50 protein-coding genes, 2 tRNA genes and 1 pseudogene (2 of these 53 cut by a window edge) are annotated in these 56,559 nt (G+C 71.9%); 37 read left to right on the top strand and 16 right to left on the bottom strand.

What is annotated here, in order from left to right:
• The 10 genes from ACZ4YL_RS00910 to ACZ4YL_RS00865 all read left to right on the top strand — a co-directional run.
• Positions 1 to 7: the 3' portion of a LysM peptidoglycan-binding domain-containing M23 family metallopeptidase gene (locus ACZ4YL_RS00910; RefSeq protein WP_468113102.1), read on the top strand. Its footprint begins 965 nt before the window's first position; only the last 7 of its 972 coding nucleotides appear in the window; its start codon lies beyond the left edge, outside the window; the stop codon is at positions 5 to 7.
• Between the two features lie 163 nt (positions 8 to 170).
• Entirely contained in the window at positions 171 to 956 is a 786-nt protein-coding gene (locus tag ACZ4YL_RS00905) for an SGNH/GDSL hydrolase family protein (protein WP_314246523.1), read from the top strand.
• 98 nt (positions 957 to 1,054) lie between these two features.
• Entirely contained in the window at positions 1,055 to 2,296 is a 1,242-nt protein-coding gene (locus ACZ4YL_RS00900) for an MBL fold metallo-hydrolase (RefSeq protein ID WP_468113101.1), read from the top strand.
• Positions 2,297 to 2,637: 341 nt separating this feature from the next.
• On the top strand, positions 2,638 to 4,635 hold the full coding sequence (locus tag ACZ4YL_RS00895; RefSeq protein ID WP_468113100.1) for a sensor histidine kinase: 1,998 nt from the start codon (positions 2,638 to 2,640) through the stop codon (positions 4,633 to 4,635).
• A gap of 38 nt (positions 4,636 to 4,673) precedes the next feature.
• Positions 4,674 to 5,108, top strand: a complete 435-nt coding sequence (locus ACZ4YL_RS00890; RefSeq protein WP_468113462.1) for a roadblock/LC7 domain-containing protein — start codon at positions 4,674 to 4,676, stop codon at positions 5,106 to 5,108.
• Positions 5,105 to 5,518 (top strand): DUF742 domain-containing protein, encoded by a 414-nt coding sequence (locus tag ACZ4YL_RS00885; protein WP_468113099.1) that lies wholly within the window; start codon positions 5,105 to 5,107, stop codon positions 5,516 to 5,518. The genes ACZ4YL_RS00890 and ACZ4YL_RS00885 overlap by 4 nt, the downstream gene beginning before the upstream one ends.
• On the top strand, positions 5,496 to 6,134 hold the full coding sequence (locus ACZ4YL_RS00880) for a GTP-binding protein (protein WP_468113098.1): 639 nt from the start codon (positions 5,496 to 5,498) through the stop codon (positions 6,132 to 6,134). The genes ACZ4YL_RS00885 and ACZ4YL_RS00880 overlap by 23 nt, the downstream gene beginning before the upstream one ends.
• The gene (locus ACZ4YL_RS00875) at positions 6,131 to 6,676 is read left to right on the top strand and encodes a GAF domain-containing protein (RefSeq protein ID WP_468113097.1); all 546 of its coding nucleotides are present in this window, start codon (positions 6,131 to 6,133) and stop codon (positions 6,674 to 6,676) included. Before ACZ4YL_RS00880 ends, ACZ4YL_RS00875 begins: the two co-directional genes overlap by 4 nt.
• Before the next feature lie 70 nt (positions 6,677 to 6,746).
• Positions 6,747 to 7,109, top strand: a complete 363-nt coding sequence (locus tag ACZ4YL_RS00870; RefSeq protein ID WP_468113096.1) for an MmcQ/YjbR family DNA-binding protein — start codon at positions 6,747 to 6,749, stop codon at positions 7,107 to 7,109.
• A 117-nt stretch (positions 7,110 to 7,226) separates the two neighbouring features.
• Positions 7,227 to 7,300 (top strand) — tRNA-Pro (locus ACZ4YL_RS00865).
• Positions 7,301 to 7,368: 68 nt separating this feature from the next.
• Here ACZ4YL_RS00865 and ACZ4YL_RS00860 read toward each other — a convergent pair.
• Positions 7,369 to 7,506, bottom strand: a pseudogene (locus ACZ4YL_RS00860) (tyrosine-type recombinase/integrase); the annotation flags it as partial.
• Positions 7,507 to 8,412: 906 nt separating this feature from the next.
• Here ACZ4YL_RS00860 and ACZ4YL_RS00855 point away from each other — a divergent pair.
• From ACZ4YL_RS00855 to ACZ4YL_RS00825, 7 genes are all read left to right on the top strand, one after another.
• A complete protein-coding gene (locus tag ACZ4YL_RS00855; protein WP_468113095.1) occupies positions 8,413 to 9,570 on the top strand; it encodes an HAD family hydrolase in 1,158 nt (385 codons plus the stop codon).
• 2 nt (positions 9,571 to 9,572) lie between these two features.
• Positions 9,573 to 10,097 carry a gluconate 2-dehydrogenase subunit 3 family protein gene (locus ACZ4YL_RS00850; RefSeq protein ID WP_468113094.1) on the top strand — a complete coding sequence of 175 codons (525 nt, stop codon included), beginning with the start codon at positions 9,573 to 9,575 and terminating at the stop codon, positions 10,095 to 10,097.
• Positions 10,094 to 11,764, top strand: coding sequence for a GMC oxidoreductase (locus ACZ4YL_RS00845; RefSeq protein WP_468113093.1), 1,671 nt, complete (start codon positions 10,094 to 10,096; stop codon positions 11,762 to 11,764). The genes ACZ4YL_RS00850 and ACZ4YL_RS00845 overlap by 4 nt, the downstream gene beginning before the upstream one ends.
• Positions 11,765 to 11,835: 71 nt before the next feature.
• Complete coding sequence (locus tag ACZ4YL_RS00840; protein ID WP_468113092.1) at positions 11,836 to 13,041, top strand: hypothetical protein; 1,206 nt, start codon at positions 11,836 to 11,838, stop codon at positions 13,039 to 13,041.
• On the top strand, positions 13,034 to 14,335 hold the full coding sequence (locus ACZ4YL_RS00835; RefSeq protein WP_468113091.1) for a hypothetical protein: 1,302 nt from the start codon (positions 13,034 to 13,036) through the stop codon (positions 14,333 to 14,335). Before ACZ4YL_RS00840 ends, ACZ4YL_RS00835 begins: the two co-directional genes overlap by 8 nt.
• Before the next feature lie 48 nt (positions 14,336 to 14,383).
• A complete protein-coding gene (locus ACZ4YL_RS00830) occupies positions 14,384 to 16,927 on the top strand; it encodes a S8 family serine peptidase (protein WP_468113090.1) in 2,544 nt (847 codons plus the stop codon).
• Entirely contained in the window at positions 16,924 to 18,543 is a 1,620-nt protein-coding gene (locus ACZ4YL_RS00825; protein ID WP_468113089.1) for a glycerophosphodiester phosphodiesterase family protein, read from the top strand. The genes ACZ4YL_RS00830 and ACZ4YL_RS00825 overlap by 4 nt, the downstream gene beginning before the upstream one ends.
• Positions 18,544 to 18,743: 200 nt before the next feature.
• Here ACZ4YL_RS00825 and ACZ4YL_RS00820 read toward each other — a convergent pair whose 3' ends face one another.
• Together ACZ4YL_RS00820 and ACZ4YL_RS00815 are read right to left on the bottom strand one after the other, a co-directional pair.
• Positions 18,744 to 19,190, bottom strand: coding sequence for a DUF7144 family membrane protein (locus ACZ4YL_RS00820; protein ID WP_468113088.1), 447 nt, complete (start codon positions 19,188 to 19,190; stop codon positions 18,744 to 18,746).
• A gap of 154 nt (positions 19,191 to 19,344) precedes the next feature.
• Positions 19,345 to 20,139 (bottom strand): IclR family transcriptional regulator, encoded by a 795-nt coding sequence (locus ACZ4YL_RS00815; protein ID WP_468113087.1) that lies wholly within the window; start codon positions 20,137 to 20,139, stop codon positions 19,345 to 19,347.
• Between the two features lie 395 nt (positions 20,140 to 20,534).
• Here ACZ4YL_RS00815 and ACZ4YL_RS00810 point away from each other — a divergent pair, with 395 nt between their 5' ends.
• The 4 genes from ACZ4YL_RS00810 (at position 20,535) to ACZ4YL_RS00795 (ending at position 26,152) form a co-directional block, all read left to right on the top strand.
• Positions 20,535 to 21,950 (top strand): phenylacetate--CoA ligase family protein, encoded by a 1,416-nt coding sequence (locus ACZ4YL_RS00810; RefSeq protein ID WP_468113086.1) that lies wholly within the window; start codon positions 20,535 to 20,537, stop codon positions 21,948 to 21,950.
• A complete protein-coding gene (locus ACZ4YL_RS00805) occupies positions 21,947 to 22,864 on the top strand; it encodes a hypothetical protein (RefSeq protein WP_468113085.1) in 918 nt (305 codons plus the stop codon). Before ACZ4YL_RS00810 ends, ACZ4YL_RS00805 begins: the two co-directional genes overlap by 4 nt.
• Positions 22,865 to 22,976: 112 nt before the next feature.
• Positions 22,977 to 24,575 carry a phospholipase D family protein gene (locus ACZ4YL_RS00800; protein WP_468113084.1) on the top strand — a complete coding sequence of 533 codons (1,599 nt, stop codon included), beginning with the start codon at positions 22,977 to 22,979 and terminating at the stop codon, positions 24,573 to 24,575.
• A 131-nt stretch (positions 24,576 to 24,706) separates the two neighbouring features.
• Positions 24,707 to 26,152: a glyceraldehyde-3-phosphate dehydrogenase gene (locus ACZ4YL_RS00795; RefSeq protein WP_468113083.1), complete on the top strand. Its 1,446-nt coding sequence runs from the start codon at positions 24,707 to 24,709 to the stop codon at positions 26,150 to 26,152.
• A 15-nt stretch (positions 26,153 to 26,167) separates the two neighbouring features.
• Here the strand turns inward: ACZ4YL_RS00795 and ACZ4YL_RS00790 are convergent, their stop codons facing one another.
• Entirely contained in the window at positions 26,168 to 27,436 is a 1,269-nt protein-coding gene (locus ACZ4YL_RS00790) for an MFS transporter (protein ID WP_468113082.1), read from the bottom strand.
• A gap of 100 nt (positions 27,437 to 27,536) precedes the next feature.
• Between ACZ4YL_RS00790 and ACZ4YL_RS00785 the strand changes: the two genes are divergently transcribed.
• Positions 27,537 to 28,535 carry an ArsR/SmtB family transcription factor gene (locus tag ACZ4YL_RS00785; RefSeq protein WP_468113081.1) on the top strand — a complete coding sequence of 333 codons (999 nt, stop codon included), beginning with the start codon at positions 27,537 to 27,539 and terminating at the stop codon, positions 28,533 to 28,535.
• Positions 28,536 to 28,595: 60 nt separating this feature from the next.
• Here ACZ4YL_RS00785 and ACZ4YL_RS00780 read toward each other — a convergent pair whose 3' ends face one another.
• The 3 genes from ACZ4YL_RS00780 to ACZ4YL_RS00770 form a co-directional block, all read right to left on the bottom strand.
• Positions 28,596 to 29,786 (bottom strand): MFS transporter, encoded by a 1,191-nt coding sequence (locus tag ACZ4YL_RS00780; protein ID WP_468113080.1) that lies wholly within the window; start codon positions 29,784 to 29,786, stop codon positions 28,596 to 28,598.
• 57 nt (positions 29,787 to 29,843) lie between these two features.
• Positions 29,844 to 30,848, bottom strand: coding sequence for an NUDIX hydrolase (locus ACZ4YL_RS00775; RefSeq protein ID WP_468113079.1), 1,005 nt, complete (start codon positions 30,846 to 30,848; stop codon positions 29,844 to 29,846).
• 79 nt (positions 30,849 to 30,927) lie between these two features.
• Complete coding sequence (locus tag ACZ4YL_RS00770; protein WP_390171818.1) at positions 30,928 to 31,551, bottom strand: LysE/ArgO family amino acid transporter; 624 nt, start codon at positions 31,549 to 31,551, stop codon at positions 30,928 to 30,930.
• Between the two features lie 69 nt (positions 31,552 to 31,620).
• On the opposite strand from ACZ4YL_RS00770, the gene ACZ4YL_RS00765 reads away from it, so the two are divergent.
• From ACZ4YL_RS00765 to ACZ4YL_RS00735, 7 genes are all read left to right on the top strand, one after another.
• Positions 31,621 to 32,529, top strand: a complete 909-nt coding sequence (locus tag ACZ4YL_RS00765) for a LysR family transcriptional regulator ArgP (RefSeq protein WP_468113078.1) — start codon at positions 31,621 to 31,623, stop codon at positions 32,527 to 32,529.
• 154 nt (positions 32,530 to 32,683) lie between these two features.
• Positions 32,684 to 33,076 carry a TOBE domain-containing protein gene (locus tag ACZ4YL_RS00760; protein ID WP_301364775.1) on the top strand — a complete coding sequence of 131 codons (393 nt, stop codon included), beginning with the start codon at positions 32,684 to 32,686 and terminating at the stop codon, positions 33,074 to 33,076.
• Positions 33,077 to 33,178: 102 nt separating this feature from the next.
• On the top strand, positions 33,179 to 34,261 hold the full coding sequence (gene corA / locus ACZ4YL_RS00755; protein ID WP_468113077.1) for a magnesium/cobalt transporter CorA: 1,083 nt from the start codon (positions 33,179 to 33,181) through the stop codon (positions 34,259 to 34,261).
• 130 nt (positions 34,262 to 34,391) lie between these two features.
• Positions 34,392 to 35,207, top strand: a complete 816-nt coding sequence (locus ACZ4YL_RS00750) for a chitosanase (protein WP_468113461.1) — start codon at positions 34,392 to 34,394, stop codon at positions 35,205 to 35,207.
• 315 nt (positions 35,208 to 35,522) lie between these two features.
• A complete protein-coding gene (locus ACZ4YL_RS00745) occupies positions 35,523 to 35,876 on the top strand; it encodes a DUF805 domain-containing protein (RefSeq protein ID WP_468113076.1) in 354 nt (117 codons plus the stop codon).
• 224 nt (positions 35,877 to 36,100) lie between these two features.
• A complete protein-coding gene (locus ACZ4YL_RS00740) occupies positions 36,101 to 38,320 on the top strand; it encodes an NADP-dependent isocitrate dehydrogenase (RefSeq protein ID WP_468113075.1) in 2,220 nt (739 codons plus the stop codon).
• A 198-nt stretch (positions 38,321 to 38,518) separates the two neighbouring features.
• The gene (locus tag ACZ4YL_RS00735) at positions 38,519 to 39,295 is read left to right on the top strand and encodes a hypothetical protein (protein ID WP_468113074.1); all 777 of its coding nucleotides are present in this window, start codon (positions 38,519 to 38,521) and stop codon (positions 39,293 to 39,295) included.
• Here ACZ4YL_RS00735 and ACZ4YL_RS00730 read toward each other — a convergent pair.
• Positions 39,276 to 40,256 (bottom strand): formylglycine-generating enzyme family protein, encoded by a 981-nt coding sequence (locus ACZ4YL_RS00730; RefSeq protein WP_468113073.1) that lies wholly within the window; start codon positions 40,254 to 40,256, stop codon positions 39,276 to 39,278. The two genes, ACZ4YL_RS00735 and ACZ4YL_RS00730, sit on opposite strands and share 20 nt — an antisense overlap.
• A gap of 284 nt (positions 40,257 to 40,540) precedes the next feature.
• On the bottom strand, positions 40,541 to 40,954 hold the full coding sequence (locus tag ACZ4YL_RS00725) for a hypothetical protein (RefSeq protein WP_468113072.1): 414 nt from the start codon (positions 40,952 to 40,954) through the stop codon (positions 40,541 to 40,543).
• Positions 40,955 to 41,423: 469 nt separating this feature from the next.
• On the opposite strand from ACZ4YL_RS00725, the gene ACZ4YL_RS00720 reads away from it, so the two are divergent.
• Positions 41,424 to 43,091 carry a glycoside hydrolase family 71 protein gene (locus ACZ4YL_RS00720; protein ID WP_468113071.1) on the top strand — a complete coding sequence of 556 codons (1,668 nt, stop codon included), beginning with the start codon at positions 41,424 to 41,426 and terminating at the stop codon, positions 43,089 to 43,091.
• Between the two features lie 15 nt (positions 43,092 to 43,106).
• Here ACZ4YL_RS00720 and ACZ4YL_RS00715 read toward each other — a convergent pair whose 3' ends face one another.
• Positions 43,107 to 43,448, bottom strand: a complete 342-nt coding sequence (locus ACZ4YL_RS00715) for a YybH family protein (RefSeq protein WP_468113460.1) — start codon at positions 43,446 to 43,448, stop codon at positions 43,107 to 43,109.
• Between the two features lie 124 nt (positions 43,449 to 43,572).
• Here ACZ4YL_RS00715 and ACZ4YL_RS00710 point away from each other — a divergent pair, with 124 nt between their 5' ends.
• Positions 43,573 to 44,520 (top strand): LysR family transcriptional regulator, encoded by a 948-nt coding sequence (locus ACZ4YL_RS00710; RefSeq protein WP_468113070.1) that lies wholly within the window; start codon positions 43,573 to 43,575, stop codon positions 44,518 to 44,520.
• Positions 44,517 to 45,677, top strand: coding sequence for an aminotransferase class V-fold PLP-dependent enzyme (locus ACZ4YL_RS00705; protein ID WP_468113069.1), 1,161 nt, complete (start codon positions 44,517 to 44,519; stop codon positions 45,675 to 45,677). Before ACZ4YL_RS00710 ends, ACZ4YL_RS00705 begins: the two co-directional genes overlap by 4 nt.
• Here ACZ4YL_RS00705 and cobF read toward each other — a convergent pair.
• Complete coding sequence (cobF, locus tag ACZ4YL_RS00700) at positions 45,664 to 46,416, bottom strand: precorrin-6A synthase (deacetylating) (RefSeq protein WP_468113068.1); 753 nt, start codon at positions 46,414 to 46,416, stop codon at positions 45,664 to 45,666. The genes ACZ4YL_RS00705 and cobF overlap by 14 nt on opposite strands.
• An 18-nt stretch (positions 46,417 to 46,434) precedes the next feature.
• Here cobF and ACZ4YL_RS00695 point away from each other — a divergent pair, with 18 nt between their 5' ends.
• From ACZ4YL_RS00695 to ACZ4YL_RS00680, 4 genes are read left to right on the top strand one after another with little or no spacing between them, the layout of a single operon-like run.
• On the top strand, positions 46,435 to 47,190 hold the full coding sequence (locus ACZ4YL_RS00695) for a (Fe-S)-binding protein (RefSeq protein WP_468113067.1): 756 nt from the start codon (positions 46,435 to 46,437) through the stop codon (positions 47,188 to 47,190).
• 17 nt (positions 47,191 to 47,207) lie between these two features.
• Complete coding sequence (locus ACZ4YL_RS00690; protein WP_468113459.1) at positions 47,208 to 48,680, top strand: lactate utilization protein B; 1,473 nt, start codon at positions 47,208 to 47,210, stop codon at positions 48,678 to 48,680.
• Complete coding sequence (locus ACZ4YL_RS00685) at positions 48,677 to 49,309, top strand: LutC/YkgG family protein (RefSeq protein WP_468113066.1); 633 nt, start codon at positions 48,677 to 48,679, stop codon at positions 49,307 to 49,309. Before ACZ4YL_RS00690 ends, ACZ4YL_RS00685 begins: the two co-directional genes overlap by 4 nt.
• A 4-nt stretch (positions 49,310 to 49,313) precedes the next feature.
• Positions 49,314 to 49,706 (top strand): VOC family protein, encoded by a 393-nt coding sequence (locus ACZ4YL_RS00680; RefSeq protein ID WP_314246601.1) that lies wholly within the window; start codon positions 49,314 to 49,316, stop codon positions 49,704 to 49,706.
• A gap of 216 nt (positions 49,707 to 49,922) precedes the next feature.
• On the opposite strand, the gene ACZ4YL_RS00675 is transcribed toward ACZ4YL_RS00680, so the two are convergent.
• Positions 49,923 to 50,396 carry a DUF309 domain-containing protein gene (locus ACZ4YL_RS00675; protein ID WP_468113065.1) on the bottom strand — a complete coding sequence of 158 codons (474 nt, stop codon included), beginning with the start codon at positions 50,394 to 50,396 and terminating at the stop codon, positions 49,923 to 49,925.
• A gap of 109 nt (positions 50,397 to 50,505) precedes the next feature.
• On the opposite strand from ACZ4YL_RS00675, the gene ACZ4YL_RS00670 reads away from it, so the two are divergent.
• Positions 50,506 to 50,582 (top strand) — tRNA-Pro (locus tag ACZ4YL_RS00670).
• A gap of 28 nt (positions 50,583 to 50,610) precedes the next feature.
• Here the strand turns inward: ACZ4YL_RS00670 and ACZ4YL_RS00665 are convergent.
• The 4 genes from ACZ4YL_RS00665 to ACZ4YL_RS00650 all read right to left on the bottom strand — a co-directional run.
• Positions 50,611 to 52,011, bottom strand: coding sequence for a site-specific integrase (locus tag ACZ4YL_RS00665; protein WP_468113064.1), 1,401 nt, complete (start codon positions 52,009 to 52,011; stop codon positions 50,611 to 50,613).
• 459 nt (positions 52,012 to 52,470) lie between these two features.
• A complete protein-coding gene (locus ACZ4YL_RS00660) occupies positions 52,471 to 54,516 on the bottom strand; it encodes an Hsp70 family protein (RefSeq protein ID WP_468113063.1) in 2,046 nt (681 codons plus the stop codon).
• Positions 54,513 to 55,298, bottom strand: a complete 786-nt coding sequence (locus tag ACZ4YL_RS00655; RefSeq protein ID WP_468113062.1) for a hypothetical protein — start codon at positions 55,296 to 55,298, stop codon at positions 54,513 to 54,515. Before ACZ4YL_RS00655 ends, ACZ4YL_RS00660 begins: the two co-directional genes overlap by 4 nt.
• Positions 55,298 to 56,559: the 3' portion of a hypothetical protein gene (locus ACZ4YL_RS00650; protein WP_468113061.1), read on the bottom strand. It continues 316 nt past the right edge of the window; the window shows 1,262 of its 1,578 coding nt (coding positions 317-1,578); the start codon falls outside the window, past its right edge — the gene reads right to left on this strand; it ends in the stop codon at positions 55,298 to 55,300. Before ACZ4YL_RS00650 ends, ACZ4YL_RS00655 begins: the two co-directional genes overlap by 1 nt.

Here is a 56,559-nt window from a genome sequence, read left to right as displayed (position 1 = left end):
CCTCTGACGGCACCCGCCGCCGGAGCACCGACACGCGTGAGGCCGGGACCCGAGGGGGGTCCCGGCCTCACGTGTACTTATTCCTTATCCCCTGCGTGGTAGAGATCACGGCCCGTCAACCCCTCATTACGTTGGCGTAGGTTGGTTACGGGAGTGAAGGATGGGTTCTCGTGGCAGCGACGACGACGAAACTCAAGACCATCGGCTCGTACGCGGCGATCGGGGACAGCTTCACCGAGGGCGTGGGGGACCCGGGACCCGGGGATTCTTTTCTCGGCTGGGCGGACCGGCTCGCCGTGCTCCTGGCCGATCAGCGCGAAGAGCATGACTTCCGGTATGCGAATCTGGCGGTGCGGGGGAAGCTCCTCGACCAGATCGTGGCCGACCAGCTTCCGAGAGCCAAGGCCCTCGCACCGGACCTGGTGACCTTCTGTGCGGGCGGCAACGACATCATCCGGCCCGGCACCGACCCGGACGACGTGGCGGAGCGGTTCGAGGCGGCCGTGGCCGACCTCACCGGGTCCGTGGGCCAGGTCATGATCACCACGGGCTTCGACACCCGCGGCGTACCGGTGCTCAAGCACCTCCGCGGCAAGGTGGCGACGTACAGCGCGCACGTCCGTGCCATCGCCGACCGCTACGACTGCCCGGTGCTCGACCTCTGGTCGCTGAAGTCCGTACAGGACCGGCGGGCCTGGGACACGGACCGGCTGCACCTCTCGCCCGAGGGACACACGCGGGTCGCGCTGCGCGCCGCGCAGGTGCTCGGGCTGGACGTGCCGGCCGACCCCGACCAGCCGTGGCCCCCGCAGCGGCCGCGCGGCTCGGTGGACGTGACCCGGGACAACATCCAGTGGGCGCGCGACCACCTCGCGCCGTGGATCGGCCGGCGGCTGCGCGGGGAGTCCTCCGGGGACCACGTGGAGGCGAAGCGGCCGGACCTGCTGCCGCTGTAGCGGGCGCGGGAGCCGGAAGCGGAATCCTTCGGGGCCGGTGTGCGTTGGGATGGTCGTAGAGCGACGACCATCCTGACCCCACCCTCCCTGGAGGCGCTTTGACCGGCTCCCGTCCCCTGCGTCCGCGGCTGCGTGCCCTGCGGCCCGAAGCCTTCGGTGCGGACCCGTCCGGTGCCCGGCTGGAGCGGATCCAGCGCTCGCCGAACTTCGCCGACGGCGTCTTCCAGAACCCGGTCGGGGCCCGGAACAGGCCCTCGGGGTCGATGGCCGAGTTCGCCAAGATCTACTTCCACCGGGAGCAGCGGGTGCGGCGCAGCCCCGCCGCGCCGATCCCGGTCCACCCGACGACCCTCGCGGACCTGGCGAAGCCGCCCGTGAGCGGCCTGCGGCTGACCTGGATGGGGCACTCCAGCGTGCTCGCGGAGATCGACGGGCGCCGCGTGCTGTTCGATCCGGTGTGGGGCGAGCGGTGCTCCCCCTTCCCCTTCGCCGGTCCCAAGCGGCTGCACCCGGTACCGGTCCCGCTGGCCTCGCTGGGCACGGTCGACGTCGTGGTCATCTCGCACGACCACTACGACCACCTCGACCTGCCGACGATCAAGGCGCTGGCCGGTACGGACACGGTCTTCGCCGTCCCGCTGGGCGTCGGCGCACACCTGGAGCGCTGGGGCGTACCGGCCGACCGGCTGCGGGAGCTGGACTGGAACGAGAGCACCAAGATCGCCGGTCTCTCGCTCACGGCCACCCCCGCCCGGCACTTCTGCGGCCGCGGCCTGCGCAACCAGCAGCACACCCTGTGGGCGTCCTGGGTCGTCGCGGGCGACGAGCACCGGATCTACCACAGCGGTGACACCGGCTACTTCCCGGGCTTCGGGGAGATCGGCGCCGAGCACGGGCCCTTCGACGCCACCATGATCCAGATCGGTGCCTACTCGGAGTACTGGCCCGACATCCACATGACGCCCGAGGAGGGCATGCGTGCCCACCTCGACCTGCAAGGCGGCACCCCTCACGGGACGATGCTGCCGATCCACTGGGGCACCTTCAACCTGGCCCTGCACCCGTGGGACGAGCCGGGCGAAGGCACGCTGACCGCATCGAAGAACGCGGACGCCGCCATCGCGCTCCCCATCCCGGGACAGCCCTTCGAGCCCGGCTCGGCGGACGCACCCACCGCACCGTGGTGGCGGCCCTTCGTCGGCGGAAAGGCGGCGGGCGGCCCTGTCGACGGCCGCTCGTCCGTGCCGCCGCTCGGGGCGGGCGGAGCGGCGGCGACAGCTGCCCGGGTGGCGTCGGCGGCCGCCGACGGCCAGGGGAAGCCGGAGTCCGTCGGCTCGTAACGCACGGCACCGGGGCAGGAAGGGGCCGTTCCGGCAGATCCGGGCGGCCGACAGCCCGCGAAAGGCCCCCGGGGGACGTACGGAGCCCCGCGCGAGCCGTGGTGGCGCCGACGGCCGGCCGGTGCGCCCGGCCGCCGTGGGGCGCCGCCGGGGCGGGCCACAGGGCCCGACCGGCGCATTCGGGCTGCTGTGCGAGCGCTCCACCGGGAGCGGGAAGCACCCCGGCGAAGTTCGCCAACTGGCGCTCCGGGGTGCTGCGATGGGGTCTAGCGTGGGTATTCGGTGATCAACACCGGGCCCCGGGAACGCTGGGGGCCGGGCCCCACGTACCGAGGACGCAGATGTCCGGACTCCGCGCCGCCCGCCATGCCCCGTCGAGACACGCCGTCACCGGTCCCGGCCGGCAGATACGCCCTCAGCTGGTGCGCGCCGCCGTACTGCCCACACTCGCCGCCGGGCTCAGCGGCGCGGCCGCGGTGATCTTCACCCTCCAGCTCGGCGGGGGAGCCGGCGACCGCGACGCCCGGCTGTGGCCGGTGCTCACCGGTTGCGCCCTCCTCGTGGTCGGCGCCCTCGCCGCGGCCCTGCTCGGCGCCCAGCGCGCCGCCAAGGCCGTACGGGACCGGTGCGAGGCGCTGCGCCGCTCCAGCGTGCGCGGCCGGGGCGAGCTGCGCACGGCCGCCGACCGGCTGGAACGGGGCGAGACCGCGCCCCGCCCGGTGCGCGGTGGGCCGAGCTCGCCGCTGTCCGGCGGGGATCCGGCCGGGGTGGACGAGTTCTGGCTGCTCTCGCAGGAGCTGCGGGGCGCCCGCGAAGAGGCGCACACGACCCTCCTGCGGCTGGCCGGACCGGCCGCCCCGACCGACAGCGAGCGCAAGGTCGAGGTCTTCGTCAACCTCGCGCGCCGGCTCCAGTCCCTCGTGCACCGCGAGATCTCGCTGCTGGACGATCTGGAGGACACGGTCGAGGACCCGGACCTGCTCAAGGAGCTCTTCCACGTCGACCACCTCGCCACCCGCATCCGCCGGCACGCCGAGAACCTCGCCGTCCTGGGCGGCGCCGCGTCCCGCCGCCAGTGGACCAGGCCCATCGACCTGAGCGAGGTGCTCCGCTCCTCGGTCGCGGAGGTCGAGCAGTACACCCGGGTCAAGGTCGTGCCCCCGGCCGGCGGCAGCGTCCGCGGGCACGCCGTCGCGGACGTGGTGCACCTGCTGGCCGAACTCGTCGAGAACGCCACGGTCTTCTCCGCCCCCGACACCGATGTGGTGCTGCGCGCCGAACGGGTCACCGCCGGGATCGCGGTCGAGGTGGAGGACCGGGGACTCGGCATGCCGGCCGAGGAGCAGCACCGGATGAACGCCCTGCTCGGCGACCCCGACCAGATCAGCGTCCGGCACCTGCTGGCGGACGGCCGGATCGGCCTGTTCGTGGTGTCGGCGCTGGCCCGTCGGCACGGGATCGCCGTCGAGCTCAAGTCCAACATCTACGGCGGTGTGCTCGCCGTGCTGGTGCTGCCGCAGGAGCTGCTGGGCGCGGAGGCGCCCACCGCGGCCGACGCGGCGGGCGGTTCGCGGGCCACCTCGTGGGGGACCGGTCAAGGGTCGGCGATGCCGCCGCTGGAGCCGGTGCGGATGCCCCTGCCGACGCCCCTGCCGGAGGCCTGGCAGGCCTCCGGCGGCCCGGGCGCCGCAGCCCCGCACGACCCCGAGCCGCACCCCGCACCGGCTCCCGCACCCGGACCCGGACCCGGACCCGCTCCCGGACCCGCTCCCGGATCCGCTCCCGGACCCGCACCCGGACCCGCACCCGGACCCGCCTCCCCGTCCGCCCCCGCACCCGGACCCGCACCCGCCTCCCCGTCCGCCCCCGTGCCCGTGGCGGGCACCGGCACCCGGCCGGGTCCGGGAGCCGCGACCCCGTCGGAACCCGCGCCCCAGCCCGTGCCCCGGCCCCGGACGGAGCCCCGGCCCCAGCCCCGTCCCGCACCCCTGCCCTCGCCCCGGTCCGGGGCACCGGACGCGCCGGGTGCCGTGGCCTGGTCGGCGCCCGCGACCGATCCCCGGGTCGGGCCCGCGCCGGGTTCGCCGGCCGGAGCGGTGGCCTGGTCGGCGCCCGCGCCCGAAACGGCGCCGGCGGCCGATCCCGTACCCGGCGCGCCCGCCACGGGCGACCGGCCACGGCTGCCCCGGCGCCGTGCCCAGGAGCACCTCGCGCCCCAGCTGCGCGAGGCCCCCGCCCCCCGGCGGGCCGCGGACCCCGAGCAGCCGGTGCACGACCCGGGCCTGATGGCCGCCTTCCAACGGGGCTTCGGCCTGGCCCAGTCGGAAAACCAGGCATGACCCCGACCCCTCACCTCATCAGCAAGGAGCGCACCCCCATGGGCGGCGAAGTGGCGACGAAGACCGGCGGCCGGCTCTCCGACCTCGACTGGCTGCTCAGCGGCCTGGTGCAGCGCGTGCCGCACGCGCGAAGCGCCGTGATCCTCACCGCCGACGGGCTCGTGACCTGCGTGCACGGGCTGGACGCCGACAGCGCCGACCACCTGGCGGCCCTCGCCTCCGGGCTGTACTCCCTGGGCCGCAGTGCGGGCTCCCGCTTCGCGGACGGCGCCGAGGTACGGCAGGTCGTGGTCGAACTCGACAGCGCGCTCGTCTTTGTGTCCGCGGCTGGATCCGGTACCTGCCTGGCCGTCCTCGCCGACCGGGAGGCCGACGCCGGAGTGCTCGGTTACGAGATGGCGATGCTGGTCAAGAGCGTACGTCCGTACCTCGCGGCCCCGCCGCGGCGGCCCGTCGCCGACGTGGAGCGATGAGGGCCCGCGGGACGGGGGCGTACGCGAAGGGGCGGGACACACCATGGCTCGACGACTCGGCGGGCCGTGTGATGCGCCCGTACACCGCCAGCGGGGGGCGGACCAGGCCGGGCTTCACGCTCGACCTGCTCTCGCTGGTGAGCGCGACCGGGGTGCGGCCGCACGTCCCGCTCGGGACGGAGCACACGCTCGCACTGCGGATGTGCGCGGGCGCCACCACCGTCACCGTCGCCGAGGTGGCCGGGCAGCTGCGGCTGCCCGCCGTCGTGGTGAAGGTGCTGCTGTCCGACCTGATGGAACACGGGGCCGTCATGGCGCAGGCGCCGCGGTTCCCGGGCGGGCGCTCGTTCGCCGCCGACGACCGGTCCCTGCTCCTGGCGGTGCTCGATGGCCTGCGTAAACGACTGTGACGCCCCCGCACCCGCCCCGGCCCCGGAAGCCGGAGCCCCGCCCGCGACCTTGAAGATCCTGGTCGCGGGCGGGTTCGGGGCGGGCAAGACCACCTTCGTGGGTGCGGTCAGCGAGATCGAACCGCTGAGCACGGAGGAACTCCTCAGCGGACTCGGCGCGGGCTCCGACCCGCTCCACGGCGTCGAGGAGAAGACCACGACGACCGTCGCGCTCGACTTCGGCCGGATCACCCTGGACGAGCGCCACGTGCTCTACCTCTTCGGCACCCCGGGCCAGCACCGCTTCTGGTTCCTCTGGGAGGAGCTGTGCGCGGGCGCGCTCGGGGCGGTGGTGCTCGCCGACACCCGCCGCCTGGCCGACTGCTTCCCCGCCGTGGATTTCTTCGAGCGGCGCGGGATCGCCTTCATCGTCGCCGTCAACGAGTTCGACGGCGGTCACCGCTACGGGCCCGAAGAGGTCCGCGAGGCGGTGGGGATCGGGCCCGAGGTGCCCGTCGTACGGTGCGACGCGCGCCTCGCGAGCTCCGGGACGGGGGCGCTGGCCGCCCTCGTCCGCCACCTGCTCTGCACGTCCACAGCCAGCTCTTCGTCTTCGGAGTCGGGGGAACCGCCATGACGTACTACGAATCGACCGGACACCTGCTGCTCACCCCGGTGGACCGGGAGGCACCCGCACGCACCGTCCGGCTGCGCGAGCTGGGCCTGGGGGAGCGTACGGACGCAGAACTGGACGCCTTCGCGCGGCGCGTGGCCGACGTGCTCGGCGCACCGTACGCGGGGGTCAACTTCATCGGCGAGGAACGGCAGTTCTTCGCCGGGCTGCACCACGCCGCCGAGGCCCCGGCGAGCGGGTACCCGGCGCGGGTGCTGGCCCGCGACCACGGCTACTGCCCGCACGTGGTGGTGCGGCGGCGGGCGCTGGTGCTGGAGGACGTACGGGACTTCGCGCGCTTCGCGGGCAATGCGGTGGTGGACGAGAGCGGGGTGCGGTCGTACATGGGCGCGCCGCTGACGGACCGGCGGGGCATCGTCCTGGGCACGGTGTGCGCGGTGGACGTGGTGCCCCGGCGGTGGGGGACGGAGGGACTCGCCACCGTGAAGACGCTCGCGGCGGAACTGGTGGCGCTGGTGCACGAGCGGGAGGACCGGCGGGGGTGAGCGGGACGGTCGGTGGCGGGGGCTACCGTCGTCGGACAGGGTTCACCGGTGCTGGAGAGGAGTCTCGGGGATGGCCACGACCGCGCAGGACGTCCGCCTGATCGCGCTGTCGCTTCCGGACAGCAGCGAGAAGCCCGCCTGGGGCATGCCGACCTTCCGGGTGGGCGGGAAGATCTTCGTCTCGCTCGCCGACGACGACACCTCGATCGGGGTGAAGTGCCCCAAGGAGGACCGGGCCGGGCTGATCGCGGCGGAGCCCGAGAAGTTCTTCCTGCGGGCGGGCCACGACGACAACTACGCCTGGATCCGGGTCCGGCTCGCGGCCGTGCGCGACACGGCCGAGCTGCGCTCCATCCTGACCGATTCCTGGCTCCAGGCGGCCCCCAAGCGCCTGATCGCCGCGCATCCGGAGCTGACCGTGGACACGGGCTGAAGGCGGCGGCAGGGCCAGGCGGACCCGGAGACGGAAAAGGTGCGCGCAACCACCCCGCGAAGTGCGGTATCGTTCTCCTGCGCGTTCAACCAGGGGAAACCCCAGGTCAGCGCGCATCGGGACGTGGCGCAGCTTGGTAGCGCACTTGACTGGGGGTCAAGGGGTCGCAGGTTCAAATCCTGTCGTCCCGACTCGAAAGAGTCGCAGGTCAGGGGCCGTTTCAGAGTAATCTGAAACGGCCCTTTGATCGTTTTTGGGGACCAGTTGGGGTGATCTGGCCGGCGTCGGGGTGCAGGTAGCGCTGAGTGGTGGTCAGCGAGCCGTGTCCGGCGATCTTGCGGAGGACATGCAGGGGGACGCCTGCGTCGGCAAACCAGGTCAGTCCGGTGTGGCTGAGAAGCGCGGACAGCAGCCGGAAGCTCATGAACCCGACGGGTTCATCCGATCCTGGAGCACTTAGGCCGCGAACTGAACGCCGAGTAGTGCACGCCAGGTTCGCATCACCCAGGGATTGCCGCGAAGCGGTCACCATGCACGGGCTCACCGGGGCCCTGCTGTTGCCTCCGCGGCGGCTAGTGCTGTGACCGGCAAGGTTCACCGGGTTGCGACGCCCGGCACGGCACCTCGCTGCGTTGTCGGACCGCGCAAGTACGTCCAGTACGAGCCGCGGCCCTCCGCCTTGCGATGCACCGCACCGGACGCCGCAACCCGGCAAACCTTTCCGGCCACAGCGCTAGGCGCGCAGCGATAGCCCGATATGGCCTAGTTGGGTAGAATTTGAGCAGATCGCCCATCGGGGGACACGCGGGCAGGAGGCCCGGATGGGAACCCGAGAACCGATCCCGCTCACCCCGGTGCGCGACCCCCGCCACCGGCCATCTTGCGTCGCTTTCCGGACGCCTCCACCCCCGGCTGCGGCGCCTCAAGGTACGGCCACCCGCATCTGCGTCTGAGCCTCGTGCGGTGGTGGGCGTCGGGTGTGCTCGACGAGGTGGTACTCGGGCCGCCGACCGTCCCGGATCGACGAGGCATCGAGGCGCCGTGGCCTCAGGGCATCCGGGCGCCCTCGTGTCGATCGGTGCTCATCGCCGGACGATCACGTACGGAGATCAGGGTTCCCACGATGTTGTGTAACCCACCGGTTGGTCTGCCGGTGTGGCACGACCGCCCGGCGCCGCGGAGCAGGAGCGCAGCAGGACGCCTGGGAAGACCTGGTGCGCCCCACCCTCGCCGACACGCGGCCCGGCGCGCCCCACGACGTCGCGTCCGTCTCGCTCGTACACATCCATGGAAGGGACGCCCCATGCCCGCCACCACCGTCGACTGCGACGTGGTCTTCTTCGACCTGCGCGACACCCTCGGCGACGTCGACCGGCCCGGTCATCTCGTGCTGTATCGACCCAGCACCAAGAAGCTGCTCGACGCCATGCGGGATCTGGTGGGGCTGCGTGTCGGCGTGATCACCAACCTGCCCGCGGAGGTCAGCGCCGAGCAGGGACATCGCATGATCGCCGAGGCCGTCGTCGCCGAGAACAACGGCAGCGTCGTCCACCTCGCCGACGTCCTGGACCCGGACGGCATCGTGATCAACCACGAGGCCAAGCTGGACAAGCCCGATCCCGCCATCTACCACTTCGCGGCCGATCAGATGCGCGTACCGATCGAGCGGTGCCTGTTCGTCGGGGAGAACCTCATCGAAGTCCTCGCCGCCCAGGCGGCCGGCATGCGAGGCGTGCTCAAGCCGTCGCCGCCCGGCAAGGAGTTCCAGCCCGCGGTGATCACCCGGCAGGGGGAATCGGTCCGCGACAGCGGCCGTGCCTTCGAGGAGCTCCTCGAACAGGAGCACCTGCTCGGCGAACGCGTCCTCGCGTGTGGCAGCCGCATCGTGCAAGCGCTCGACTCGGTGCACCAGGCACCGGACATCCCGCCGGGGGTGCGCACCGCGATGGGGATGTTCGCGTACACGCTCACCGACTTCGCGGACCAGGCGCACCTGAAGGCCGAAGAAGCGATCGTGCCGCTCGCCGTCGCACGCGGCATGCCACCCGACCGTGCCCGCTGGATGTTCGACCAGCACGACCAGGCCCGCGCCTATTGGGAGGCGATCCGCGTCGCCTGGCGACGGATCCAGAACGGCGACCCCCGCGACGTGTCCTACGCGATCTCCGACTTCCGCCGCTGCACGGAGGGCTTCGTACTGCTCTTCCGGCCGCATGCGGTACGCGAGAACGACGAGTTGTATCCGGAACTGGGCCGCCATCTCACCGATGCGGACGACGCGACCGTGCTCTCCATCGTCCATCACACCGGCCCGCCGGACAACGGACCCTACGCGGCGATCGTCGGCGCGATGGAGGAGGCCCTCGACAACGCGGATATCGCAGACGACGCGGACCCCGCGCGCGGCACGGTCGACGTGGACAGCGCGGACGGGGCGACCAGCATCACCGGAAAGGCCTGACCATGTGGCTCCTTCGACCGCCCGACACCGGCTGTTTCGACAAGGGCCAGCGGCGCGCCGTGGAGGTGCTCTTCGACGCGATCCTGCCCGGCGGACCCCGACGGCCCGGCGCGACCGACGCCGACGCCGCCGAATACGTCGACCGACTCCTGGTCATGGGCCCCGAGACGCATCCCGAGATTCCGGCGTGGCGCCTGGCCTACCCGGTGCTGCTCGCCGCTCTCGACACCGCCGCGCAACAGGCGCACGGCGGACTCGGCGTCGCCGAACTCGACCGCGCCGAGGCCACCGCGCTGCTGCGCGACCTGGCGGCGGGGACCCTGCCCGACTGGCCCGCGGCCGCCCTTGCCCAGCCGGCCGCGTTCGCCCTGCTGCGGGCCCACTGCATCGAGGGCTGCTTCGGCGACCCGCGCTGGGGCGGCAACCGCGAAGCGGTGATCTGGCGCTGGTACGGCTACCTCACGCCGGCTGAACCCTTCACCCGCCCCACCACCGCGACCGCCGACCGGCCCGGGGAGGACTCATGACCGCCACGACCACCGCAACCGGCGAATATGACGCGATCGTCGTGGGCGCCGGCGCGGGCGGCGGCACCGCGGCCCGCGTGCTCACGGCGCGAGGACGCCGCGTCGCCGTGCTGGAGAAGGGCCCGCTCCCGGTCGCCGACGACTTCCTTCCCTACGACGAACTCCACTTCCACACGCACAAGGCGCTCATCCCGCACCGCGACACCGACCCCAACATCTACATGGCCGGCCCCGACCAGGACCGGCCCACCCGGGTCGAGCGCTGGTGGAACGTCAACATGGTCGGCGGCGCGACGAACGTGTGGGACGCCAACGTGCCCCGCTACACCGAGGAGGACTTCCGCGTCCTCGACCACCTGCGCGACGTGCCGCCCGAAGCGGACATGGTGGACTGGCCGTGGACCTATCGCGAGTTCGAGCCGTGGTTCGAGCGGGCCGAGTACGAATGGGGCGTCGCCGGACGGGCTCGACAGTCCCCGGCTCAGGAACCGATACGGGTCGGATACGACTATGCGATGCCGCCGCTGCGCCCGCACGCGGCAGTGCCGTTCCTGACCGAGGCGTTCGGCCGCGCCGGAATGCGGCCCTACCTCGGCCCCCGGGCGATCAACTCCCGGGTGAACGACGGCCGTCCGGCCTGCTCGTTCTGCGGCTTCAACCAGTTCTTCGGCTGCGGTCTCAACTCAAGGGCCTCGGCGCTGAACACGGTGCTCCAGCGCGCCTTGGCCACCGGCCGGTGCGACCTGTTGACTGGACACTGCGTGACCCGGCTCGTGCACGAGGACGGGCGGGTGCGCGGCGTGATGTATCGCACCGAGCCCGGCGGACCCGAACGGTTCCTGGGCGCATCCCAAGTGCTCGTGTCCATTCAGACCATCGAGTCGGCGCGGTTGTTCCTCGTGTCGCAGGTGCCCGACCCCAACCGGATGATCGGCCACTATCTGACCTATCACACCCACGGAAGCGCCGAAGTCACCCTGCCGCTCCAGCCCGTGTGGACCGGCAACGGCGCTCAGCAGCCCTCCACCGCGATCGGCTCCCTGCAATTGCGCGACCTGTACGTGGTCGACGACCCCGCCACCCCGGTCACCAAGGCCGGGAAGTTTTCCGTGTACGACCCCTATACGTGCGTGCCGCCGGTCCGGCTCGTCAAGGGCGCCGCGCTCGGGCCCGGCCGCGGCGGTTTGTGGGGTGACGACCTGTACACCTACCTCGACGAGCTGCGTCACCAGGGCGGCGTCTCCTTCTCCTTCACCGGCGAGGCGCTCTCCCTGTACGACAACCGGGTCGAACTTGACCCCGACGTCACCGACCCGTGGGGCATGCCCGCCGCCCGAATCTGGTACCGGCACCATGCCTACGACCTGGCCGCGGCCCGCTACGCAATCGATCGCGTGGTGCGGGTGATGGGGGACGCGGGCGGCGAGTTGCGCGGCTACGACGTTCCCGGCGCGGAGAACCCCGGCTACGGACACGTACAGGGCACGCTGCGCGCCGGCACCGATCCCGACGCCTCGGTGCTCGACGAGAACTGCCAGTCGCACACCGTCTCCGGACTCTATGTCCTCGACTGCGCGTTCATGCCGACCGCCGGCGCCTCGAACCCCACCCTGACCCTTCTCGCCAACGCCTACCGGGTGTGCGAGCAACTCCCGGACCCCGACTGAGGCGCACGCCCACGACGAGGAACCGACACACCGGCACCGGGCCGACCGGGAATAATTCGAAAGGCAGCACCATGAACACCCTCGACGAGCGGGTCGACATCGCCCGCGCCCTGCTGTCCGCCGGGATCACCCCGGCCGACCTCGAACTGTCGCCTGATCTGGCCGCGGCGCCGGAAGGCCCCGTCCTCGCCGCCGACCTCGGGATCGTCTTCCCCGACGGGCTCGCACCCATCCCACAGCCCTTCGACATCGAACCGTCCCCCGACGCCGCGCTGCCTCGGGCAGACGTCGTCGTGATCACCTGGACCGTCGCCGAACAAAACGCCCTCGCCGACGTGTTCACCCCAGGCTTCGGACGGCTGCGCTGGTATCGGTACACCCGCCGCTTCGAGGAGCACTACCGGCCGCTGATCAGAGGTGGAGCGCCCTCGCTGGCCGCCCGCCCGCCACGCCTGGGCTCGTACTTCCCCGTCAAGCTCGGCGACCTGGACGTGCTGTGCGTGAAGTCCGAACTCCACCTCAACCAGGACGGTCTCAAGACCGGCGTAGGCACCGCCACCCTGCCCGTCCGGGACTTCTTCGAGCAGATCATCGAGGAGGTCCGGCCGCGAGTGATCGCCACCATCGGCACCTCGGGCAGCGTCTTCGGCGACTTCCCCCTGGGCGACGTTGTGGTCACGCGCGCGGCGAAGTTCCGCTGCCAAAAGGAGTTTCGCAACGAGGACTTCAACGGCCGCACATTCCGGTGCGACTGGACCCTCCCGCTCGGCCGGATCGACGACGCCCAAAAGCTGATGCGCGGCTTCGCCGACCGGCTCACCGAACCACCGCTCGGCCCACCGTCCACCCGCTTCCCCTTCGCCGGGCCGCTGCTCAAGCCGCCCGACAACGACCCGACCATCCGCATCGAACAGGGCGCGCGGGACATGCCCGAGTTCCACCCGATTCTGACCACCGACTACTTCGAGTTCGGCACGTCCACGAACGGCCTGGAACACGAGGGTTCGGCCGTCGAGATGGGCGACGCGGCGCTCGGTCTGGCCTGCGCCGACCTCACCGACGCGGGCTCGGATCACGTGCCCGACTGGGTGGTGGTCCGCAACATGTCCGACCCCCAGATCAACGGCGAACTTTCCACCGAATTCCTCCTCAAGCCGCAGACCATGTGGGCGGTGGCCTACTACGAGGCGTACGGCTACTGGACCAGCGTCTGCGGTGCGCTCACCACGTGGGGCCTGCTCGCGGGACTCTCCGACGCGGCCATCGACGATGCCTGACCCGCCGGCCGTCACCCGGCTCCCCATCGAGGTCGAGCTGCTGTTCGAGCTCATGCCGTGCAATGCGTTGCGCACCTCGCAGTACGCCGGACCTGGAGCCCATCCGTGCGCCTACTTCCGCTCGTGGGGTACGTACCACGCGTACGACTACGACGCCGACGAGCCGCCGCCGGACGCCTCAATCGTGCGGCCTTCGCACTACACCGGCCGGATGACCCCTCTGCCGGAACCGTTGTCCGGTTGCCGCAAGGCCCCGATCCTTGCCGTCGGCATCAACCCCAACCTCCCGGGCTGGTGGCCCGACAGCCACGGCTCGCTCACCCCCGACTTCGACTCCGTGCGCCAATACGCGCACTACTTCCGCCACCGAGGGGTGTTCAAGCCCGAGCTGCCCGACGACGCGTATCGCGCCTTCGGCGGCGGACCCGACGACGATCCCCTGGCCGGGGTCCCGCTCATCGTTCCCGAGGACGCGCAGGGCCGCCGCGAGATCACGGTCCGCGAGCAGCCACAGCGCATGTACCTCGTCTACCAGCAACTACTGGACGCCCTCGGCGTGGAACTGGGGCTCGACCGGGGCACGCTCGCCGTCGGCGAGGACCTGTCGTACGGCAACATGGTCGCCTGCGCCTCGGCCAAGTGGACCACCCGACCCGACCCGCACGACCCCGACCTTCCGCCGATGACCGACGATCAGCGCGTCGGGATCGTCGGTGAGTGCTTCCGCACCCGCCGCCACCTGCTGCGCCAAATGTTCCAGTCGCTGCCGGCGGTGATCCTCGTGCTCGGACAGAGCACCGCCAACGCGTTCACCGGCGAACTCGGCGACCGCCTGGCACCCGTACCCGCCCCGGACACCCCCATGGCGCAGCTGATGGCGACCGAGATCCGCCTCAGTTACGGCACCCTCGACGACGGCGAGGAACTCGACGCCCGGGTGCTGTTCGCCCCGCATCCCACCGGGCACCCCGACGACTACGCGCGGGCCCGGCCGCTGCTTGTCGAACAACTGCTGCACGAGGCCCGCTCCGGCCGGCTGAGTCACGACGAACGCATCGGTCACCTGACGCGCCCCCGCGGCTCGTGCTCCTTCTGCCCTCTGCTCGACATCGGCCCGTGCCCGTACGCCGACGTGCTCACGCCGCTCCCGGGCGGTGGCCCCGCCCTGCTCGCCGACGGATCGGCGCCCGTCGGGGCGGAGAAACGCACCCAACTACGGCTGCTCGACGGCATCACCGAACGGGCCGCACCCGTCGCCGAGGTCTGGGCACACACCGACGACCGGGAGGACTGACGCCGAAACGCCCCACCAGCGCCACCACCCTCCGAAAGCGAGACCACGATGTCCGGCAGAGTCGACCCCGAGGGAGCACTCGTCAGGCAGTACCGCATCGCCGTCTACTTCGACACCGGTCAAGAGGCCGAGCGCATCGAGGCGATCCTGGGGGACCGGACGCACCGCTACCAGGGGGTCATCCTCGCCGAGACCTCCGGGGAGCGGATCGCCCGACTTCGCGCGGCAGGCTGCCTCGTCGACGTCCGCGCCGATCTCACAGCCGAACACGCGGCCCGGAGCGAGACCACCGCGACGGACGAGCTACCCGGCAGTGACGGCCCGCAGAGCATGCTGCCCCCGCGTGGCGCTGGCGCGGCCGGCACCACCGACCGAGTCGTGCCCGAGCCGGAGTTCGTGGCCGACCTCACCGAACGCGCCGTGGACGCGTGCAGACAGGACGCGGTCGGCACGGAGACTGCAATGCCCCTTCCCGTTCCGTCGGGCGAGCCGGACCACAACACCTACCTGGTACGTCTGCGCGGACCACTGGACCGGGCCCGCCGCGCCGCCTTCGCCGAGATCGATGCCCGCGTCGCCGAATTCCAGCCGCCCGGAACCTACCGCCTCCGCCTCACTCCCGGGCAACGCGACCTGGTCGCCGACCTGCCGTGGGTGATCGCGGTGCGCCCCTGGGGCCTCGCCGACTCGGTCACGCACGCGCTCGACGAAGCGCTCGATCGAGACGCCCACCGTGCCGCCGGTCCAGAATCGCTCGCCGCCGAGGGCATCGCCACACCGGACCCCTACCTCGACACCTTCGACGTCCTCGTACACGATCCCCTCGACCTCGCCACGCTCCGCCCCGCTCTCCAGGCCACCCCCGGCGTCGAGGTGCTCGCCGCCGACGATGTCATGCTGCGCTTTCGCACCGACCTGACCGGCGACCGGCGGCGCGACCTGCTCGCCGTCGTTGCCGCCCGGGACGAAACCCGTCGGGTCACCCCCTATCGGCCACCTCTGCTCTATGCCGACCATGCCCGCCGGCTCGTCGGCGTGGACCGCATCGGACCGCGAGCCGACGATGCCGCGCCGGCTACCCAGGTGCCCTGGACCGGGGCGGGCGAGATCGTCGGCGTGTTCGACAGCGGCGTCGACGGCACCCACCCCGACCTCGTCGACCGCATCGCCGTGAACGAATCCCTGGTCGGCGGCGAGGCGTTCGACACGTGCGGCCACGGCACCCACGTAGCCGGCATCATCGCCGGCTCCGGCGCGGCAAGCGGTGGCCTGATCACCGGTGTCGCCCCCGGCGCCCGGCTGGCCGTCTTCCGCGTCTTCGACGAGGACAACCGACTCCACGTAGGCCCCAGCCTGGGCCCGATGCTCACCCGTGCCGTCGACGCGGGAGCGCACATCATCAACCTGAGCTGGGGCAACCCGCTGTCGGGCACCTACGACCAATACTCGCTCGCCGTGGACAAGTTCGTCGCCGAGCATCCCGACGTGCTCGTGATCGTCGCGGCCGGCAACAGCGGCGTCGCCCCCAAGGGAACCCACGAGTTCAACACCTGCGGAACCCCCGCCACCGCCAAGAACGTGCTCACCGTCGGCGCGTGCGACACCGACCGCGACAACGACGGCCTCGCCGATCTGACCTGGGACCGCTTCCGTCAGCCCCAGTTCCCGCTGCCGCCGGCCGGCGGCGAGCACGTATGCGGCAACCCCGACCTTCCTGCCGCGATCAGCAGCCGAGGCCCCAGCGACTACGGCAGCGTCGTGCCGCACCTGCTCGCCCCGGGCACATTCGTGCTCTCTGCCCGCAGCAGCAGCGCGCAGATGGACCCGCGGCTGCCCTGGCGCGACTGCCCCGACCACGACGGGCACTACATGTACATAGGCGGCACCAGCATGGCCGCTCCCGTCGTCGCCGGTGCCGCCGCCGTCCTCCGGCAATACCTGCGCGAGGTCCGCCGACTCGCATCGCCCTCCGCCGCGCTCATGAAAGCCGTCCTCATCGCCGCGACACGCCGCCTGCCCTCGCTGCGCACGCCGCACACCGCACAGGACCTCGGCTACCCCGACTTCGACCAGGGCTTCGGGCGGCTGGACCTGACCACCCTCCTGCCCACCCCCGAGGCGCCGTCGGATCGCCGGCTCGTGTGGGCCGACCTGTCCGACCTCGATCCCGACGCCCTCGAAGCGTTCGCCGACCCGGAGGGCACCCGACACGGCAGTCGCACCTACCGCCTCACCGTGCCGGACGGCCCCCACACCGACGACCTGCGCGTCGTCCTGGCCTGGACCGACCGCCCCGGCAGCGCCGTGCAGAACAACCTCGACCTGGCGGTGACCACACCCGACGGCACCATGCACGTCGGCAACGAGGAGCACACCTACAACAAGGTTCCCGGCTTCGACCGCAGCGCCGTGGCGCAACTCACCGGTCTCCCGCTCGACCGCGCCAACACGGTCGAAGCCGTCCGGATCGGCAACCCGGCGCCCGGCACCTACACGATCAAGGTGTTCGCGCAGAACACGCCCTTCCCCGCGCAGGGTTACGCGGTGTGTGCCGTCGGCCCGCTCAGCGAAGAGGAGTTGACGACGCCATGAGGATCGCCGCAATCGGCGGCAACGCCCTGCACGCCCCGCCCCACACCCGTACCGCGCTGACGTCCGCCTACGTCCAAGGCGCCGACGTCCTCGCCTTCGACGTCGCCGTGACCGCCGACGGACACGTCGTGCCCGGCTCCGATCGAGGGCTGACCCGCCAAGCCGACTCGACGGCCTCCGTCGGCGAACTCACGCTCACCCGACTCCGCGCGCTCGACCTGGGCACAACCTTCAAGCCGCGCGGCTCCCCACACTTTCGCTACCGGCCCCCAGGCCACGCGCCCGTGCGCGTCGAAGCGCTCGACGACCTCCTCGACGCTCTGCCCGACGACGTCACCTATGTGGTGCGGGTGAGCACCGGCGGCGCGGACACGGTCGCCGCCGTCATGGGGATCTTCACCCGCCGCGCCGCCACCGCACGCCTCGTCGTCGCCGCGTCCGACCCCGAACTGCTGCGCCACGTGCGCACGCTCGACCTCGACGTGGGCACCGCGCTGGCCGGACCCGCGAAGGACGGCTTCGCCGCCGGCCCCGACCCGGGCCTGCTCGACACAGCCCTTCAGGACGGGGCTCTCGACCTGGTCCTCGCCGGCCTCGACGATCTGATCGGCTCCGACGGTCGCCCCACCGGCCTCGGCCTTCGACTCGGCGAGGCCAAACGCTCGGGAGGTGTGCGGCTCGGCGTGCTGGTCCTGCCTCGGGCCGACCGGGGCCTCGACGATCACGCACTCGCCGCCGCGCAGCCGTATACGTGGGCCGTCGGTACCGAGTCCACCTTCGACACCGCCGAACCCCTCCGTCCCGGCACCCGCCGGCTCGACGAGACATTCGCAGGCACCCACGTGGACACCCGCCGCTTCGCGCTCGGCTACGCCAAGGCCAATCCCTATTGCCACGTCTTCCAGGACGACGGCATCCATATCCGCATCACCCCGTACACGGGCGACCCCCAGCCGCCCCAGCCCGCCGACCCGATCGAGCGCCGCCTCGCCGAGCTGGAGGAACGCACTTGGTTCGCCCTCGGCGACTGGCCGTTCTACAGCGGCGGCGGCTTCGGCGTGACCCACGGTCTGCGCGGCGACTTCGCCGCCGAGGTGCGGGTCGACTCAGCTGTGGCGGCCCAGGCCACCATGTGCGAGATGGCGGCGGTCAACGCCGACCCCGGCACACACCACCCGCCGTACAACGACGACGGCTCGCCGCGGTTCCCACGCTCCTTCCGCGACAAGGACGCCTTCTACGACCCCCACGGCGCACCGCCGTTCGTCGGCGCCGAACACGACGAGGACGACGGCTACCGGATCAACTGGAACCTGGGCACGCTCTACGACACCAACCAGTACGGGCCGCCCGTCGGCGACGGCCGTGTGCTCGCGGCCCGGCTACGGTTGGAACGGCGCGGCGCCTACTTCGCCGCGTACACCCGCAACGACGTCGATGCCCACGACTGGGTGTGCGTCGGGACGGTGCGCAACGACTCGATGAACGAGACCGTGCACCTGCGGTGTTCCGGAAAGCGATGGCGCCAGGAGGACGCGGCCGATCCGACGCGCTACATGCCGATACCGGCCAACGAGTTCGTCTTCCGGGACCTGCGGATCACGTGCTACTTCTGAACGCACCGGTTCGGCGGGTGGCGGTCCCGGCGGTCCGCCTCGCCCGTCGTGCGCGGGCGGTCCGAGCGCGGACCGTGCGACGAGGAGCCCTGTCGTCCCGACGTGTGAGAGTCGTAGATCGAAGGGCCAGGGCCGCTTCGGAGCAATCCGAAGCGGCCCTTCGATCGTTTTCCGACCTTCCCGGGGTGTTCCGGCCGAGGTCAGGCGGTCATGCTCGCGTCGGCCTCCCGTTGCATGCCCGCGCACAGCGCCCAGACCACGAACAGGTTGACGGCGATCAGGATCACGGCCCACCACGGGTAGTACGGCAGCCACAGGAAGTTGGCGATCGCGCTGAGCCCGGCGATGGCCACGCCGAAGAAGCGCGCCCACAGGGCTCCGCTGAAGACGGCGCAGCCGGCGAAGACGAGGGCGATGCCCAGGATCAGGTGAACCCAGCCCCAGCCCGTCACGCTGAATTCGAACACGTAGTGCCGCGTCACGGTGAACAGGTTGTCCTTGGAGAGGGCGGCGATCCCTTCGAGGATCGCCATGGCGCCCGCGAAGACCATCAGAGCACCTGCCGTGATGGTCGTACCCGATGTGGGCGCACGCCAGGCGTTGGGCTGCGATGGACCGGTCCGGGGTCGGCTGGCGTCACTGGCCATGTCGGTCTCCTCAGTGGCAGAGCCGGCCCGGCGTGCCGGAGTCGGCGTTCCCCCGATTCAGCGTGGCACGATCACCCTCCGTCGGCACTCCGGCCGCAGGAGGGGGCCGTTCCGGAGGAATCCGGAACGGCCTCCCTCGTCGCCGGGGCGCCTGCTAGTGCGGACCCGCCAGGACGGGGTGCGCGGCCCGGGGGCCCGGAAGGCGGGCGGGCCACTCGCGGTGCGGCCGGGCCCCGGCGGCAGGCCGTCGGGACAGGTTTGCACTGATCATCGCCGCCGCCCGGGCCACAGCCCCGCCCAGCGGGGCGATCTGCCCGGCGTCCGGGCTGGTCGCCGCCACGGCGGCGACCACCTGCCCGGACGCGGAGAGTACCGGCGCCGACACGCACGAGAGGGAGCTCACGCACTCCCCGTACCGGAATGCGAGCCCTCGCTCCCTGGCCTGGGCGACCTCACGGGCCCAGGAGGCCGCCGTCCGCCCCTCGGGCGGCTCCGCCACGGGGGCGGAAGCCGCCAGGATCAGCTCGGCCGCGCTCCCGGGCGGCAGCACGACGCCCGGTCTCAGCGCGAAGACGTCGTCCGCCTCGCCGCGCAGACCCGCGACGACGATCGTCTGTCCCGCCTCCGCGACCGACAGGCTGAGGGTCAGCCGGCCGTGCGCCGAGGCGAGCTCACGCAGCGGCCGGGCCGATGCCGCGCGCAGCGCCCGCGCCGGGTGCCATGCCTGTCCCAGGCGGAAGGCCCTCGCCCCGAGCCGGTAGCGGCCGGAACGGCTCTGCACCGCGCCCAGGGCCACCAGCTGGCCCAGCAGCCGGTGGGCGGTGGCCTTCGGCAGCTCCGCGTCCGTCGCCAGGCGGGTCAGCCCGACTTCCTCGCCCTCCGCGAGCACCTCCATCAACGCGAACGCACCTTCCAGTACGCCCCGCCCCTCTGCGCCGGATCTGGCCATGGGCGGTCCCCCTTTCACGCCTGGCCCCGTCGGTCGGACGGAACCAGAACTCCCCGTTCGTACCGGCTCCTCGGAGGTATCGGTGGTGCCTTCCCCCGTTCACCGGTCCGTTGAATGGACCAGATCATTGCCCGTGCGATCCGATCGCGCCATTGTGTTCTCGTCCAAGTGACGGAACGTTACGGCGACTTCGGAGGAGCCTGACGGACCGTCCGCCCGGAACGAACAAGGAGGATCCGATGAGCGCGATCAAGACGAGCGCCAAGCAGTTCAAGTACGTCATGGGCGCCATGACGGCGGTCTTCTTCGCCACCTGTTCCGCCAGCTGACGAAGAAGTGAGGGGTGGGGGCGGCGCGTCGCTCCCACCCCTCCGCCACGCCCCAGGGAGGTATGAGTGCTGGAGACCGGTGTCCGCCAGGTACGGGTGGCCATGGCGATGGTGTTCGGCCGGCGGCTGAACGTACGGGCCGTCGAGCGACTGGTCGCCGACGCCCTCCTCACGCTGGAGGAGTTCGGTTCGCTCGGCGACGACGTCGACGAACTGGCCGACGGACCGTTCGCGGATCCCGAGGAGCGCAGGGACCTGCAGGACCGCGCGCTCCGGCGGACCGTACGCAGGCTCGCCAAGCGCTCCCCCTTCTACCGGGAGCGGCTCGCCGGCATCGACCTCGACGGCGTGAGCGCCGCGACGCTCACCGGGATCCCGGTGACCCGCAAGGCCGACCTCGTCGAACGCCCCGCCGACTTCCTGTGCGGTACCCCGTACCTGGCGACCCAGACGACCGGTACCACCGGCCGCCCCGTGCAGATCTGGCTCTCCCGCTACGAGATGGAACTGTGGCCCGCGCTGATCGCGCTGTCCCTGGTGCTGCGCGGCGATCTCGGGCCCGGCGACCGGATGCAGATCAACCTCAGCTCCAGGGCGACGGCCGCCGTGCAGGAGGACGTCGAGGTGTGCCGGCTCGCCAACGCCTCGTGCCACGTCGTGGGACAGATCCCGCCGGACGAGTCCGTCGAGCACCTGCTCACCTCGGTCGGCGGCACCCGGCCCACCATCCTCACCGGCAACCCCAGCTACCTCGGGCAGATGGTCACCGCCGCCCGGCAACGCGGCTACGGACCCGGCGACTTCGCGCTGCGCGCGATCTACGCCGGCGGGGAGATGCTGTCACGGAGCCTGTCGAACGCCCTGCGCGAGACCTTCGGCGCCCCGACCGTCGGCGACGCCTTCGGCATGACCGAACTGCTGCCGGTCGGCGGCCGCACCTGCAGCGAGCGGCACCTCCACATCGACCCCAACATGGGGTACACGGAGGTGCTCGACCTGGTGACCGGTGAGCCCGCCGGCCCCGGCCGGCTGGGAGAACTGACGATCACCCCCTACTTCCCCTACCGGGAGTGCATGCCGGTCCTGCGGTACAACACCGGTGACGTGGTCCGCACCCTGGACGGCGAACCGGACTGCGAGCTGGCGGCCGTGCCCGCCGTCTCCCACATCCTCGGCAAGGCGGGCACACTGCACCGCACCGTCGACGGCATCGTGACCCCGCGCGACATCCTGGAGGCGCTGGACGGCACCCCCGGCCTGCCGTTCCCGCTGCGCCACCGGGCGGAGGCCGGGGCCGACGGCCGGCTCCACGTGGAGGTCGCCTCCAAGGAGGTCACCGAGGCGGAGGTGACCGAGCGGCTGCGGGCCCAGGACATCGACGCCCGCGTCACGGTCCTGCCGGTGGACGCGGAGGAGGCCGCGCGCCTCTTCCCCCTCCGCTGCGACCTGTCGGAGCACACCTTCACCCGGAGCCACGCATGAGCGTCTTCTTCCAGCTCGCGGTCACCATCGCCCTGGCGGTCGGGGTGTGCGCCGGTGCGATCGCCTACTTCCGTGCCGTACGCACCCCGAGGCCGCCCGTCGGAGTCTTCAACGGCAGCGACATCTTCATGATGATGGGCTTCGTCCTGGCGCTGCCGTACATCTACCTGACGCTGCCCGGAGCGGTCCTCCCGGTGGTGCTCGCCCTCGTCTTCGCGGGCGGACTGTCCGTCGGCTACCAGCCCGTGATCGGGAACGGCCGGCTGCGCTGGGCGCTGATCGCCGTACTGATCGCGAGCGTCCTCGTCTCGCACCTGGCCTTCGGCGAGACCGCGCCGCCGTACTGGGTGGCGAACAGCGTCGTCGTCGCACTGATCGTCGTCTCCGCCACGAACCTCAACGTGCAGGGCGGCATGCGGCTGAAGAACGTCGCGTGGTTCCTGCTCGCGCTCACCGCGTACGACGCCTTCTTCGCCTGGGTCGTACCGCTCACCCAGCAGCTGTCCGACGCCATCCAGGGGTATCCGTACGCCCCCGCCGCGGGCCTGCGCATCGGCGAGGACCTGGGGGCGGTGGTCGGCATGGGCGACCTGCTGGCGTACGCCCTGTTCACCACCACCGCCTACAAGGCGTACGGGAAGCCGGGGCTGCGGACCGGGATCGCGCTGGTGACCCTCTTCGGCGCGGTGGCCCCGGTCGCCACGCTGCACATCCTCGCCGCGGCCACCGACCACGCGCCGGCCCTGATCCCGGCCCAGGTGTTCTTCGGCCCGGCGGCCTTCCTCGGCTACCGCCACCTGCGCCGGAGCGGCCCCGAGCGGCGGATGGCCGACGTGGTCCTGCGCGGGACGCGCCGGGGCGCGGCGCCGCAGGCACCGGCCGGCCGCGGTGCCACCGTCGAACCCGTCGGCTGAGCGGGCCGCACGGCCCGGGCGCGGCTAGCCTGGAACTGCGGGACACCGGCGCGATCGGAGGACCACATGACCGCCGTCACCCCTGGTAGCGCGCGGGCGGGGAGCCGGTGCCGTGACACATGCCGACTGGCTCCTGCTTCCCGCTGAACGCGGCAACCCCGCGACCCGCCTGGACCGGCGCCGGCCCGGCGGCACGGCCTGGTCCACGGGCAACCACGTACGGCCCCTGGTCCACGGCGCCGTGTACTTCGCGGAACTCCTCGAGGCCGTCCGCGCGACGGCCCCGGGCGATCTGCTGCTGTTCACCGACTGGCGCGGCGATCCCGACGAGCGGCTCGCCGGACCCGGCACCGAGATCGGCTCCGTCCTGTGCCGGGCGGCCGAGCGCGGCGTCATCGTCAAGGGGCTGCTGTGGCGGTCCCACCTGGACAGCCTTCACTTCAGCCAAGAAGAGAACCTCCACCTCGGCAAGGAGCTCGCGCGGGCCGGCGGTGAGTGCCTGCTCGACATGCGGGTGCGGCCCGGCGGCTCCCACCACCAGAAACTGGTCGTGCTGCGCCACCCCGGCCGCCCGGAGCTCGATGTGGCCTACGTCGGCGGGATCGACCTCTGTCGCAACCGCAACGACGACGCTTCGCACCGCGGCGACCGTCAGTCGCTGCCCCTCGCCGCCGCCTACGGGCCGCACCCTCCGTGGCACGACGTCCAGCTCGCCCTGCGCGGGCCGGTCGTGGGCGACGTCGAGGCCGTCTTCCGCGAGCGCTGGGAGGATCCGGCTCCGCTCAGCCGGAGCCCGCTCACCCGCCTGCGGGAGCTGATGCACCGCGAGGACGTCAGCGCGGACCCGCTGCCACCGCAGACACCCGATCCGGAGCCCTGCGGCACACACACCGTCCAACTGCTGCGGACCTATCCGAACCGTCTGCTGTCCGGCTACCCCTTCGCCCCGGACGGTGAGCGCAGCATCGCCCGCGGGTACGCCAAGGCGCTGCGCCGGGCCCGGGTGCTGATCTACCTGGAGGACCAGTACCTGTGGTCGCCCCGGGTGGTGGACCGCTTCGCCCGGGCGCTGCGCGATCACCCGCGGCTGCGGATGATCGCGGTCGTCCCCAGCGTCCCGGAGGAGGACGGTCCGCTCACCCTGCCGATGAACCTGATCGGGCGGATCACGGCCCTGGACGACCTGCGCCGGGCCGGCGGCGACCGGGTCGCGGTGTACGGCCTGGAGAACCGGGCGGGAACACCGGTCTACGTCCACGCCAAGGTGTGCGTGATCGACGACGTCTGGGCCTCGGTCGGCTCCGACAACATCAACCTCCGTTCGTGGACGCACGATTCCGAGCTGGGCTGTGCCGTGTACGACGAGCACCCCGACCCGCGGCGGCCGGCCGACCCGGGAGGACTGGGGGACGGGGCGCGGGCCTTCGCCCGGAAGCTGCGGCTGGAGCTCATGTGCGAGCACACCGAGGCCGGGGCGCCGGACGAGCTGTGCGACCCGGAGTCCGCTTTCGATGCCTTCACCGCGAGCGCGGCAGCCCTGGACGCCTGGTACTCGGGCGGCCGCCCCGGTCCGCGGCCGCCGGGCCGGCTGCGCCGGTACGAGCCCCCGGAGCTGGCCGTGACCCGGCGGGTGCTCGCGACCCCCCTGCACCACCTGCTGATCGACCCGGACGGTCGTCCGCTCGGCATGAGGATCCGGGGCACGTTCTGACGGCGAACCATTGAAAATCCGTACAAATTCATGTCACATAGTGCCCGTTCCCGACACGGTGGGTACCGCTTAAGTGACCAAAATGGCGGCGGGTTAGCATATGAGCACCGCCTAGCTCGAAAGATAATCCTGTGACTGTCAATGAGGACTCGTTCACCAGCTGGAAGAACCGCGAGGAGATCGCGGAGTCGATGATCCCGATCATCGGGAAGCTGCACCGGGAGCGGGACGTCACGATCCTGCTCCACAGCCGTTCCCTGGTGAACAAGTCGGTGGTCAGCATCCTCAAGACCCACCGATTCGCCCGGCAGATCGACGGTGAGGAGCTCTCGGTCACCGAGACGCTGCCGTTCCTGCAGGTGCTCACCACCCTCGATCTCGGCCCGTCCCAGATCGACATCGGCATGCTCGCCGCGGAGTACAAGAGCGACGACCGCGGCCTCTCGGTGGCCGAGTTCACCGCCGAGGCCGTCTCCGGCGCCACCGGCGCGAACAAGATCGAGCGTGGCGACGGCCGCGACGTCGTCCTGTACGGCTTCGGCCGCATCGGCCGCCTCGTCGCCCGCCTGCTGATCGAGAAGGCCGGCTCCGGCAACGGCCTGCGCCTGCGCGCCATCGTCGTCCGCCAGGGCGGCGACCAGGACATCGTCAAGCGCGCCTCGCTGCTGCGCCGCGACTCGATCCACGGCCAGTTCCAGGGCACGATCACCGTCGACGAGGCGAACAGCACGATCATCGCCAACGGCAACGCCATCAAGGTGATCTACGCGAACGACCCGTCCGAGGTGGACTACACCGAGCACGGCATCAAGGACGCCATCCTCATCGACAACACGGGCAAGTGGCGCGACCGCGAGGGTCTGTCCAAGCACCTGCGCCCCGGCATCGACAAGGTCGTGCTGACCGCCCCGGGCAAGGGCGACGTCCCGAACATCGTCCACGGCGTCAACCACGACACCATCAAGCCGGACGAGCAGATCCTGTCCTGCGCCTCCTGCACCACCAACGCGATCGTCCCGCCGCTCAAGGCCATGGACGACGAGTACGGTGTCCTGCGCGGTCACGTGGAGACCGTCCACTCGTTCACGAACGACCAGAACCTGCTGGACAACTACCACAAGGCCGACCGCCGTGGCCGCTCCGCGCCGCTGAACATGGTCATCACCGAGACCGGTGCCGCCTCCGCCGTCGCCAAGGCGCTGCCCGACCTGAAGGCGCCGATCACCGGCAGCTCGATCCGCGTCCCCGTTCCGGACGTCTCGATCGCCATCCTGAGCCTGCGCCTGGGCCGTGAGACCACCCGCGAAGAGGTCCTCGACTACCTCCGCGACGTCTCGCTGCACTCGCCGCTCAAGCGCCAGATCGACTTCACCACGGCTCCCGACGCGGTCTCCATGGACTTCGTCGGTTCGCGCCACTCCTCGATCGTCGACGCGGGCGCCACCAAGGTGGACGGCGACAACGCCATCCTCTACCTCTGGTACGACAACGAGTTCGGCTACTCCTGCCAGGTCATCCGTGTGGTCCAGCACGTGTCCGGCGTCGAGTACCCGACCTACCCGGTTCCGGCGGTCTGATCCGTCGCACCACCGTCACACCGTTCGACCGGCTGAACCGACAGGCGGGGCGGCGGTGGGCGGGCCACCGATGCCGACCGGCACCGGGACGCCCCGCCCATCGCCCCCCGCCTGTCGTGTGCCGCGGCCGTGCGGCGCCGCGAGATGCCGGGCCAGGGCGATCACGGCGAGCAGGGCCACGAGCGCGCACACGCCCTGCCAGCCGGCCCGGCCGTAGATCCGTACGCCCAGCCAGGACCCGCCGCTGCCGCCCAGGTACGCGCAGGTCATGTACGCGGTGTTGAGCCGGCTGCGGGCATCGGGCCGCACGGCGTACACCCGGGCCAGGTTGGCGACCGTGCCGGACTGCATCGAGACGTCGAGCAGCAGCGTGCCGCCCGCCAGCGCGGCCAGTCCCGCGGCCCCGCCGCCGGCGCCCGCCGCGAGGACCGCGGCCGAGACGAGGACCCCGAGCAGGCAGCCGAGGTTCACCCGGTCCGCTCCCGTGCGGTCCACCAGACGCCCGGCGTACGGGGTGCACAGCATGGTCACCGCGCCCACCAGGGCGAGCATCCCCACCGCGTCGGCGCCCAGGCCGTAGGCCGGGCCGGTGAGCAGCAGCGCCAGGCACGTCCAGACCCCCGAGAAGGCGCCGAAGACCGCCGCCTGGTAGAGGCAGGAGCGGCGCAGTTCCGGCTCGGTGCGCAGCAGGCGCAGCGGCTCGGCCAGCAGCGCCGCGTACGGCCGGCGCGAGGTGGGGACGGTGACCGGCAGGGCGCGGGCCAGGACGACGGCCAGCAGCAGGGCCACGGCCCCGGCCGCCAGGTAGGGGGCCCGCCACCCCAGCCGTTCACCGAGCGTCCCGCCGAAGGTGCGGGCCAGCAGCATGCCGCCGGTCGAACCGCTCAGCAGGGTGCCCAGTACGGCTCCCCGGCGGTCGGCGGCCACCAGACCGGCCGCCAGCGGACCGATGACCTGCGCGGCCACGGTCGTCACACCGACGACGGCCGAGGCGGCCAGGAGCGGCGCCAGCCCCGGCGCGCAGCCCGCGGCCAGCAGGCCGCCCCCGGTCAGGGCGAGCAGGGTGACGAGGAACGGGCGGTGCGGGAGCCGGTCGCCGAGCGGCACCAGCAGGAAGATCCCGGCCGTGTAGCCGATCTGGACCGCGGTCACCACGAGGCCGGCGGAGCCCGGCGACACGTGCAGGGCCGTGACGACCAGCGGGCTGACCGCCTGCGGGAAGTAGACGGTGCCCACGCCGACGGCGCAGGTCAGGCTGAGGAGCAGAAGCAGCCGACGGCTCATCCCGGACCCTCGGTGAACGGCGTTCGACGTGCGGGGAGTTGTCATGGGGGGAGTTCACGGCACGTCACCGCCCGCGACAATCGATGTAGCGTATGCCTTGATGATCAGCTTCGAGCTCGGCGTCGAGGACCTCGCCGACACCCGGTTCGCGCTCTCCCCCCTGTACGAGACCGTGCTCAGCCTGCGCGTGCTGCGCGAGCCGGGGCTCTCCGCGCTGCACCTCCCGTGGCGTAGGTCCGTCCTCGGCGCACCGGGCGCACTCGACGGGCTCGACACGGAGCTGCTGATGTCCGTGGTCGCGGTACGGCGCACCCTGCCCGACTTCCTCACCCCGCGGCCCGCGAGCTTCGCGCCCTCCTTCGAGGAGGAACTGGCGGCCGTCGGCCGGACACCCCCCGGCCTGGTCCGCCGCGATCTGCTGGCCGCGCACGCCCCGGACCCGCTCCCCGCCCCGCTGCGCGCCGCCCTCGCCCCCGACGACGGGCCCGTCGTCGCACTCCGCGACGCCCTCTGCGCGCTGCTGCGTCGCTACTGGGAGGCCGCCGTCCGGCCGATGTGGCCGCGGATGCGCCTCCTGCTGGAGGCCGACATGACCTACCGCGCACGGCAGCTGGCCATGGGCGGGGCCCGCCTCCTCTTCGCCGACATCCACCCGAACCTGCGGTGGCACGACGGCGTGCTGCACATCGGACAGATGGTCAGCCGGCACCGCGTCGTGGCGTCCGGCCGCGGGCTGCTCCTCGTACCGTCGGTGTTCGCGCACAAGCCCGCACCCCCGGTCAGCCCCGAGGAGGCGCCCACGCTGGCGTACCCGAGCCGCGGCGTGGCGACCCTCTGGGTGCGCGAGCCCGTCGCCGGGACGGCCGCCCTGGTGTCCCTCCTGGGCGCGCCCAAGGCGAGACTGCTCGGCCTGCTCGACGAGCCGCTGCCCACCGTCGAGCTGGCCCGCCGCCTCGGGGTCACCGCGAGCGCCGTGTCCCAGCACCTGGGCGTGCTGTACGCCACCGGCCTCGTCTCCCGGGCGCGCGACGGACGGCAGGTCCTCTACCGCCGCAGCCCGCTCGGCGACGAGCTGAGCGGCCGGGGCCGGCCGGGGTGACGCGCGCCGGCCGCCCACGGCGCCCCGCGTACCCGCGTACCCGCGTACCCGCGTACGCGCTCAGGCGCTCGCCCGCGCGGGCCGGCGCAGCAGGTAGCCGGCCGCGGCCGTGACCAGGACGGCCATGCAGGCGATGAACACCAGCCCGGCACCCTCCAGACCGATCGGGCCCACCAGCAGCCCCACTCCGATCACCGGCAGCGAGATGCCCGTGTACGCCACCACGAACAGCATCGAGATCACCGCCGCGCGCCGGTCCGGCGGCGAGGCCGCGGCCACCGTGGCCAGCGACCCGCGGAACGCCAGCCCCTGCCCGGCCCCGCCGACGACGGCGCTCGCCACCACCAGCGCCAGCAGGTCCCACCACAGCGCGCCCGCGAGCAGCGCCAGCCCGGCGAGCAGCCCCGCGCAGCCCAGCGGCAGCGACCGGCTCACCCCGACCACGCCGACGGCCAGTTGCCCGGCGGTCGAGGCGAAGAAGGCCAGCGCGACGATCAGCCCGCTCACCGCGCGGTTGTGCACGTCCAGGGACTGCGCGAGGAAGGCCGGGCTGACCGAGGTGAACACCCCGAACAGCGCGAAGCCCACGAAGGAGGCGATCGCCGCGGGCACGAACACCGACCGCACCTGCGCGGGCAGGCCGGGCCGCTGCGGCCGCACGGTACTCAGCGGCTGCCGGTCGCGCACGGTCTCGGGGAGCCGCACCAGGGCGGCGGCCGAGACCGCCACCAGCGCGAGGTGCACGGCGAACGGCAGGTACAGCGGCCAGGCGGCGTACTGCGCGAGCACCCCGGCGAGCAGCGGGCCGCAGCCCAGCCCGCCCATGTTGGCGGCCGTCGCCACGAACGTGGCCCGCGAGGCACCGCCGCTCGGCGCCAGTTCCATCACGTAGGCCGTGGCGGCCCCGGTGAACAGCCCGGCGGACACTCCCGACAGCAGCCGGCCCGCGTACAGCCAGCCCGTGCCGGTGGCGCACAGGAAGCAGACGGCGCTGGCCGCCGAGAAGGCCAGACCGGTCAGCAGTACGGGCCGCCTGCCGACGGTGTCCGAGGCGTTGCCCGCCAGCAGCAGCACGCCGATCACCCCGAAGGCGTACACGGCGTACACGACGGTCACCACCAGCTCGGAGAACCCGAACTTCTCCTGGTAGAGCCCGTACAGGGGAGTGGGCAGCGTGGTGCCCGCCATGCACACGGCGAACACCGCCCCGCCGAGCAAGCACTGGCGCCACCGTCGGCGATCACCGTCCATGCCGCCGACGGTAACCCCGCCGCCGCGGCCCGGCGCGGCGGCGTCCGGGCCCACCGGTCAGGGGCGGCCCGCGTGGAGTTCCAGCGGGCCGGTGCCCGCGGCGCGGGCGGCCAGACAGACGGTGATCTGGCGCCGCAGGGCGGGTTTGACCAGGCCGGGGAGCTCCGCGGAGGTGACGGTGCGCCACTGGAGCAGCTCGGCCCGGTCCAGCCGGATCCGGGCGAGGGTGGGGGCGTCGAGGACGCCGCCGTCGTAGAGGAACCGGATACGGGCCGGACGGCCGGGCTTGTGGGACCAGTTCACGGCGAGCAGCCGGCCCGGGGCGAGGTCGAGGCCGAGCTCCTCGTGGACCTCCCGCCGGGCGGCGGCGCGCGGGATCTCGCCGAGGTCGCTGTCGATGCCGCCGCCGGGCAGGTTCCAGCGGTCGGACCGCCCGTACGCGGGCTGCACCAGCAGGATCCGGCCGTCGGAGCCGGTGAACAGCACGCTCGCCGCGGTCACCGCCTTGGGGCGGCTGGCCCGGTGGCTGGCCGGGTCGAGGGTGCCCGAGTGCTCCAGGGCCACCCGCCGGGCGGGGTCCAGGCCGGCCGGGGAGCCCGGCTGGGGCACCCCGTCGACGAGGTGGGCGAAGGATCCGGTGTGCAGGGCGGCCAGTGCGGCGCGCAGCCGGGGCGCGGTACGGGCGGGCAGCAGTGCACAGGCCGCCTCCGGCGGGAGCCAGCGGGCCTCGGTCGTCGCCCCGGCGGGGAAGGAGAGCGCCGCGGCCTCCGGCGGCGGGAGCGGGCCGACGAGGTGGACGTGCACGATCAGGGAGCGGCCGGGCGGGCCGGCCGGGCCGGGCGGCCGGGAGTCCACCGCCAGCAGCCGCCCGGCCGGCCGGGCGAGGCCCAGTCCTTCACGCAGCGCGCGGGCCAGTCCTTCCTCCGGGGTCTCGGTGTCCCGGACCGCGCCGCCCGGAAGCTCCGGGTCCGTCCGGCCCGGGGTGGTCAGTACGAGGACCCGCCCGCGCGTGTCCAGGACGACCCCGGTGGCAGCCACGAGCGGGGAGGGACGGTCGGGCACGGCGGGCTCCAGGGGATCGGGTCGGCGGCACCAGCACTATGCCCCGGCCGCGGCGGGTGCCCGGCGCCGACATGCGGACTCAGGCTCGGGCCAGCAGCAGGCCGCCCATGGTGACCATGGTCGCAGCGACGAGCCCGTCCAGGACCCGCCAGGCGGCCGGGCGGGCGAGCAGGCCGCTCAGCAGCCGGGCCCCGTAACCCAGACCGGCGAACCAGGTCAGGCTGGCCAGCACGGCCCCGATGGCGAAGGCCCACCGCAGGTCGCCGCGGTCGGCGGCGAGGGAACCGAGGAGCAGCACGGTGTCCAGGTAGACGTGCGGGTTGAGCCAGGTCATGGCCAGAGCGGTCAGCACGGCCCGGCGGGCGGACCCGCTCGTCGCCCCCTCCGTGGTGAGGGCGGCGCCGGGGGCGGGCCGCAGCACCCGGCGGGCGGCCAGGACTCCATAGCAGATCAGGAACCCGCCCCCGGCCAGCCCGACCACCGTCAGCGCCGCCGGCCAGGCGGTGACGAAGGCGCCGACGCCGGCGACGCCGAGAGAGATGAGCACCGCGTCGGACACGGCGCAGATGGCGACCACGGCGAGGACGGCGTGGCGGCGCGCGCCCTGGCGGAGGACGAAGGCGTTCTGCGCGCCGATGGCGACGATGAGGGAGAGTCCGCTGCCGAAGCCGGCCAAGGCCGCGGTGACGATGCCGTAGTTCATGACCTCGACGGTAGGCAGCCAGGTCGGTTCAGTACAGCTAAAGATTTTTACGTACCATTAGCGCTTGTGATGGACGAGCTTCCGCTGGACCAGGTACGCACGCTGCTCGCCGTGGTGGACGAGGGCACCTTCGACGCGGCGGCGGCAGCCCTGCACGTGACCCCCTCCGCGGTCAGCCAGCGGGTCAAGGCGCTGGAGCAGCGGACCGGACGGGTGCTGCTGATGCGGACGAAGCCGGTGCGGGCGACCGAATCCGGGGAGGTGGTGATCCGCTTCGCCCGGCAGCTGGCCCGCCTGGAGCGCGACGCGCGCGCCGAGCTGGGGATGGCCGACGGGATGGGCCCGGTGCGGCTGCCGATCGCGGTGAACGCGGACTCCCTCGCCACCTGGTTCCTGCCCGCGCTCGCGCGGGTGCCGCAGGATCCGCCGGTCTGCATCGAGCTCCACCGCGAGGACGAGTCCCATACGACGGCGCTGCTGCGGGAGGGGCAGGTGATGGCGGCGGTGACCTCCTCGCCCGACCCGGTGGCCGGGTGCAGCGTACGGATGCTGGGACTGGCCCGGTACCTGCCGACGGCGAGCCCCGCGTTCGCGGCCCGGTACCTGACGGGGGCGCCGGAGCGGGACCTGCGCGAGGCGCCGACGATCGTGTTCGACCGCAAGGACGACCTCCAGGATGCCTTCGTACGCGCGCTGACGGGGGACCCGGCGGCCGGTGCGGGGCCGGTACGGCACTACATACCGACGTCGGAGGGGTTCCGGGACGCGGTGGTCGCGGGGCTGGGGTGGGGGCTGGTGCCGGAGCAGCAGTCGAGACCGCTGGTGCGGACAGGGCAGCTGGTGCTGCTGGAGCCGCTGCGGCCGATGGACGTCCCCCTGTACTGGCAGCAGTGGAGGCTCGACTCGCCCGCGCTGTCGACGGTGGCGGAAGTGATCGCGGCGGCGGCCCGGGAGTCGCTCCGCCATCCCGCCGTGTGACGCGGCCCCCTGTGGCCGGCCCGACCCGACCTGACCCGACCTGACCCGGCCCGACCCGACCTGACCTGACCCGACCCGGCCCGACCCGGCCCGGATCCGGCCGGATCCGGGCAGGTCCGGCATGATCCACAACGCACCCCCTAAGCTGCGGACCATGGAGTCCTACACGATCGGCCAGGCGGCCCGGCTGCTCGGCGTCAGCGTCGACACGGCCCGGCGCTGGGCGGATGCCGACCGGTTCCCCACCCACCGCGAGGGCACACGGCGGATGGTGGACGGGCCCGACCTGGCCGCCTTCTGCGTCGAGGCCGCACAGGAGGGCGCCGAGGGCGAGGAAGCCCCGTACACCTCGGCCCGCAACGCCTTCCCCGGCATCGTCACCGGGGTGAAACTCGGCACGGTCGACGCGCAGGTGGAGATCCAGGCCGGACCGCACCGGATCGTGTCGCTGCTGACGCGCGAGGCGGTGGAGGAACTCGGGCTGGAAGTGGGCGCGCGGGCCACGGCGCGGGTGAAGTCGACGAGCGTGTTCATCGACAAGGTCTGACGCGGACGGCGGAGTCCCCCTGGGCGGTGAGCCCGGACGCAGGCGTTCCGGTGGCGATGGCAGACTGGCCGCTGATCCGCCGAAGGGGAGTACGCCTTGTCCATGTTCAGCAACCTGCGCCGGGTCGTGCGGCGCAGCTACCGGCGGGCCGTCGACCTCAGCCACCCGGCCCGCTCCCCGCTCGGCAGCGCGGTGGTCAACTGCGTGATCTACCGGGACGGCGTCCGGCAGGACGACTGCGCGGAGGTCGAGGAGGCGCTGCGCCGCGTCCGCAAGACGAGTGACGGCTTCGTCTGGATCGGCCTGCACGAGCCGGCGAGGTCGGAGCTGGCCGGGCTCGCCGAGCTCTTCGGCCTGCACCCCCTCGCGGTCGAGGACGCCGTGAACGCGCACCAGCGTCCCAAGGTGGAGCGCTACGACGACACGCTGTTCTCCGTCTTCAAGACCGTGCGCTACGTGGAGCACGAGGAGCTGACCGCGACCAGCGAGGTGGTGGAGACCGGCGAGCTGATGGCCTTCACCGGCCAGGACTTCATCATCACCATCCGGCACGGCGGCCGCGGCACGCTGGGCCCGGTCCGCGAGGAGCTGGAGGCCGCCCCGGACCAACTGGCCAACGGGCCCGCGGCCGTTCTGCACGCCATGGCCGACCATGTGGTCGACGACTACGTGGCCGTGACGGACGCGGTGCAGAACGACATCGACGCCGTCGAGACCGCGGTGTTCAGCGAGGACGGCGGCCGCGGCGACGCGGGGCGGATCTACCAGCTCAAGCGCGAACTCCTGGAGCTCCGGCGGGCGGTGGCGCCGCTGAGCCGCCCGCTCCAGCAGCTGGCCACGCAGCCGATACCGGTCATCCCGCCGGAGACCCGCGCGTACTTCCGGAACGTGGCGGACCACCTGACCCGGGCCACGGAGCAGATCGGCTCCTACGACAACCTCCTCGACTCCATCCTGCAGGCCCACTTGGCGCAGGTGACCGTCGCCCAGAACGAGGACATGCGCAAGATCACGGCATGGGCGGCGATCGTCGCCGTCCCGACCATGGTCTGCGGGGTGTACGGCATGAACTTCGACCACATGCCCGAACTGCACTGGACTTACGGCTACCCGCTGGTCCTCGGCGTCATGGTGCTCGCCTGCTTCGTCATCCACCGGGGCTTCAGGCGTAACGGCTGGCTCTGACCGGACGGGGCCATTCCCTGGGGTGCGCCCGGGTATTGAGCTGCCGTCAGCTCTGGTAGTAAAGTTTCCTAACGAAGCTGGGACGCCTCAACTACCAGATGGAGGCCTTGTGTTCACCCCCCGCCGCAAGATGCTGGCGATCGGCGCACTGCTCGGCAGTGCGCTGATCGCCGTCCCCGTCGCCGCCCACGCCACCACGGCCCCCGCCCCCGCGGCGGAGACCGCGGCGGCGGCAGCCGCAGGACTCGACGATCCGGCGAAGAAGGAGATCGCCATGAAGATCGTCTCCAGTGCGGAGAACTCCTCGCTGGACTGGAAGGCGCAGTACAAGTACATCGAGGACATAGACGACGGCCGCGGTTACACGGCCGGCATCATCGGATTCTGTTCCGGCACCGGCGACATGCTCGACCTCGTCGAGTACTACGCGCAGATCAAGCCGGGCAACGTCCTCGCCAAGTACCTCCCCGCCCTGCGCAAGGTCGACGGCAGCGACTCGCACGCCGGCCTCGATCCGAACTTCACCAAGGACTGGGCGAAGGCGGCCCAGGACGCCGACTTCAGGAAGGCCCAGGACCACGAGCGCGACCGGGTCTACTTCAACCCGTCCGTGAATCAGGGCAAGGCCGACGGGATCGGCGTGCTGGGCCAGTTCATGTACTACGACGCCATCGTCATGCACGGCGACGGCGGCGACTCCACCAGCTTCCGCAACATCCGCAAGCGCGCCCTGTCCAAGGCCAAGCCCCCGTCCCAGGGCGGCAGCGAGACCACCTACCTGAACGCCTTCCTCGACGCCCGGGTCTGGGCGATGAAGCAGGAGGAGGCGCACAGCGACACCAGCCGGGTCGACACCGCGCAGCGGGTCTTCCTGAAGAAGGGCAATCTGAACCTCAATACGCCGCTCGACTGGAAGGTCTACGGGGACTCCTTCCACATCGGCTGACGGTGCGCCGCGGACCGGGGCGGGAGCCCTCCTCCCCGTCCCGGCCCGCGGTGTCGCGGGGCGATAACGATGTGGGTAACGATCAGAGCAGCTGCGGGGGCGTCAAGTGGGCCTCTCGTTCGGACGTTTCGGACGTTCAGGGACATGGTGCTGCGGCTGTGTCCCGAAGTCGTAACTCCGGTGCCGGAAATCGGGCGGTCCAGTCGATTTGGCCTCCCCGGAAGTGGCTTGACCGCGACGTAAGGGGGGCATAAGTTCTGCCCCGGCTTGCTCCAGCAGGACGGGCCGAACCAACCGTCCTCTGGGGGGACCCTCATGAACCACTACACCGACGTCCTGAAGAAGTACGCCGTCTTCTCCGGCCGCGCGCGCCGCCAGGAGTACTGGATGTTCGCCCTCTTCCAGGCGGCCGTCGTGATCGTCCTCGCGATCCTGGACGCCGTCATCGGCGCCAACTCGATCATCGTCGGCCTGTACGTCCTCGGTACCATCGTGCCGTCCCTGGCGGTCACCGTCCGTCGTCTGCACGACCTCGGCAAGTCCGGCGCCTGGTACTTCATCGCCTTCGTTCCGTTCATCGGTGGCATCTGGCTGCTCGTCCTGACCGCCACCGCCGGTCAGCCGCAGCCGAACGAGTACGGCCCGGACCCGAAGGCCTACGCCGCCTGATCTGCCGTACGGGCCTGATCAAGGCCTGAAATGCCTGAGCGCCGCCCCTGGCCGGGAACAGCCGGGGGCGGCGCTTTCGCCTTTTCCGGGGCCCGCCGGGGCCCGCGTGACACGCGTCTCCCGGACTGGCGGCCGGGGGCTGTCCAGAGCGGCCCGATCACGAGATATCTTGATGTCGAGCAATGTTGCAGACGAGAGACGCAGACTGTGGAGCGGAGCATCCGGTGACTGACTCGACCATCATCTACACGCACACTGACGAGGCCCCGGCCCTCGCGACGTATTCCTTCCTGCCTGTGATCCAGGCATACGCGTCGACGGCCGGTGTGAATGTCGAGACCCGTGACATCTCCCTGGCCGGTCGGATCATCGCCGTCTTCCCGGAGTACCTCCAGGAGAGCCAGCGGATCGCCGACGCCCTCGCCGAGCTCGGCGAGCTGGCGAAGACCCCGGAAGCCAACATCATCAAGCTTCCGAACATCTCGGCCTCGATCCCGCAGCTCAAGGCCGCGGTCGCCGAGCTCCAGGGCCAGGGCTACGCCCTCCCGGACTACCCGGACGACCCGAAGACCGACGAGGAGCGCGACATCCGCGCCCGCTACGACAAGGTCAAGGGCAGCGCCGTCAACCCGGTCCTGCGCGAGGGCAACTCCGACCGCCGCGCCCCCGCCTCGGTCAAGAACTACGCCAAGACGCACCCGCACCGCATGGGCGCCTGGACCACCGAGTCGAAGACGAACGTCGCCACCATGGGCGAGAACGACTTCCGCTCCACCGAGAAGTCCGCCGTCATCGCCGAGGCCGGCACCCTGCGCATCGAGCACGTCGCCGCCGACGGCGCGACCACCGTGCTGCGCGAGTCCGTACCGGTCCTCGCCGGTGAGGTCGTGGACGCGTCCGTCCTGCACGTCGACGCGCTGCGCACCTTCCTGAACGACCAGATCGAGCGTGCCAAGGCCGAGGACGTGCTGTTCTCCGTGCACCTCAAGGCCACGATGATGAAGGTCTCCGACCCGATCGTCTTCGGCCACGTGGTCCGCGCCTTCCTCCCGAAGACCTTCGCCCGCTACGGCGAGACCCTGGCCGCCGCCGGCCTGTCGCCCAACGACGGTCTGGGCGCCATCCTGAACGGCCTGGGCGCGCTGCCCGACGGCGACGCGATCAAGGCCTCGATCGACGCCGAGATCGCCGAGGGCCCGGCCCTCGCGATGGTCGACTCCGACAAGGGCATCACCAACCTGCACGTGCCGTCCGACGTCATCGTCGACGCCTCGATGCCGGCCATGATCCGCACCTCCGGCCACATGTGGGGCCCGGACGGCGCCGAGGCCGACACCCTCGCCGTCCTCCCGGACAGCAGCTACGCCGGCGTCTACCAGGTCGTCGTCGACGACTGCCGCACCCACGGCGCCTTCGACCCGTCCACCATGGGCTCGGTCCCGAACGTCGGTCTCATGGCGCAGAAGGCCGAGGAGTACGGCAGCCACGACAAGACCTTCGAGATCGCCACCGCGGGCACCGTCCGCCTGGTCGACGCCGCGGGCAACACGGTCCTGGAGCAGGAGGTCGCCGCCGGCGACATCTTCCGCGCCTGCCAGACCAAGGACCTGCCGGTCCAGGACTGGGTCAAGCTCGCCGTCACCCGCGCCCGCGCCACCGGCGTCCCGGCCGTCTTCTGGCTGGACGAGACCCGCGCCCACGACGCGCAGCTGATCGCCAAGGTCAAGACGTACCTCGCCGAGCACGACACCGAGGGCCTGACCATCAAGATCCTCTCCCCGGTCGAGGCCACCGCCTTCTCCCTGGAGCGCATCCGCCGCGGCGAGGACACCATCTCGGTGACCGGCAACGTGCTGCGCGACTACCTGACCGACCTCTTCCCCATCCTGGAGCTGGGCACCAGCGCCAAGATGCTGTCGGTCGTCCCGCTGATGAACGGCGGCGGCCTCTTCGAGACGGGCGCCGGCGGCTCCGCCCCGAAGCACGTCCAGCAGCTGGTCAAGGAGAACTACCTGCGCTGGGACAGCCTGGGCGAGTTCTTCGCGCTGGCCGCCAGCTTCGAGCACCTCGCGACCACCACCGGCAACGCCCGCGCCCAGGTGCTGGCCGACACCCTGGACCGCGCGACCGGCACCTTCCTCAACGAGGACAAGTCGCCGAGCCGCAAGCTGGGCGGCATCGACAACCGCGGCAGCCACTTCTACCTCGCCACCTACTGGGCGCAGGAGCTGGCCAAGCAGACCGACGACGCCGAGCTGGCCACGGCCTTCGAGCCGGTCGCCAAGACGCTGTCGGAGCAGGAGGAGACCATCATCGCCGAGCTCGTCGCGGTGCAGGGCTCCCCGGCCGACATCGGCGGCTACTACCAGCCCGACGCCACGAAGGCCGCGGCGATCATGCGCCCGTCCGCGACCCTCAACCAGGCACTCGCCCTCCTGGGCTGATGCCGACAGCCGTACCCACGCGTCCCTGACGACGTGACCCGCTCCGCCCCGGCCGGCCCCGTGCCCGCCGGGGCGGAGCCGTGTCGGGCGCGTTCGGGGACGAGGCCGTCATGGGACTCCTGGCCGAGGAGTGGGCCCTGCGCTAGCGTTCGGGGTCGGTGCCCCGGGGGGCTTCACCGAAAACGCTCTGGGGGTTCTGTGGCACGTCGTTCCGACACGTCCTGCGGCGGTATCGGCTGCCTGGCGCTCCTGCTCGTGCTGTTCGTCCTGCCCACCGTCGGCTATCTGCTGGCGGTACCGCTGGCGCTGCCCGATCTGCTGGCCGAGCAGTCACCGCCGCAGCAGCTCCACGGCTTCGGCCAGTACCTTCTCGTCTACGCCATCCCGGCCGTCGTGGCCCTGCTGCTGGCCCTGTTCGCCTCGCGCCGAGGGACCGGCGGCTGGTGGCTGGTACCGGTCCGGGCGGCTGCGCTGCTCGCGCTCGTCGCCGGGGCGCTGTGGTGGACGGAGAGCAGGGTCGGGGAGTACCCGGTGTGGAACGTCCGGGCCACGGCCGAGAGCATGGCCGCGGGACTGGTGGCGCTCGCCTTCGTCGTGGCGGTGCGCCGCTGGGACGCCTCGCGCGGCGGCCCGCGCGTCGCCGTCGGCACCGGCCGGCCGGCGCCGGGGGAGATCTGGCTGGCCATGGTGCCGCTGCGCGAGGACCCGGCGCGGCAGCTGCGGCACTACTGCGTGGTGCTGGCCGTCCATCCCGGCCACGCGGAGGTCGCCCAGATCACCACCAAGGACAAGGACGGGCGCGCCGACCACATCCGGATGCCCAACGACGGCTGGGACAAGGCCTCCGGCCGCGCGCACTGGGTGGAGTTCGGCCGTCCGCCGCGCCGGGTCGACTACGGGATGTTCCTCAAGTCCCGGCCGCAGGGGCGCTGCCCGGCACCGGTGTGGCGGCAGCTCAGCCGGCAGCTCGGCTGATCCCGGCGGCCACGTCCACGGCGACGTCCGCCGCCCCGTCCGCAGCCACCCGGAAGCCGATGTTCCCGGCGGAGCTGTCGGGGGTGTTGCGGGTGCGCGCCGCGACCCGGTAGCGGTTGCAGTACGAGTCGTGGCACATGTGGGAGCCGCCGCGCATGGTCCGTTCCGGCCCGGCGGGCGAGAAGCGGTCGGCGGACCACTCCCACACGTTGCCGACCGTCTGGTGGAGGCCGTACCCGTTGGGCCGGAAGGCCTTGGCCGGGGCCGTGCCCGCGTACCCGTCGGCCCGGGTGTTGTGGACCGGGAAGTCTCCGTTCCAGATGTTGCACATGTACCGCCCGCCGGGGCGCAGCTCGTCGCCCCACGGGTAGCGCTTCTGCTCCAGCCCGCCGCGCGCTGCGAACTCCCACTCCGGCTCTGTGGGCAGCCGGGTCCCGGACCAGGCGCAGTACGCCTGGGCGTCGTGCCAGGAGACGTGGACCACGGGGTGGTTCCGGCGGGCGGCGAAGGAGGAGCCGGGCCCCTCCGGACGGCGCCAGTCGGCCCCGGAGACGGCCCGCCACCACGGGGTCCCGGCCACCGCGGGCGAGACGGCCGCGAGTTCACCGGTCAGGAAACCCGCGAAGACGAAGCTGAAGCCGAAGGACTCCGCCTCCGTGACATGGCCGGTGGCCTTCACGAAGGACGCGAACTGCGCGTTGGTGACGGTGGTCGGGGCGATGCGGAACGACCCGACCACCTCCTGACGTACCGGACCCTCGCCGTCCGCCGGGAACCCGTCCGGATCCTCGGTCCCCATCAGGAACCGGCCGCCTACGAGGGCGACGAGGTCGCGTACGGCCCGGGCCGCCGCCGGGTCCGCGGCCGGGGCCCCCACGGGCGCGGGTTCCGGCCACGGGGCCGGGGTCAGGACCTCGGCGGCGGGCTCGCGTCCGGGGGTGCAGCAGGGCTCGGGCGGCATGGATCTCTCCTGGGGGACGGTACGGGGGTGGCCGGAGGGGTACGGATCCGCCCGGGTCGGCCGGCGCGGTCGGCGCCGGTATGCCGAGGGCCTGTTCCTGTGCCGGGGTGGCCACCGGGGTTCGCGACGCTGCTCGCGCACCGTCGAACCCGCAGGTCAGACCCTAGAACCGGGGTGTGGCAACACCGTGGCAGGCCTGTGGCGGCTCCATGGCGGCGCTGTGCCGCGCACGTAACGGGGCTCGGCGGAGCCGGAGCCGAAGCCGGTGAGCCGAAGCCGGCGGATCAGAGCCGGTGGATCCGCTCCTGATCGAAGGCCAGCGGGGACCGCCCGGCCGCCAGGATCCGCAGCCCCGGCGCCACGGCCAGCAGGTTCCGCAACCAGGCCAGGGCGTCCGGGCCGAGCTGCTCCGCGCCGTCCAGGACGAGCAGCATGTCCCGTTCGGCCAGCCACGAGGCGGTGTTCGCCGTCCCGCAGGCCGGGGCGGGCATACCGGGTACGGTGCCCAGTTCGGCCGTCAGCTCGCGGACTCCGTAGCCGCCGTGCTGCGGATTCATGGCGACGACGGCCACCCCGTCGTAGAAGTTGGACGCGATCCGCCGCGCGATCTCCCGTACCAGCAGGCTCCGCGGCTCGCGGAAGGCTCCCGCCACGGTCAGCACGCGCCCCCGCCGGACGGCGGTGAGCAGCCGGGACATTTCGGCGGACGTCGCCGGCAGCGTTCCGGATAAGCCATTTTCCCTCATCGACCCGGCTTCCCCCATGGCCCCGGATTCCCTCATCGGCACCATGCCCCCATTGCATGCGTGACCAAGTGCGGCAGGAGGGTTTCTTCGAGCCGCGTGACGACGATTATGCGCCACTTGCGCCGTAAGGCTAGGGGAATGTCGCATTCCGAAGGATGCGTTCGCTGCGGCCCAGGTGGGGGCATCGTCCGGGCCGCCGGACGGGCGGCGTAGTTCCCGTGGTCCGTGTGACGTACGTACCCGAACTCCGGCTCCTGGGAACGGTTGTCCGGAAGCCGGGATTGGGCTCTACTGCTGTGCAGCCCCTACGAGGGGCATATTCGCGGGAGGGACCAGGATGACAGCGGACCGGCGAACGGACCGGCGAGCACGGCATCGTGCGGGCCGGCGGGAACGGCGCGCCGGCCGGGCGGCCGGACCCGTGTCGCACCGGCGCCGGCCGGCCTTCCGGGGCCGCAGGCCGCTGCTCGCCACGCTGCTCTCCGCCTTCTTCCTGGTCGGTGTCTGCGCGGCCACCGGAATCGCCTGGGACCCCCGCGACGCGGCTTCCGTACAGGAGGCCGCCGCCCGCGGCGGCGGACTCCCGGCTGCCACCGGGACCGGCGGCGCGCCCGGCACTCCCGGCGAGGCCACCCCGTCCCCCACCGAGCCCCCGGAGCCCACCAAGGGCGCGGCGGCCAAGGGCAACCCCAAGGGCGCGGCGGACTCCGGAGCCGAACGCCCCACCGGAGCCCTGCCCTTCGACATGCCCTCGCCGGCCGCCCTGCGCTCCGGCGGCGCGGGCAGGAAGCTGGTGTTCGCCCACTACTTCACCCCCTACCCGCTCTCCCTCGACAACGCGGCCGCGGACCGGGACTACTACACCCGCAACTACCTCGACCCCGACGGCGAGAGCGGGAAGCACGGCCGGTACGGCGGCCTGCTGCGCGACCGGCCGCTGCCCGTGGCCCCGAAGAGCGGCGACTGGGAGTACGCCAACCTCCAGCAGGAGGTGCGCACGGCCCGTGCGGCGGGCATCGACGGCTTCACCCTCGACCTGCTCTCCCTCTCCGGCAAGAACTGGGACCGCTGCAACCTGCTGATGGCGGCCGCCCGTTCGGTGGACCCGGCCTTCAAGATCATGCTGATGCCGGACATGACCTCGCTGAAGACCGACGACCCCGCCGTGCTCGCCGGCGCGATCGCCACGCTCGCCGACGACTCCGCCGCACACCGGCTCCCCGACGGCCGCCTCGTGGTCTCCCCCTTCAAGGCGGAGGAGAAGAGCGTCGCCTGGTGGACCGAGGTCATCGCCCGCCTGAAGTCCGAGCACGGCATCCGCACCGCCTTCGTCCCGCTCTTCCTCGACTTCGGCGCCCACAGCGGCGAGTTCGCCCCGATCAGCCACGGCTTCTCCGAGTGGGGCAGTCGCAGCTACGTCGGCCAGGAGAGCTCCACGCGCGACGTCCGGCGGGCCCACGACATGGGCAAGATCTGGATGCAGCCGGTGTCGGTCCAGGACGCGCGCCCCAACCAGGGCATCTACGACGAGGCGGGCAACACCGCGACCCTCCGCTCGACCTGGACCCACGCCATCGAGGACGGCGCCGACTGGGTGCAGCTCACCACCTGGAACGACTATTCGGAGGGCAGTCAGTTCGCCCCCTCCCTGCACAACGGCTACGCGTACCTGGACCTGACCTCGTACTACCTGAGCAAGTTCAAGACGGGCAGCTGGCCGGAGATCGTCCGGGACACCCTCTACCTCTCCGCGCGCACACAGTTCGCGGACGCCGACCCGACGGGCGACCAGTCGCTGGTGATGTCGCTCCGCAAGGGGAGCGCCCCGGCCCGGGACAAGGTGGAGGTGCTCAGCTTCCTCACCGGGGCCGGAGCGGTCCGGACGGCCGTCGGCACCACGGACGGCAGTTACGAGGCCCCCGCAGGGATCCACTCGCAGCTGCTCCCGCTGAAGGCGGGCAGTAGTTCGGCGCAGGTCGTCCGGGACGGCAAGGCCGGAGTGAAGGTCGACCTGCCGTACCGGGTGGACCACAAGGTGGAGGTGCAGGACCTCCAGTACTACGCGGCGACCAGCGGCCGCGACGGGTAGGGGGCGTCATGCCGGTCAGGCCGGAGGGGTGAATTCCGGCTGGTCGAGCAGGCGCAGCCAGCTGCCGTCGCCCTGGCGCCGGACGACCTGCGCGCGAGCCCCCGAGCCGTCCTTCGGCGGGGTCGAGGTGAGCGCGATGTCACCGCTGACCAGCGTCGGCAGCGGGGCCTCCGGTTCGAAGACCGGGCGGTGGGCCAGCACCTTCTCCCACAGCGCCCGGATCGCCTCGCGGCCCACCGTCCGCTCCCCGGGCGGGTACGCCATCACCGCGTCCTCCTCGTAGAGCGCGGCGACCCCCGCCGCGTCCCCGGCGTTGGAACGCTCGACGAACAGGCGGGTGATGTCCTCGGGCCGCATCGCCTTCTCGTACACGACTTCCTCCCTGGGGTGTGCGCGTCCGCCGCGCTTCGTACCTCCAGCCTGATCTCCCCACTACCAGAAGTCCAACAGATGGATCTTCTGGCAACTAGAATCTCCAGTCATGGAACTGAGGCAGCTCGCCTACTTCGTCGCCGTCGCCGAGGAACAGAACTTCACCCGGGCGGCCGAGCGGGTGCACATCAGCCAGTCCGGGATCAGCGCCCAGATCCGCCAACTGGAACGGGAGCTCGGCGCCGAGCTGTTCGACCGCTCGGCCCGCACCGCCACCCTCACCGCGGCCGGAGCGGCCGCGCTCGCACCCGCCCGGGCCGCGCTCGCCGCCGCCGAGGCGGTCGGCCAGGCGGTGGGGGACGTGGCCGGCGTGATCCGGGGCCGGATCACGGTCGGCATGGTCGTCGGCTGCACCGTCACCCCGCTCTTCGACGCCCTCGCCGCCTTCCACCGCGCCCACCCCGGCGTGGAGATCGCCCTGCTGGAGGACAACTCCGACCGGCTCGTCCAGGGGGTTCGCGCCGGCACGGTCGACGTGGCCCTCATCGGGACGGCGACCGCCGCACCGGCCGGACTGGAAGCCCTCACGCTCGTCAGCGAGCGGCTCGTCGTCGCGGTCCCGCCCGATCACCCGCTGGCCCACCAGCGCCGGGTCACCCTGCGCGACCTCGCCCGCCACCCGGTCATCTGCATGCCCGCCGGCACCGGCCTGCGCACGGTGTTCGACCAGGCCTGCGCCGCACAGCGGGTGCGGCCCGTGATCGCCCTGCAGGCCGGGGCCGCGGACGCCATGGCCGACCTCGCCGCCCGCGGCCTGGGCGTCGCCGTCCTCAGCGAGTCCATGGCCGAGAGCTACCGCGACCGGCTCAGCGCCCGCGTCCTCGACGACGTCGGCATCCCCGCCCTGCTCTGCCTGGTCTGGCGCCCCGCGCACGGCCCCGCCGTGCGCGAGCTGCTCGCGTACGGGCGCCGGGCCTTCGGCGGCGGTCTACCGGAGCCGACGGCCGCGGGAGATGATCCGCAGGACAGCCGCGCCGCATCCCCGGAGGAGCAGTGACCGAGCCGATACGTCCCGCCGGGTCCGCCCACGAGTTCCCGGGCGGACCCGCCCTGTTCCGCCTCGACCCCCGCGTCGCCCACCTGAACCACGGCTCCTTCGGCGCGGTGCCCGTCCCCGTCCAGGAGGCCCAGGCCGCGCTCCGCGCCGAGGTCCACGCCGACCCCGACGCCTTCTTCATAGCCGTCCCGGACCGCCTCGCCGAGGCCCGCACCCGGATCGCCGCCCACCTCGGCGCCGACCCCGACGGGATCGCCTTCATCGCCAACGCCACCGAGGGCGCCAACCTCGCCCTGGACGCCGTCCCGCTCGCCGACGGCGACGAGATCCTGGTCACCGACCACGGCTACGGCACCGTCGTCGCGGCCGCCGCCCGCCGCGCCCCGGTCACCACCGTGGCCCTGGACCCCCACCTGCCCGACGAGGACGCCGTACGCGAGAGCGTGCTGGCCGCGCTGACACCCCGTACGAAGGTGGCCGTACTCGACCACATCAGCTCGCCCACCGCCCGCATCATCGCCTCGCCCCAGCTCCTCGCGGACCTGCGCGAACGCGGGGTCACCACCGTCGTCGACGGCGCCCACGCCCTGGGCATGCTCCCCGACCCCCTCGCGGGCGGCGCCGACTTCTGGTTCGGCAATCTGCACAAATGGGGCTACGCACCCTCCGGCAGCGCGGTCCTGGCCGTCGCCCCGCAGCACCGCCACCGGATCAGGGCCCTCGTACCGTCCTGGGAGGACCAGCACGGATTCCCGCGGTCCGTCGAGAACCGCGCCACCGCCGACTACACCGGCTGGCTCGCCGCCCCCGAGGGGCTGGACCTGCTCGAACGCCTCGACGCGGCCAAGGTCCGGGCCCACAACAGCGCACTGGCCGCCCACGGAGCGGCCTTGCTCGCCGAGCTCCCCGGGCTCACCCCGCTCCCGCACGGCGAGGCCCTCGCCATGCGCACCCTGCGCCTGCCGGCCGGGGTCGCCGACACCCCGGACCGGGCCCGCGCGCTGCGCGAGCGGATCGCGGCCGAACAGGGCATCCGGGTGCTGATCTGGCCCTGGCCGGGCGGCGGCGGCATCCGCGTCTGCGGCCAGATCTACAACCGGCCCGAGGAGTACGAACGCCTCGCCGCCGTCCTCCCGTCCTGCCTCAGCCGCGCCTGAGCAGGTACGTGTCCATGATCCACCCCTTGCGGGCGCGGGCCTCGGTGCGCAGCTCCTCGATCCGCCCGGCGACCTCCGCGAGCTTGCCCGAGATCAGGATCTCGTCCGGGGTGCCCACGTAGGCCCCCCAGTAGATGAAGAGGTCCTGGTCCAGGTGGGCGGTGAAGGCGTGCCGCGCGTCCAGCATCACCACCACGTCGTCCACGTCGTCCGGCCAGCCCTCGGCCAGCCTGCGGCCCGTGGTGATCTGGACCGGGCGCCCGACCCGGTTCAGGTTGGTCCGGTGCCGTGCCAGCAGCGCCGAGATGCTGCTGATGCCGGGCACGACCTCGTGCTCGAACGTCACCCGGCCGCGCTCCAGCACCTCGTCGAGGATCGCGAGCGTGGAGTCGTAGAGGGAGGGATCGCCCCAGACCAGGAACGCCCCGGTCTCGCCGTCCGCCAGATCCTCCGCGATGAAGCGCTCGAAGAGCCCGGCCCGCGCGCTGCGCCAGCCGTCCACCGTCGGGGTGTAGTCGGCGGGCGTCCGGTCCCGGTCCGGGTCGCGGCCCTCCACCAGCCGGTGGCCGGGGCGGGCGTGCGCGTCGAGCATCGCGCGCCGCAGCCCGGTCAGATCCGCCTTCTCCTCGCCCTTCTCCAGGATGAGGAATGCGTCCGCCGCGCCGATCGCCCTGACCGCCTGGAGGGTCAGATGGTCCGGGTCGCCCGCGCCTATGCCGATCACTGAGAACTTCTTCACCGGGCTATTGTGCCCATCATGCGAGCCGCCCTGTTCGTCACCTGCGTCAATGACGCGTTCTACCCGCGGACCGGCATCGCCGTCGTACGCCTCCTGGAGCGGCTAGGGGTCGGCGTGGACTTCCCGGCGGCCCAGAGCTGCTGCGGGCAGCCGCAGTACAACACCGGCTACCGGTACGAGACCGAACCGCTGATGCGGCGGACCGCGCGGGCCTTCGCGGGACACGCGTACGTGGTCACGCCCTCCGGATCCTGCGCCGCGATGCTCCGCGAGCACTACCCGCGCATCGGCCGGAAGGCGGAGGCCGAGGGGCGCGGCAGCGAGCTCGCCGAGGCGGCCGCCGCGCTCGCGCCGCGGGTGTACGAGCTGACCGAGTTCCTGGTCGACGTGCTCGGGGTGACCGACGTCGGCGCGTACTTCCCGCACACCGTCACCTACCACCCCTCCTGTCACGGCCTGCGCGGCCTCGGGCTGGGGGACCGGCCGCGGCGGCTGCTGGCCGCGGTCAAGGGCCTGGACCTGGTCGAGCTGCCGGGCGCCGAGGAGTGCTGCGGCTTCGGCGGCACCTTCGCCGTCAAGAACCCGGACGTCTCGACCGCCATGGGCACCGACAAGATCACGGCAGCGGCCGGCACCGGCGCCCGGGTGCTGTGCGGCGCCGACAACTCCTGCCTCGCCCACCTGGACGGCCTGCTGCGCCGCGCGGACAGCCCGCTGCGGACCCTGCACCTCGCCGAGATCCTGGCCGCGACCGAGGAGGAACCGCTGTCGTGACCCGTACCCACCTGGGCATGCCCGCCTTTCCCGCCTTCCCCGCTGCCGCCCGCGAGGCCGTACGGGACGGGGTGCTGCGCGCCAACCTCCGGCACGCCACGCACACCATCCGCGACAAACGCGCGCGGGCCGTCGCCGAACTCGCCGACTGGGACCGGCTGCGCGCCGCGGGCAAGGCCGTCAAGGACCACACCCTCCGCCATCTCGACCGCTACCTGCTGCAGTTGGAGGAAGCGGTCACGGCCGCCGGCGGCACCGTCCACTGGGCCGCCGACGCGGACGAGGCCAACCGGATCGTCACGGAACTGGTCCGGGCGACCGGCGAGCGCGAGGTCGTCAAGGTCAAGTCCATGGCCACCCAGGAGATCGGGCTCAACGAGGCCCTGGAGGCCGCCGGGATCGCCGCGTACGAGACCGACCTCGCCGAACTCATCGTGCAGCTCGGCCACGACCGCCCCTCCCACATCCTGGTCCCGGCCATCCACCGCAACCGGGCCGAGATCCGCGACATCTTCCGCGCCGAGATGGGCGGCTGGGGCCGGCCGGCGCCCGAACCCCTCGGCGACGACCCGCGGGAACTCGCCGAGGCGGCCCGCCTGCACCTGCGCGAGAAGTTCCTGCGCGCCAAGGTCGCCGTGTCCGGGGCCAACTTCATGGTCGCCGAGACCGGCACGATGGTCGTCCTGGAGTCCGAGGGCAACGGCCGGATGTGCCTGACCCTGCCCGAGACCCTCATCTCCGTCGTCGGCATCGAGAAGGTCGTCCCGACCTTCCGCGACCTGGAGATCTTCCTCCAGACGCTGCCGCGCTCCTCGACCGCCGAGCGGATGAACCCGTACACGACGATGTGGACCGGGCTGGGCCCTTCAAAAGGGGCGGACGGCGACGGGCCCGCCGCCTTCCACCTCGTCCTCCTCGACAACGGCCGCACCGACACCCTCGCCGACGAGACCGGCCGCCAGGCCCTGCGCTGCATCCGCTGCTCCGCCTGCCTCAACGTCTGCCCGGTCTACGAGCGCGCCGGCGGCCACGCCTACGGCTCCGTCTACCCGGGCCCCATCGGCGCGATCCTCAGCCCCCAACTCCGCGGCACCGGCAGCGCGATCGACGCCTCGCTGCCCTACGCGTCCACCCTGTGCGGAGCCTGCTACGAGGTCTGCCCGGTCGCCATCGACATCCCCGAGGTCCTCGTCCACCTCCGCGAACGGGTCGCCCAGGGGGGCCCGGTGACCCGCGACGGCGTCCGCGTCACCCTCCGCCCCGCCGACGGCCACACCGCCGAACGGGCCGCCATGCGCGCCGCCCGGCTGCTCCTGGACCACCCGGGGGCCCTGCGCGCGGGGGAGCGCCTGCTGGCCAGGGCCCGGCGGCTGGCCCCCCGCCGGCTCCCCGGAGCCGGGCGGGCCTGGACCGACAGCCGCGAACTGCCCACCGTGGCGGCGCAGTCCTTCCGCGACTGGTGGGCCCGCGAACGGAGCGCCCCGCAATGAGCAGCAAGGACCGCATCCTGGGCCGGATCCGCCGGGCACTGCGCGACGACGCGCCCGCGGTGGAGATCCCCCGCGACTACCTCCCCGTCCACGGCGCCCGGACCCCGGCGGAGCGGGTGGACCTGCTCGCCGCCCACCTCGCCGAGTACCGGGCCGTGGTCCACCGCACGGACGAGGAGGCGCTGCCCGCGCTGCTGGCACGGCTCCTCGACGCGCGGGGCGCCCGGTCGGTGCTCGTCCCGCCCGGCCTGCCCCCGCACTGGCTCCCGGCCGGGGGCCCCACCCGGGTACCCGACCGGGCGGCCTCCACCCCGTACGAACTGGACCGGGTCGACAGCGTGGTCACCGGCTGCGCGCTGGCCGTCGCCGAGACCGGCACGATCGTCCTCGACGGCGGCCCCGACCAGGGCCGGCGGCGCATCACCCTGGTCCCGGACCACCACATCTGCGTGGTCCGCGTCCCGGACCAGGTGGTGGACTCCGTACCGCAGGCCCTGCCGCTCCTCGACCCGAACCGCCCCCTGACCTGGATCTCCGGCCCCTCCGCCACCAGCGACATCGAACTCGACCGGGTGGAGGGCGTCCACGGCCCCCGCACCCTGGAAGTGGTCCTCGTAGGCACACAATGAGGGCATGCCCTCGCACATCGCCCTCACGGCCCTCCTCGTCCACGACTACGACGAGGCCATCGACTTCTACACCCGCGCCCTCGGCTTCGACCTCGCCGAGGACACCGCCCGCCCGGACGGCTCCCGCTGGGTCGTGGTCCGCCCGCCCGGCGCCACCGAATCCGCGCTCCTCCTGGCCCGCGCCAAGGACGAGGCCCAGCGCTCCCGCGTCGGCGACCAGACCGGCGGCCGCGTCGGCCACTTCCTGTACACCGACGACTTCACCCGCGACCACGCCCGGATGACCGCCGAGGGCGTCCGCTTCCTGGAGGAGCCGCGCCACGAGCCGTACGGCTCCGTCGCCGTCTTCGAAGACCTGTACGGCAACCGCTGGGACCTCCTCCAGCCCGCCGCCTAGTGCTGTGACCGGCAAGGTTCACCGGGTTGCGACGCCCGGCACGGCACCTCATCCCCCAGACTCCGTCCGGGGGGACCCCCAGGTTGTCGGACCGCGCACGTACGTCCAGTACGAGCCGCGGCCCTCCGTCTTGCGATGCTTCCCCTAGGCCCTGCGGGCCTGGGGAGACCCCATGCACCGGACGCCGCAACCCGGCAAACCTTTCCGGCCACAGCACTAGATTCCCAGCCTCGGCGCCTCGCGCGCGGCATCGACGGCCGGGCCGCCGTCCGCCACCCGGCCGGCCAGCTCCCCGGCCCACCGGACCAGGCTCGGCACGTCGACCCCGTACGGGCCCCCGTCCAGCCCCTCGATCCCGGCGGCCCCGCGCCGCAGCAGCCGCGCCCCGCCCACCGCGTTGCCGCGCGCGGCGTGCGTCAACCCGACGGCGAGCTGCGCGAGCCCCCGCCAGAGCGGGGCCGCGGCCTCGGGCCCGGACTTCCAGGCATCCTCGAACACCTCGTGCGCGTGGAACGGCATCCCGGCGTCCAGCAGCCGCTGCGCCTCCCGCACGGTCCCCTCGGGGGAGCGCACCACCCCCTCGGGCTGCCGCTCCACCCCGGCCACCCCATAGGCGAGCGGCCGCCCCAGCCCATCCCTCGGCCGCGCACTGCGCGCCCGCCCGTCGACGTCCCGATCCCGTGCGTTCACCACCCCATCCTCCCCCCTCGCCGATTACCCGTGCATGCACACCCCTCGGCGTGGGGTAATGTTCTGCATGTGCCGCCGGGCAGGGGGAAACCCCAGGTCGCAGGCACAACGGGACGTGGCGCAGCTTGGTAGCGCACTTGACTGGGGGTCAAGGGGTCGCAGGTTCAAATCCTGTCGTCCCGACCAGCGTTTACGCAGGTCGGAGGCCGTTCTCTCACACATGGGAGGACGGCCTTTTCCGTGCCCGGAGTCCTGGTGGTCGCAGTGTGGTCGCACGCCCGCTTCGGGGTTGGTCGGCGGTGGGGTGGAAGCCGGTCGAGGCGGGGGAGCGGAGCTGGTTGAGGGCTTCGCGGAGGTGCTGGATGTGGTCGCGTGGTGGTCGCAGCCGTTCCAGCCAGGCCCGTCGGTCGTTTCGTTTCTGGGCCCGGGTGAGGGTGTGGTCGATGGTGTCGACGGCTTCGCGGGCGGCTTGTTGGGTGAGGTGGCTGTAGATGTTGGCGGTGGTCGAGAGGGTGGAGTGCCGCAGGGTCTTGGAGACGACGGTGAGGGGGACGCCGGCGGTGATGGTGATGGTGGCGGCCAGGTGCCGCAGGTCGTGAACGGTCACCCGCGGTACACCGGCCTCTTTGGAGAGTTGCCTGAGCCGGTCGAGGACGGTGTGGGGTCGCAGGGGTCGGCCGTCGGGTCTGCAGAAGACGAGTCCGGTGAATGGATCGCAGGGATCGCTGTGGCGGCGGGCCCTTGACCGGGCCCGGTGCTTGAGTGCGGTGGCGACGCGGGGTGAGACGGCGACCCAGTTCCGACTGGTACGGGTCTTGGGCGTGGTGATGACAAGGTGGTTGTTGTCGATCGCGGAGAGCGTGCACCGTACATAGAGGACACGCTCGGCCAGGTGGACGTCGTCCCAGTGCAGACCGAGGGCCTCTCCTTTGCGCATGCCGGTGCCGATGAGGAACTCGAACATGTCGGCCATGTCCGGGTCTGCCTGGTGGCTGTGCTGGAGGAAGCGGACAGCCTCGTCCGCGGTCCAGATCCGTCGCTCGGGCGACGGCGGGCGGTGAAGGGCTGGGGGACTGGCGGGGTTGTGGGCGAGGCGATGCTGGCGGACCGCGTCACCGAGAGCGCTGGAGAGGGTGGCCAGGCAGCGGTAGAGGGTGGTCTTGCCGCGGCCTGCGGCGAGCTCGCCGGTGACGAAGGCCGCGATGTGACGGTGCCCGAGCTCGTCCAGCTTGAGGCTGCCGAAGGCGGGCGCGAGGTCGTTGTGGACGTAGTCCCGGTAACGCGCCATGGTGGTCGGCTTGAGCACGAGTGCCTTGGCGGCGAGCCAGGCGGTCAGGTAGTCGTCGACGCTCTGGTTCGGGTCGGCGTTGAACCCGCCCGCCTCGCCCTCCAGGAACCTCCGCAGCGCCCCTTCGGCCGCGTCGTGACTGACGAATCCGCCACGGCGAACCGTCGTCCGACGGCGGCGCGGTGCCGGGACGTCGACCGCGAACGTCCACGTTCCGTGGTCACCGTCGGTGAACAGGTGCGGGCAGCGGGTGCCGAGCTGGTGACGCAATGTGTCGCGGCAGCCACACCTCCGGTAGATGCGGCCGCGGTCGCCGGTGGTACGCATGGGGATCGCCTCCAGGAGGCGGAAGAAGGCCGACACCTCCAGTCTCGTGCGACCACCTGCGACCACCACGACCCAGGCGCCTTCTGTGACCTGCGCTTTCCCCTTGTCTTTGCGCCAAGGGCTGGAGCGCGCTTGCTGCTCGGTGGTGGTAGCCACTCGAGGTAGCGCTCCGTTAATAAGCGGATGCGGTTCGTGGCCTTCGGCTGAGGGAAGGGTGAGGTCGGCGAAGCCGGCATCGCGGTCACGGCCAATGCCTCTCGCGGAGGAGGCGCTGGCCAGGCTTGGTTTGGAGGGGCTGCGGCCGTGGCATCCGTTCACGTGAAAGGGTCGCCAGCCTGATCATCAGTGGGGATGACCCGGGCAGGGCATGGGTCGGGCCGATCTGGTGAGCGCCTGACCGCGATTGCAGCCCATGGTGGCCAACGCACTCGGCGGTGCCGCGCCAGCCCTGCCAGACGGTCAGGGGAACAGCCAGAGCCTGTCCACCCAGGCGATTTGGATGAAGCGCCCCTTCTCTGCGAGCCAGGGGTAGGGCGTGCGGAACCGCGTTAGGTTCTCCATCGATACGACCGGTGCGTTGAGTTGCCCCGCGACGTTGAGTACGGCATGCGAGGACGTCGAGGTAACGGCGATTACGTTCCCTTGGGCGATGGCCTGGTCGAGTAGGTCCCGTTCGTGGTGCTCGACCGCTTCGGACACATCCGTGCCGATGACCGTGACAATGCGCCGGCCCGGGAAGCGTTGTCCGATCGCTGCGAGTGCGGAGGTGAGCAGCCTATAGCTTGGCGGTCGCCGTGATGCCGGGGTGCGCCCTGCCGTCATGACTCCTCTGCCGTCGACGACGAGAGTCGCAGCAGCCGGCCTGGGATCTTCCACCTGTGGTTCGGCGTCCACCAGGGACCTCCCGGTCTTCCTCGCGTTGCTGTCGGGAGCTGGCTCGCTGATCCGTCGGAGCAGCCTTTCCAACTCACGGTCGAGGCCCTGCTCGATGGGCGTTCCGTCGGGTCCGAAGCAGTCGAGTTCCGCGTTGAGGATCTCGCGGCCCCCGTGCCGCAGAACGGCTCGGACCTTGAGGATTCCGTCGCGGTCGTACCGGTAGTCGACGTCGAAGAGATTGGCTGAGGGATCGGCTGAGGGCTGGGGTACGGGCAGCTCGAGCCGGGCGAGCGGGAACGTGCGCTCGTCATCGGCGGCGCGGGCGCTGTCGCCCTCGACGATTTCAAGGACGACTCTTGAGGCACCGCGAACGGCGGGCATTGCACTGCGGCTGCCGCGTGCGGGCAAGGTGGAGTAGCGCGGGATCAACGTGGCGAATCCGCGACGGCCGCCGGCTTGGAAGGCAAGCCCCAGATCATGGCTGGCAGCCACCGAGATGGTGGTCCCCGGGACCAGGCCGTCGATCTCGGCGGCTGTGATCGCGGCTCCGCGGGCGACTGCCGTCATGGGGTTGCAAAGACGCGCGTTGACGACATCCCGGACCAGTGCCCCTTCGACCTCGCGGCGGACCATCGGGATCTGTGAGGTTCCACCGATCATCAGCACTGCGTCAAGCGCGCTGGGGGAGAGCCCGACGTCGTTGAGACACTCCTCTAGCGGTACCAGAGCTCGCCGTACAAGAGGTTCGACGGCCTGCTCGAACTCCTCGCGGTGGATGATCACGGCGCGGCCGCCGCCTGGCGGCTCGAAGAGGACCTCTGTGGTGTCTGGCTGGGAAAGCGCGATTTTGGTGAGCTCCACATGACGACGCCAGCGAAGGGCTTCGGCGCGCGTGAGGTGCTCAGGCCTCGTACCGAGCTTAGGCAGCACGAGCTTCACCAGCGCCTCGTCGAATTCGAGTCCGCCGAGGGCCGTGATCCCTCGTGAGGCGATCTCGTCGAAGATGCCGTCGTAGTGCTCGAGAACCGTGATGTCGATGGTGCCGCCGCCCCAGTCGAAGACGAGGAAGCATCCTTCGCCGGGGTATTCGTGCGCGTAGCTGATGGCAGCCGCGGTGGGCTCGTTGATGAGAGCCTTCACCTTGATGCCGGCCAGGCGTGCCGCGGCCCGCGTTCGGTAGCGGGCCGCGCCGGTCGCGTTGGCGGGGACAGTGACGACGGCCTCGTCCATCTCCCGAAGGTTACGGCGGACACCGGCACGCATTTGGTCGAACAAGGAAGCCGCTACCGTTGTACTCCGATAGGGCTCGTTGCCCAACCAGACGTTGTGCTCTTCCGGTACGGAGAAATGCACGCTCTCGTCTTCGGCGGACGAGGCCCTCGGCCTGGAAGCGAGCATGCGCTTGACCGCGTCCTGCGGTGTTGCCGTGCTGCACTTCGCGTCCCATCCGAAGCACAGCGTTCGCTGTACGTCGCGAATGGAGACCACCGAAGGGAACAACTCGTCGAAGCCGGGACGGTTCCACTCGGCGGGTAGGCCCCCGCTGTCCACCCGGATCACCTCAGTGCCGTGCCCAGTCCAGCGTGCGACGACCGAGTTGCTGGTGCCGAAGTCGATCCCGAACGTCATCCTTTGCCCTTCGACTCGACAGTCCCGTCTGCAGGCAGTTGCCGTACTGCGCCCCGCTGGACGACGCGGCCGGTCGTGGTCTCGATGTAAGCCGGCGAGACAACCTCGTAACTGGCCGCGTCGTTGTGTTCATCCGAGTCCACGACGTCGAAAGGCGTCAGATTGGCTGGCGTTGTCAGCCGAGTGAGTCCTGCTCGCTTCATTTCGGCTTCGACGCGCAGGCGTACAGCTGCGATGTCGTCGGTGCCCCATACAGTGCGATCGATCAGCGCGAGTTGCGCGAGCTGCTCGTCGCGGACGCGAGTAGCGTCGAGCACGGCGGTCCGTAGGGTGTCGTCCACCGCTGCCTGGACAGCCTGACGCACCAGTGTGCCCACCTTGTCGGCGGTGGACATGGCCACGCGGATGGCGTCGTCGAGCTCTTCGGTGAGCTTGCGGGACAGCTCCTGTGATGCTTTGAGTCCTGCCTTGGAGGCTGCTTTGTCCACTTGAGAGGCCAACTTCACGGTCAGCTTCTCGAAGAGCACGCTGGGGTCGGCGAGTGCGTCGCCCACCACGGGCGTGCGTCCGTCGTGTTCCTCTGCAACATCACGCTCCCAGTTCCTGTGGGTCTGCCGCGTGGCGGTGTCCGCCCTGGTGTCGGGTACGGATCGTCGGCCCGGTGACCGGGTTTGTTGTCCCTGTGCCTTTGGCTGGTCTTGGGCGACACCGGGCCTCGGACGAGTGCGTAGTCCCTGGAAGTCGGGGATGTCGTTGAGGGGTTGCTTCTTTTTGCTGCCCATCAGTGGTTCTTCCTCGGCTTTCTGCTGCGGCTGATGATGTCCCGGGCCGCCTCGGACGCGGTCCAGTTCTGTTCTTCGGATGTGCTTGGGTCCGTGCGGCGTTCCATGGGGCGCATCTGTGGGTGTAGTACGGGTGAGTAGACGCGCGGGATCCACAGGAATCGCTCGTCGAGGGGAAGCTCGTACAGAGTCTCAGCTTCCGCGCCCAGGCGCCCGGCCACCTCGCGTCGCTGGATTCGGTCCTTGGCGCTGTTGACGTACTCCAGCTGCTCGACTGGGACTTGGCCGCGCAGGATTCGCCAGCCGTGGCGCCACTCGGACGAACCATGCTCGACGGAAAGAGCCAGATACGGGTTGAGGACGTCGTGGGGTCTCGACTTCTGACGCAGAGCCTGCAGCAGTTCGCTGAGCAGGATCATGCGTCGGCGGACCTGGGGGTCCACGCCTCCACGACGCCGAGTACCGCGCATGAGTACTTCCTCCAGGAGTCCGACCCCCCGGTCCAGTCTGTCCCGGTCTCCCGGGCGAGCGGTCAGGAAGTGGACATACGCCAACACCACGCGCGCTTCCCGGTCCGCTTTACTGGCTGTTGCTCCCTCTTTCTCGTTGCGAAGAGCACTCGCCTGCTCGACTACGCTGCGGAGGACGTCCGGCGCAATGTCGGGTTGAGCTGCCATGGACCAATGCGCCTCGTCGAGCAGCCGGTACAGGCGCCGCGTGCCCGCCCAGTAGTGGAACTTGGACGAGCCGGACACCAAACGATCGTGTGGGAGACAGTCTTCCAGCAGGAAGAACAGTCCCGGTTCATGTCCTAGCTCTGGTCCCACGGCAGCCCCGCGGAGTACGGCCCGAAGCGAGCGGACCAGCCGGGAGAGATCCGGTGGGAATTGCGTGTCGCCGAGCGGCCCGACATCGTCGAGCGCATTGATGTCACCAGCGATCAGTGCCGCCCGCAGACTCCACTCGTCGTGCCGCCCATCGACTGGAAGGACCTCGGCCCCCTCCACCACGGCGCGCCGTCGCAGCTCACTCGTCCATGCCAGGGCCTCGACGTCGGAGGCGTCGAGTGCGCCCGGTGACACGCGGGCTGTTACGTAGCGGGCGCGGTCGTCGCGGTCCGGCCAGCTGGCCGGGTGGGCCCGTGCATCGAGCCTCCCGGAGTCGATGAGGTCGTCTACGACGGCCAGTGGCAGCGTGCGCACGACGCGGTTCCACGCCTCCTTCGAGAGGACGGCACGCGTATCGGCTTCGTGGGCCTCCA

It is taken from the genome of Streptomyces sp. NPDC030021 (assembly GCF_055574035.1).
The sequence above is the reverse complement of the archived record's forward strand: the minus strand, read 5'-3'. Positions and strand labels throughout refer to the sequence as shown.

Excerpts from the sequence above, each read along its gene's own strand:
- ACZ4YL_RS00685 (WP_468113066.1), top strand. The coding sequence starts at position 48,677 with ATGAGCAGCAAGGACCGCATCCTGGGCCGGATCCGCCGGGCACTGCGC.
- ACZ4YL_RS00825 (WP_468113089.1), top strand. The coding sequence starts at position 16,924 with ATGAGGATCGCCGCAATCGGCGGCAACGCCCTGCACGCCCCGCCCCAC.
- ACZ4YL_RS00870 (WP_468113096.1), top strand. The coding sequence starts at position 6,747 with ATGGCCACGACCGCGCAGGACGTCCGCCTGATCGCGCTGTCGCTTCCG.
- ACZ4YL_RS00885 (WP_468113099.1), top strand. The coding sequence starts at position 5,105 with ATGAGGGCCCGCGGGACGGGGGCGTACGCGAAGGGGCGGGACACACCA.
- ACZ4YL_RS00780 (WP_468113080.1), bottom strand. The coding sequence starts at position 29,786 with ATGGACGGTGATCGCCGACGGTGGCGCCAGTGCTTGCTCGGCGGGGCG.
- ACZ4YL_RS00760 (WP_301364775.1), top strand. The coding sequence starts at position 32,684 with ATGGAGTCCTACACGATCGGCCAGGCGGCCCGGCTGCTCGGCGTCAGC.
- ACZ4YL_RS00880 (WP_468113098.1), top strand. The coding sequence starts at position 5,496 with ATGGCCTGCGTAAACGACTGTGACGCCCCCGCACCCGCCCCGGCCCCG.
- ACZ4YL_RS00840 (WP_468113092.1), top strand. The coding sequence starts at position 11,836 with ATGAACACCCTCGACGAGCGGGTCGACATCGCCCGCGCCCTGCTGTCC.
- ACZ4YL_RS00875 (WP_468113097.1), top strand. The coding sequence starts at position 6,131 with ATGACGTACTACGAATCGACCGGACACCTGCTGCTCACCCCGGTGGAC.
- corA (WP_468113077.1), top strand. The coding sequence starts at position 33,179 with ATGTTCAGCAACCTGCGCCGGGTCGTGCGGCGCAGCTACCGGCGGGCC.
- ACZ4YL_RS00895 (WP_468113100.1), top strand. The coding sequence starts at position 2,638 with ATGTCCGGACTCCGCGCCGCCCGCCATGCCCCGTCGAGACACGCCGTC.
- ACZ4YL_RS00655 (WP_468113062.1), bottom strand. The coding sequence starts at position 55,298 with ATGGGCAGCAAAAAGAAGCAACCCCTCAACGACATCCCCGACTTCCAG.
- ACZ4YL_RS00690 (WP_468113459.1), top strand. The coding sequence starts at position 47,208 with ATGCCCGCCTTTCCCGCCTTCCCCGCTGCCGCCCGCGAGGCCGTACGG.
- ACZ4YL_RS00855 (WP_468113095.1), top strand. The coding sequence starts at position 8,413 with ATGCCCGCCACCACCGTCGACTGCGACGTGGTCTTCTTCGACCTGCGC.
- ACZ4YL_RS00830 (WP_468113090.1), top strand. The coding sequence starts at position 14,384 with ATGTCCGGCAGAGTCGACCCCGAGGGAGCACTCGTCAGGCAGTACCGC.
- ACZ4YL_RS00730 (WP_468113073.1), bottom strand. The coding sequence starts at position 40,256 with ATGCCGCCCGAGCCCTGCTGCACCCCCGGACGCGAGCCCGCCGCCGAG.
- ACZ4YL_RS00680 (WP_314246601.1), top strand. The coding sequence starts at position 49,314 with ATGCCCTCGCACATCGCCCTCACGGCCCTCCTCGTCCACGACTACGAC.
- ACZ4YL_RS00845 (WP_468113093.1), top strand. The coding sequence starts at position 10,094 with ATGACCGCCACGACCACCGCAACCGGCGAATATGACGCGATCGTCGTG.
- ACZ4YL_RS00815 (WP_468113087.1), bottom strand. The coding sequence starts at position 20,139 with ATGGCCAGATCCGGCGCAGAGGGGCGGGGCGTACTGGAAGGTGCGTTC.
- ACZ4YL_RS00725 (WP_468113072.1), bottom strand. The coding sequence starts at position 40,954 with ATGTCCCGGCTGCTCACCGCCGTCCGGCGGGGGCGCGTGCTGACCGTG.
- ACZ4YL_RS00835 (WP_468113091.1), top strand. The coding sequence starts at position 13,034 with ATGCCTGACCCGCCGGCCGTCACCCGGCTCCCCATCGAGGTCGAGCTG.
- ACZ4YL_RS00695 (WP_468113067.1), top strand. The coding sequence starts at position 46,435 with ATGCGAGCCGCCCTGTTCGTCACCTGCGTCAATGACGCGTTCTACCCG.
- ACZ4YL_RS00765 (WP_468113078.1), top strand. The coding sequence starts at position 31,621 with ATGGACGAGCTTCCGCTGGACCAGGTACGCACGCTGCTCGCCGTGGTG.
- ACZ4YL_RS00660 (WP_468113063.1), bottom strand. The coding sequence starts at position 54,516 with ATGACGTTCGGGATCGACTTCGGCACCAGCAACTCGGTCGTCGCACGC.
- ACZ4YL_RS00750 (WP_468113461.1), top strand. The coding sequence starts at position 34,392 with ATGCTGGCGATCGGCGCACTGCTCGGCAGTGCGCTGATCGCCGTCCCC.
- ACZ4YL_RS00665 (WP_468113064.1), bottom strand. The coding sequence starts at position 52,011 with ATGCGTACCACCGGCGACCGCGGCCGCATCTACCGGAGGTGTGGCTGC.
- ACZ4YL_RS00790 (WP_468113082.1), bottom strand. The coding sequence starts at position 27,436 with ATGAGCCGTCGGCTGCTTCTGCTCCTCAGCCTGACCTGCGCCGTCGGC.
- ACZ4YL_RS00745 (WP_468113076.1), top strand. The coding sequence starts at position 35,523 with ATGAACCACTACACCGACGTCCTGAAGAAGTACGCCGTCTTCTCCGGC.
- ACZ4YL_RS00890 (WP_468113462.1), top strand. The coding sequence starts at position 4,674 with ATGGGCGGCGAAGTGGCGACGAAGACCGGCGGCCGGCTCTCCGACCTC.
- ACZ4YL_RS00805 (WP_468113085.1), top strand. The coding sequence starts at position 21,947 with ATGAGCGTCTTCTTCCAGCTCGCGGTCACCATCGCCCTGGCGGTCGGG.
- ACZ4YL_RS00710 (WP_468113070.1), top strand. The coding sequence starts at position 43,573 with ATGGAACTGAGGCAGCTCGCCTACTTCGTCGCCGTCGCCGAGGAACAG.
- ACZ4YL_RS00850 (WP_468113094.1), top strand. The coding sequence starts at position 9,573 with ATGTGGCTCCTTCGACCGCCCGACACCGGCTGTTTCGACAAGGGCCAG.
- ACZ4YL_RS00785 (WP_468113081.1), top strand. The coding sequence starts at position 27,537 with ATGATCAGCTTCGAGCTCGGCGTCGAGGACCTCGCCGACACCCGGTTC.
- ACZ4YL_RS00715 (WP_468113460.1), bottom strand. The coding sequence starts at position 43,448 with ATGCGGCCCGAGGACATCACCCGCCTGTTCGTCGAGCGTTCCAACGCC.
- ACZ4YL_RS00770 (WP_390171818.1), bottom strand. The coding sequence starts at position 31,551 with ATGAACTACGGCATCGTCACCGCGGCCTTGGCCGGCTTCGGCAGCGGA.
- ACZ4YL_RS00820 (WP_468113088.1), bottom strand. The coding sequence starts at position 19,190 with ATGGCCAGTGACGCCAGCCGACCCCGGACCGGTCCATCGCAGCCCAAC.